The sequence below is a fragment of the Arthrobacter sp. MAHUQ-56 genome, from assembly GCF_019710585.1.
Classification (GTDB): Bacteria; Actinomycetota; Actinomycetes; order Actinomycetales; family Micrococcaceae; genus Arthrobacter.
In genome coordinates this window covers 1-57,482 of the sequence record NZ_JAIFZQ010000020.1, presented here as the reverse complement: position 1 = coordinate 57,482, position 57,482 = coordinate 1, and the positions used below count along the sequence as shown (strand labels likewise).

The following is a 57,482-nucleotide window of genomic DNA, read 5'->3' as shown; positions in this document are numbered from 1 at the left end:
GGCGTGTCGCCGGGCTCATAGATCGCTAGCCGGCTTTCCGCCTCCAGGGCGCGGGCTTGCCACCGCCTGAATAGGTCGTGCTCTTCGAGGGCTTTCGCTTTGTAGATTTCGCAGAGGTTCAAAAGGTCTTGGCGGCTTAGCTTCATGCCTATTCCTGTTCCTGTCGTGTTCCTGAGGAACGAGTAACGAGGTTTGTTCCTGTTCCTGCACCCTGTGTGTGAGGAACAAGGAACACGCTCATTTCTGCACCTGCTGTTTGAACACCCGCATGGCGGCGGTGGCCCGGTCGTTGCCCCAACTAAGGCGTTCCCGTGCTTCCCTTACCGTCGTGGGCGGAGGATCCAGGGCTTGCAGTTCGGCTAAGTCGGCGGCCGGAACTGCTTCAGGCATCCTCTCCCCGTCCTGCGCTGCAAAGACTGCGAAATTGCCATCTGGGAACAGCTTGAATGTGCCGCCTAGGGGCTCCTTGTCACCTCGTGGGGAGTTGGAGCGTAGCCCGCCATGCCGGTCCTTCTTGACGTTCAGGTAGGCGGCTCCGCCGTGGCCGGGGGTGAATGCTTCCTTGACGGTTACGCGGAGCATCGTCCCGCCGGCTGCCCGTGACTTGGCCGCTGTTCCGGTGGGGCCTTGGGCTTTGGATTCGGTGTTTTTGGCTACGTGATCAATCGCGATCACCGCGGCGCCTGCCATGGCTAGAGGCTTCAGCACTGAGGTATGCGCGATTGTGAAGTCATCAGGGCTATTGGAGCTAAGACCCATGGTCGGCATGAGTTCGCCTATGCTGTCCAGGACCGCTACGCCGGGACTCCATGCGCGCAGGTCTGCCACGGCTTCCATAAGGTCCTGCCGGTCTTCGGGTTCCTTATAGCGGAACCTGTCCAGGTCCCCAAGGATTAGGGGTTGGGCTCCAAGGTCCAGCAGCCTTGCCGCTATGCCTTCCATGCCGTTGTGGTCCATGTCTAGGAAGACTGCGCGGCCGCCCTTATTGAGGCATTCCACGATGGCGGCGAGAGCTACGAACGTTTTGCCCGATTCGGGCTCACCGAACAGGATGTTGACCTGGTTTGCGTAGAACATCCCGATTCCATCCACGCGGCGGAGGATCGAGGGGGTGGGGGCTGGGGGCAGGTTGCCGGCGAGTAGAGCCGCGATGTTCCCATACCCGACCTTGTTCCTTGTTCCTGACATAGGGGGTGGAGGAACAGGAACAGAGTTTTGCTGATGTTCCTGATAGTCGTCTTCGGAGATGTTGAACTCTTCCATTGCTGAGAGGATGTCCACTAGTCGGCATCCTCCTTGCCGTAGGTGCCGAACCTGCCAGGGGCTTCGGTTTCGAGAAGATAGCGCCGGATCTCCCAGTGCACGTAGATGGCGACACTTATCACTTGGTCACCGCCCTCTCACTGGCGGCAGCGCGGAGTAGGAGTGTGGTCTTGCGGACCATCTCCGGTGTTGGCGCGGGCCAGGAGGCGACTGTGGCGGCTATGTGGGCGGCGAGCTTGTCAGCGGCGGCGGCCTTCATAGCGGCGGCCTACTTCTTGAAAGCGGCGGCCACTTCGGCAGCATCAAAGCGGATTATCCGAGGGCCTAGCCTGTAAGCCTTCAGCGTTCCGTCATTGATGCGCCGGTAGATAGTAGAGCGACTCACGTTGTGATCGCGTTGGAGGTCTGCGATAGTTAATTTCGGATGGCTCATCTGAACTGTCCCCTTGCATTTCTATCTTGGCGGATACGACATGCAAGCTCTGATCTTTGAACCTTTGGCGAGGTTCTCGATCATTTGAACAGGTCCGGGTTTTGGTTCTTGGCGGAGCCTCCGGACCTGTTCTGCTTGCCTATGAATAATGCTGACACAGGGTGACGCAATTTCCGCAACGTAACCTGTTGCATTCCTGTGCATCCGCCGCCAAAACTGCGCCCCGGACTGTGGATTGTTGTGTGGCTTGGGGAGGAAATCCCCCGGCCCTTGCGCATAACTCGAATTGGGTCTGTGCGTGAGTAGGGTGGGTTAGGGGAGGTTAGCGTAGGCTGGCGAGCAGGACAGAGCAGGCTTGGGCAAACTACTTTTGGGGGATTCGCTAACCCTGCGCTCTGTGGATAACCACTTGTGGCCGTAACCAAATCGTTATGACCCGAGTTATCCCATACATGCCCTACGGCCGTCCGAGAGTTGGCTTTCGAGGGGTCTTACCTAGTTCATGTGCAGCGGGAACATATCCACGGTCGCAGGGTCGAACTCTCCCCGGAAGGGCCCGGACGGCTTCAGGGTGATGCTGAACGCGCTCCTGAGAAGCTCCCTCTGCATCTCAATGCCAGCCTGAAGGAACAATTCCCCCGCATTCTCCGCAAACGCAAAATTCGCCATCACTCGGCTGCCGATATTAGCGGCTGCGGTTTGCTTTATCGCGTCAAGTTTCTGCTCAATTTCCCGGCTGCCCTCGATTAGCTGGCTTTCAGAAATAAGGCCCTGGGCAAACATGCGTGCAAGGGAGTTTTTCCGTGCGATTAGTTCCGCCATGTCTGCCGATTCGGCCGGTGCTTCCTTGTCGGCGAGTAATTGCGCTTCAGCCATAACTGCGGCCTTATAGTCGGGGCGGTCCAACCATGCCGCGGCCATCCTCAGCACGTAATCATCCAGGTTCGTCATAGCTCGGTTAGCGTGGCCTGGAACGTACTTGCCGCCCTCCTGGTGAACCTTGCACCGGTAGGACCGGCGGTGCCCCTCCGCTCCAAAGCCCGTCATGTACCGGCCGCAATAGCACTGGGCAATCCCACTAAGCAGGTACTTGAACTTGGCCTCTGACTGCTGCGGGCGTTCCGGGCTGGTGAGCACGGCCTCACACTGCCGGAACGTCTCCAGCGGAACGATAGCGGGCCATGAGTCGGCCACCACTTCGCCGTGGAAGGTCATAAGTCCGGCGTTCCGGGGCCGTAGCAGGACGCGGCGGACTTGGGTGGTGTTCATGGGCGTTCCTGACAAGCTGACGGCTCCAGCGGCCGCCCATGCCCGCGTGACACCTATCAACGACTTACCCGCGATGATAGCGAGAGTCCCGTCAAGGATGTGCTTAGCCGCGGTGGGCTCAACTTCGATGCCGGCGGCAGTTTTCTGCCATCCCCACGGGACACGGCCGCCTAGAAACTTCCCCTTGGCCGCTGCCTGGGCTTTTTGGGCTGCGATCCGCTCGCCTTTATGGTCTGACTCGTGCTGTGACCACGCGGCGACGGTTTTAGCGACGGCTAGGCCTGTGGCGCTAGAAAGATCCAGTAGCCCAGCGGTTACCTGGTGAGTAACAACTCCACGCGGGCGGCATATGTCGATGTAGCGTTCAAGCTCCCTGGTTCGCCGCATCAGCCGATCGGAGTGGTAGCACAGAACGGCATCTATCCTGCCTGCCTCAATGTCGGTGAGCATCCGTTCATAGGCGGGCCGGTGACGGCCTGAGTAGGCGCTGATGTCGTTGTCGGTGTAGACCTCTCCGACGTCAAGCCCAAGCGACTTGGCGAGCTCTCGGCATAGCTGTTCCTGCCGTTCGACGCCTAGGCCCTGTCCTTGCTGGTCGCGGCTGATACGTGCGTAGATGGCGGCCCTGGTGCCCTTGGATTTGCTCACCCTTCCATTCTATCGAGCTAGTAACTTGACGCAATGCCCGTATACTCCGCGGTGGCCATCCCGGCTTCCGACCCCCGCAGCCTTATGCCTTGCCGTGTCCGCGGCGGACGGCAGCCGGGATACAGCTCAACGACGTTATCCTGCACCGGCCATGGCTGGTGCCCCACGCCGCCATCGCGCAGCCTGCCTCGCATTCCCGGCGTGCCCTCCGGGGAAGTCCCGGAGCCCGGACTGCCATCCGTGGAGGCAGTCCCGTTCATGAGTGCAGTTCCGCTGCTGCATGCGGTGCCGTTGGTGAAGTTGGGTTGGTGGATGGACATCTGGATTCCTTTCGTGATGGACCGGCGGATTACCGGCAGTCCTGACTCTTCCCGGAGCTGCCGAAGCGGGTAAGGGGCGGGGCTGGCTAAGTGGATAAGCGGGCCTCTTCCACGGCTGTGGAGGAAGTGTCCGGGACCAGGTGCCGCTGCTAGGAGCCGGACGGCACCAGGGCCAGCAGCACGGGCACGACGCCCAGGCAGATGAAGGCCGGCAAGGAACACAGGCCGAGGGGAACCACCAGCTTCACGCCCAGCGAGGCGGCACGCTTCTCTGCCGCGCGGAACCTTTCCCGCCGAAGCCTCGCCGCCTGGGCGTACAGGATCGCCGAGGAAGGGGCGCCCGTCAGCGCCGCAAAGCCCAGGGCGTCGCGCAGCTCCAGTACTTCGGGGAGGCGGACCGCAGAGCTGCGCCACGCCGTCTCCCAGTCAGCACCGATGGCCAGCGCAGAAACCACCGGCCGCAGTGCATCCCTGTAGTGGGGCGAGGCGGAACCGGCCACCAAGGCGAGGGAACGGCCGATTCCAGCACCGGCGTCCAGCATTGCCGCCACGAGTTCGAGCATCATCGCCGTGTCGGCCAAACCGCTTACGGGCCGGCCCGCTGCGGGAACTGCGGCTGATTCCCGGTCCGGCAGGCGCTGCCGGCACACCCGCAGGAGCCGTCTCCTCGGCCCGCCCTGTCCCGGGCAGGCGAGCCACACACCGGCTGCGAGCAACAGGAACAGCAGCGGTACCTGAGCCCATGTCCCGGTCATGGTGTTCCGGCCCCTGCCGCCACGGACACGAGGCGGGCGGACCACACCCTGCCGGCGACAGTCAGTGCAACCCCGCCAACGAGTGCGGCCAGCCCCAGCGGCGTGCCAAGCAGTGTTGCCAGCGGGTCCACTCCCAGTGCCGTCCCCAGTCCCAGTCCCATCAGCGGAAGCCAGGTCAGGAGGCGGACCGTTGCCCTGGGGCCGGCCAAGGCGGTCTGCCGGGCAGCGTCGGCGTCCTCCTCCGCTTCCAGCTGGGCCGCGAACCTGGTCAGCACGTCGGCGAGCGGACATCCGCTGGCTTCGGCAATATCGCAGCATGCTGCCAGGTCGGACCAGGTCCTTGCCTCCCTGGCTCCTTCCCTGCCGGGAAATGCCGCGGGCAGGGAGCGCCGGATCGCTTCCGAAACCGGCGCTCCCGTCGCTGCGGCAACACGGGCGGAGGCCAGGACGGCAACGGAACCGCCCGACAGGACGGCCGCTGCCGGACGACCGGCGGACTGAAGCAGCTGCCCCTCCTGCCCGGCCCCGCCGTACAAAGTCCACAGTTCGTCCCAGAGCCGCCCCGGCGTCCGGCCACCCCTGAGCAGCGCAGCCAGCTGCTGCACCAACAGGATCAGCCCCGGCCCGCGGTGCACCTTCCCGGTTCCTGCGGCCACCCTGGCCCGCCGGATAGGCCGGTGCCGGGAAAAACCAGGATCTGCCCGCGCTGGAGCGGCAGGCCCCCTACCGGCTGCCGCACGGAGCCTGGCGGCCGCACCCACCGGTGGCTTGAGCAGCAGCACCACCGCCGTGCACAGGAGCACGGCCAGGATGACCGTCACGGGCCATCCTCCGGCCCTATCGCCAGCCGGGCGGCCAATGCGGGCCATGCCGGGCCGGGCGAGCCTCCTTCAACGAGTGCCGGCGCGACAGCAAGGCCGTCCGGACCATCGCTGAAGACGCCCACGCACAGCACTTCCCGGCCCCGGGACGTCCTGCCGACATGGACCACGACGTCGAGGGCGCTCGCAGCCTGGAGCCGCACCGCGTCAGGGCCCATCCCGGCGAGCGCGCCCAGCGCCGTCAGCCGGGCCGGGACCGCTGCTGCGGTGTTGGCGTGGATGGTGCCCCCTCCGCCGCTGTGCCCCGTGTTCATGGCGGTCAGGAGTTCCCGCACCTCGGCACCCCGGCACTCGCCCACCACCAGCCTGTCCGGCCGCATCCGCAGCGCCTGCCGGACCAGCTCCCCCAGGTCCACGGTGCCCCCGCCTTCGAGGTTCCCATGGCGCGATTCAAGGGCCACAACGTGTGGGTGCACCGGGTTCAGCTCAGACGCGTCCTCGATCAGAACCAGGCGTTCCTCCGCCGGACACAGACCCAGCAGCGTGGACAGCAGGGTGGTCTTCCCCGAGCCCGTGGCGCCGCTGACCAGGAAGCTGAGTCTTCGTTCCACCACCCGCTCCAGCACCGTCTGCACCAGCGGACCGAACATTCCCCCGGCACGCATCTCCGCCATGGTGAAGACCCGCTCCCGGCGGATGCGGACGCTCAGCAGCGTCCCTGACGTGGAAACCGGCGGCAACACGGCGTGGACACGGTAGCCGCCGGCCAGCCTGACATCGACACAGGGGGAGCCGTCGTCCAGGCGTCGGCCACCGGCGGCCACCAGCCTGCAGGCCAGTGCCCGCAACGGGGCTTCACCCTCGAACATGACGGGGACGCGCTCGATGCCGCGGCCCCGGTCCACCCACACCGAGTCGGGAGCGTTGACGAAGATATCGGTGACGGCGGGATCCCGTGTGAGCTCCTGCAGCGGCCCCAGCCCATTCAATTCGGCGCTGATCCGCTCCGCAGCGGCGAGCGAACCGGCAGTCCCCAACAACTTCCCCGTGGCCTGGACAGCGGCAGCAACGCGGGACGGCGTCACGGCACCCGCGTCAGCCATCATGGATTCGCGGACGGATTCCAGGAGTCCGTAATCGACCGCGGCACGACCGCCCGCCGCCTCCCGCCGCCGTAGCTGCCGGTTCGCCTGGCTCGCATCGTTCGGTTGGCGCGCATAGTTCGTCTGGTTTGCCTGGCCCGCCTGGTTCGCCTGGTTCGCCTCGAGCAGCCGGGCACTGCGCCGGGCCCCTATCCCTGCTCCCCCGGGGCCGGGCCGGCTCATGCCAGCTCCCCTGCCGGCAGGTCATCCCCCAGCCAGTCGAGTACCGATGCCGCGAAGTGCCGGACGTTCCGCCGCTTCCCAAGGTCCAGCAGGCGGCCTGATTCCACGGCTCCCGGGACGGCCCTCAGTTCAGGCACCCGCCCCTGGACTGGCAGCCCGACCGCGTCCGCAATCAGGGAACTGTCCAGCGCCGTCCCCGGACGCCCGCGGACCAGGAGTGCAGCCTCCACGGGCGGAAGCTCCTGCAATACGCGCACGGCAGCCACCGCTGCCTTCAGTTGTGCTGGAACCACCACCATGATGCGGTCACAGTCCCACGCGACCGTCCGGAGCGGCTCGGCGCCCCGGCCCACGTCCACCACCACCAGCTCATAACCACGGCGGGCAGCGTCGAGCACGCCGGCCGTGGTGGCAGCGGCGACGGGGACAGGTTGTTCCCGGGCTGCCGGCCAGGACAGGAATGCGAAACCACCGGCCACCGGCAGGGAGTCCGCCAACTGCAGGGGGTCGATGCTGCCCCTGGCCCCTGCGAGGTCCGGCCAGCGCAGGCCAGGATTTTCCTCGGCCGCGAGCGCCAGCTCCAGCCCGCCTCCCCAGGGGTCCCCGTCGACCAGCAAAACCCGGACGCCCAACCCCGCAGCGGCCTGCGCGATCCAGATGGCGGCCGTGGTGGCACCTGCCCCACCGCAACCGCCGGTAACACCAAGCACCACACCGCCGGGGCCCGGTGACCGGGACCTGCTGAGGTGGTCAGCCAGCCAGGCGGCGGCGTCCGGCAGCACGGCAACCCGTTCGGCGCCGAGGGCAGCTGCCAGGTGCCAGAGGCTGTCGCCTTCCCCGTCGAGTCCCACCAGGACAGCCGGCCTTCGGCGCCTTGGCGGCAGTTCCTTCACGTCGCAGCCGACCAGGACTGCAGACACCGCGTCCCAGTGCCGGCCGCCCTCGACCGTATCGGCTGCAACACGCAGGTGACCGCCGGCGGCGGCCACGATCCGCTCCACCTCGCCGCGGAGAACGGCGGACGAAGTTATCAGCAGCACTTCGCTGCCGTCCGGGAGCCAGGCGGCACCGTCCCCCGCCGCCTGGTCCGCCCAGCCGCCACCGGCCGGTGGCGTTTCGGCGCCGCGGGACCGCACAAAGGGATCAGCGCCGGGCGCGGTTTGCGGGGCATTCAGTTGGTGCCTGCTCATGGGGCCACTCTGCCGGGGCGGCGGACCGGAGGTAAGGCCGCAGCAGCCGTATGTGGATAACCGGCGGCCCGGGAAAGGCCCCAGAAAGGCCCGGATAGGCCCAGGACAGAAACAGGGCACAATTGGAACATGTACCTGCTGCTCGCCGCCCATCCAGGCGGCGCCGCAGTCCAGGAACTCACGCCAGCCGGACACGCCCGGCCAGCCGCCCCCGAACCGCGCGTGGTCCCCCACGGCGAGCTCCCCGCCGTCGTCCGCCAGCTGGAAGCCGCGCGGCCGGACGGACAGCCGCCACGCTGGATCTGGCACCGCACGCAGGACTGGTATCCGGCACTGCTGGCGGCCGGCGTCGAAGTGGAACGCTGCTACGACGTCAGCCTTTGCGGCAACATCCTGGCCTTCTCGCAGTTCACCGCGCACACCGAATATGCCCGGAACTCGGACCGGGTCCCGGCCGAGGATCCGCTGCTTCCCCCAAGGGCGCTGCAGCCGCCGCCCCCGCCGGCGGACCAGGACGCGCTGTTTGATGACCTTGGCGGCACTGGCCCGGCACCGCGCTGGGGCCTGGCAGAGCTGCGGGCCGAATATACCGCCCAGCAGGGCGCGCTCGCCGCCGTCGACCTGGCGGAGAACCGCAGGGGCAGGCTGCAGCTCCTGCTCGCTGCCGAGTCCGCCGCCGCCATGGTGGCCGCCGAGATGCAGCACGCCGGCGTTCCGTGGCGCGAGGACCTGCACGAGCAGATGCTCGCGGATTGCCTCGGCCCCCGGCCACACCCCGGGCAACGGCCGGCCCGGTTGGAAGCACTGGCGCGTGAGCTGCGTGCCCTGCTCAACACCCCCGCGCTGAACCCGGATTCCCCGCAGGAACTGATGCGTGCCCTGCACCGCAACGGCATCGAGGTGAAGAGCACCCGGAAATGGGAACTGCGGGAGTCCAGCCACCCCGTCATCGAGCCACTCCTGGAGTACAAGAAGCTGTCGCGGCTGCATACGGCCAATGGCTGGACCTGGCTGGACGCGTGGGTGCATGGCGGCCGCTTCAGGCCTGAATATGTGGTGGGCGGCGTGGTATCCGGGCGCTGGGCCTCCCGCGGCGGAGGCGCCCTGCAGATCCCCCGCCTGGTCCGCGGTGCGGTGCACGCCGATCCCGGCCACAAACTGATCGTCGCCGACGCCTCCCAGCTGGAACCGCGCGTCCTGGTGGCACTCGCCCGGGATTCCTCGATGGCGGAGGCCGCACGCGACCAGGACCTTTACGCCGGCATCGCCGCCAAGGGGTTTGGCGGCGACCGTGCCAAGGCCAAGACGGCCCTCCTCGGTGCGATGTACGGGGCCACGTCCGGCGAAGCGGGCCGCCTCATGCCCCAGCTGGCCCGGACGTATCCCCGCGCCGTGGACTTTGTGGAGCGGGCGGCGCGGGCGGGCGAATCCGGCGCAACGGTGACCACCAGGTTGGGCCGCAGCACGCCTCCGCCGTCGGAGCTGTGGTTCCGGAGCCAGCGCTCGGCCACGGCAGAGGAGCAGCGGCGGGCGGAGTCGATTGCCCGGTCGAGGGGCCGCTTCACCCGGAACTTCGTGGTGCAGGGTTCGGCGGCGGACTGGGCGGCGTGCTGGCTGGCGGAATTACGACGGCGGCTGCGCGCCTGGCAGCCGGGCGGCACCACCGGGACGGGCGGCGCCGTCCGGGCGGAGCTTGTCTTCTTCCTCCACGACGAGGTTATGGTCCATGCGCCGGTCGGGGCTGTTGATGCCGTCATCGGGGCCATCGAGGAGGCTGCCAGCGCGGCGAAGGAGTTGCTGTTTGGCACCATCCCGGTTGAATTCCCGGTCAGCGTGGCGGTGGTGGACTCCTATGACAAGGCGAAATAGGGGTGCGGAGGCTGTCCCGGAACGGGAAGTAACCTACCCGGGAGTAGTTCGACTGGCAGGGTGACGGAGGTTACAGTTCAAGTCGCGACTGAAGCAGACCGGTCACAAGCTGATGCAACGACGCATACCAGGGAGGCAGATCCGTCCATGGCGGGCAGATTCGAAATACACCGTGAAAGCGATGAGGCGTACCGGCTGCGGCTGACCGACGGGGACGGCAACATCGTCGCCGTGTCGCCCACCTTCAGGTCCCTCAGCCTGCTCCGGGATGGAATCAAGGCCATGCGGGAGAACGCGGCCACGGGAATCGTGGTGGACCTGCGCCAGCAACAGGCCTGATCCTGCAAAGCCCCTAGGCGCCGATAGGGTGCAGCCGGTCCTGGTCCCAAGGTACTGCCCAGCCGAGCTGGTCGAAGAGGCCGCTCAGCACGATGCCGGTAAACCCCCACACCAGCACGCCGTTGACGGTGAAGGCAGGGCTGTCGAAGGTGCGGCCTGCGCGGTGGACGGTGGCCATGACGCGGTTATCCGGGTCCAGCAGGTCCCGGACCGGGACCCGGAAGACCTGGGCGGACTCTCCGTAGTCCACCACCCGGACCGGGGAAGGCGACTGCCACCAGCCCAGGACGGGCGTCACCAGGAAGTTGGTGTGGGCAAGGCCCAGCTCCTGGAGCGTGCCCAGGACTTCAACCCCGCCCGAGTCCAGGCCCGTCTCCTCCTCCGCTTCCCGAAGCGCCGCCTCCACGGGTGTCTCCCCGCGGTCGATGCGGCCGCCGGGAAAGGCGACCTGCCCCGGATGCGAACCCAGCGTGTGGGCGCGCTCCAGGAGCAGGACGTCCAGTTCCGCGGGCGCCAGGGGCTTGCCGGATTCTGCCGGGACGTCGTCGAGCACTCCAAAAAGCATCAGGACGGCGGCCCTGCGGGCCCGTGCAGCGTCAACCGTCAGGGCAGCCCAGCGGGGGTCCGGGGGCCCGGAGGTTCCCGCCGCAGCCCGCCGGGCCAGGTTGGCGAGGTCTTCGCGTGCGCTCACTGTGTCCTCTTTTGGGACGCCATCCTGATCTCGGCCGCACGGTGGGTTTCCGCCAGGAGCTGGTCCAGCAGGGCCTCGTTGCCGGGCGCGAGTTCGTACTTCAGGAGCTTCGCGGCCTTTGCCGCGTCGGTCTCGCCCAGCCCGTAGCTGGGGCACCAGTTTGCCACTGGGCAGGCGCCGCAGGCGGGCTTGCGGGAGTGGCAGACGCGCCGGCCGTGGAAAACCACCCGGTGCGAGAGCATGGTCCAGTCCTTGGGTTCGAACAGTTCCGCGACGTCGTGTTCGATCTGCACCGGGTCCTCCGACTGCGTCCAGCCGAACCTGCGGGCCAGCCGGCCGAAGTGCGTGTCCACGGTGATGCCCGGGATGCCGAAAGCGTTCCCCAGGACCACGTTGGCGGTCTTCCGGCCCACGCCGGGCAGGGTCACGAGGTCTTCGAGCCGTCCCGGTACGACGCCGTCGTAGTCATCCACCAGGCGGGTTGCCAGGGCGATGAGGCTCCGGGTTTTGGCCCGGAAGAAACCCGTGGGTTTGATGATTTCTTCCAGCGCAGCAGGCTCCGCCTCCGCCATGGCCCTGGCATCCGGGTAGCGCGCGAAGAGCAGCGGGGTGATCTGGTTGACTGTGACGTCAGTGGTCTGCGCGGACAGGACCGTGGCCACCAGCAGTTCGAACGGGTTGGTGAAGTCGAGCTCCGCGTGCGCGTAGGGGTACTTCTCGGCAAGGGCCCTGTTGATGCGCCGGGCCCGCCGTTTCAGTGCAAGCAGCGACTCGGAGGAGACCACCGGCATGCCGGTGGCCTGGCCGTCGTGGATGCCCTGCCCGGCGGGTGCCTTCCCGCCAGGCTTGGCTGTCCGGAGTCCGGCCATGGGCCTTAGCCGCGCTCGATGTTGCTGAGGTCCCGGAGGACTCCCAGCCGCCCGTCGGTGTGCTGGACCAGGAATTCGTGGCCCCGGTCCTCAAGGGCGAGCACCCAGCCGCCGGGTTCAATCACGAACGCGGGCGCCCCGGTACGCGGGTCGAACGCGGTGCGGTGCTGCGCAACGGCGAACCAGAAGGCCTCATGGATGGGGACTTCGTCCGCTTCGTCGTGGCGGCTGGCGGGGTCGACCGTCGCTCCGATGGGTTCTTCGGGGCGGATTTGCTGGTGCACGGCGGTAGCGGCCGGCGGCTCCCAGGTGGCGCGCGGAGCGGAAGCGCCGGTGGCTCCCCCGGCACCCGATGCCGCGGACGTGGAGGTCGCGGCGTCAGCAGTGGAGGCAACAGGCGCCTGGGCAGGGCGTACGACGTCGGCCGCCTGCGTTGGCGGGCCCGCGTCAACGTCAGGGGTACGGTCCGTTATTTCCGGTGCTGCCGGGACCGGAGCGGCAGTCGCAGTGCCGGCGCCTGCTCCGGTGGTCGGAACGGCGGTGGTCGGAACGGCGGCGGTAGCCGGCTGGGTGGAACGGACAGGCTCAGGGGTGGAACGGGCAGGCTCGTGGGCGGAACGGACAGGCTCAGGGGTGGAACGGGCAGGCTCGTGGGCGGAACGGACAGGCTCAGGGGTGGAAGCGCCAGGCTGCACTGCCGAGGAGCCTGCGCCCGCTCCGCCAAACATGCCGGCACCCTTTCCGCCGTTCTTCGGCTGCTGGGACGTGGACTCCGGCTTGGGCTGCTTCGGTGCCCGCGGCGCCGGAACCGGAACGGCGGCGTCCCGGGCCACCAGGTGCGCCGGCGTTTCGGCCCGCCCCTGGAAGTCGCCGGCCAGATAGGGCAGGAACCGGCCCAGCACGGTGGCTGCAAAAAGGATTACCGAGCCAACCAGCGCCACGAGCAGGACATGGACGTAGGCGACGGCGACGGTCAGGAAGAAGAAAGCGACCGCGAAGGACGCCACCACCGACGCGAACTGGTCGATGGACAGGGATCCGATCCGGATCTTCGTGGCAGGTGCCAGCCTGCGTGCAGCGAACAGCGCGCTCACAATCAGCGGCAGGACGATGCCCAGGCCAAGGAAGAACAGGTTGCTCAGGTTCCACAGGTTGTAGCGTGCACCGAAGATGGGCAGCAGGGAGGCGATGAAGAGGATGAGCGTCGCAGCGAACACGGTCAGGTCCCGCACCGTGAACGGGCCCAGCACCGCCTGGTTCCCGTCCTTGGAAAGGCGGGACGGCGCCGCCTTGCCTGCGGACGCGGCCGGCCGGCCCGCCCCGCTGGCGGCACCCACCGCGCGGGCACCTGACTCCGGGTCGGGGCCGGTTCGCTGGCCGAAGCTTTGCTGGTTCATTCTGCTCTCCTTAGCGTGGCGGCACCGGGCCCGGTGCGGGCCCGAAAACTGTGCCGTCTTGACATGCGTCCCGGCCCTCCCAGGCAGCGTTGGCGCCTGGCGGAGCGGTCCGAAGTGAAGTCACAATTCCATCTCAGCCTAGTCAACAGCCAGGCTGATCACTAGCTGGCACGGGTCCGCGGGCGCGGCCCGCGGCAGCGGAAAACACCACTCACCGCTTAAAAAATGCCGCTCACTGGCGCATCTGTGACGGGGGGCACAGTGCATGGGCGGCAAGCATTAGGCTTGGTTGCGGAACAGCTCTTTGCGGTATGCCCGTCCCGGCTGGAGCCCGACGCCGTGCAGGCGGAGGGCCCTGCGCCGGACAGCGTCCCGCGCGGCAAAGATCGATGAATGATGAGGTTCACATGTCCCAGGACACCCCCAGCTCCACCGCCACCGTTCCGGCCGCGTCCACCCAGCAGGAAGGCCAGCAAGGCGGGCACCAGGGCGACGCCTTTGCAAACCTCCTGCATGAGACCCGCGCCTTCCCGCCAACGCCGGAATTCGCAGCAGACGCCGTTGTCACCGCTGCCGAATATGACGATGCCAATGCCGACCGGCCAGCGTTCTGGGCCAAGAAGGCCCGCGAACTGCTGACGTGGAGCAAGGACTTCACGCAGGCGCTGGACTGGTCCAACCCTCCGTTCGCCAAATGGTTCGTCGGCGGTGAACTCAACGCCGCTTACAACGCGCTGGACCGGCACGTCGAGGCCGGCAATGGCGACCGCGTCGCCATCTACTTCGAGGGCGAGCCGGGCGACACCCGCACCTACACGTACGCGCAGCTGACCGAAGAGGTCAAGAAGGCAGCCAACGCGTTCGAGTCCCTGGGCGTCGCCAAGGGCGACCGGGTGGCCGTGTACCTGCCCATGATTCCCGAGGCCGTCATCACGCTGCTGGCCTGCGCCCGGATCGGCGCCGTCCACTCCGTGGTGTTCGGCGGCTTCTCCGCCGAAGCCCTCCGCTCCCGGATCGACGATGCCGAGGCCAAGCTCGTGGTCACCGCCGACGGGACCTACCGGCGCGGCAAGCCCAGCCCGCTCAAGCCCGCTGTGGATGACGCCCTGGCGCACGACGGGCACACCGTGCAGAACGTGGTGGTAGTCAAGCGCAACGGCCAGGACGTGGACTGGACCGAAGGCCGGGACCACTGGTGGGACGACACCGTCGGCGCCGCGTCCGCCGAGCACACCGCCGTGGGGCATGACTCCGAACACCCGCTGTACATCCTTTACACCTCCGGCACCACCGGGAAGCCCAAGGGCATCCTGCACACCACGGGCGGGTACCTCACCCAGACCGCCTACACCCACAAGGTTGTCTTCGACCTACACCCGGAGACGGACGTGTACTGGTGCACGGCCGACGTCGGCTGGGTCACCGGACACTCCTACGTCGCCTATGCTCCGCTCATCAACGGGGCCACCCAGGTCATGTACGAAGGCACCCCGGACTCCCCGCACCAGGGCCGCTGGTGGGAGATCGTGGAGAAGTACAAGGTCTCCATCCTCTACACCGCTCCCACCGCCATCCGGACGTTCATGAAGTGGGGCGCGGAGATCCCTGCCAAGTACGACCTCTCCTCCCTGCGCGTGCTGGGCTCAGTGGGTGAACCGATCAACCCCGAGGCCTGGATGTGGTACCGCAAGGTCATCGGCGGCGACAAGGCCCCCATCGTGGACACCTGGTGGCAGACCGAAACGGGCGCCCAGATGATCGCCCCGCTGCCCGGCGTTACCGCCACCAAGCCCGGTTCCGCGCAGGTGCCGCTGCCCGGCATCGCCGTGGACGTAGTGGACGAAATGGGCGAGTCGGTCCCCAACGGGCACGGCGGCTTCCTGGTCATCCGTGAACCCTGGCCTTCCATGCTCCGCGGCATCTGGGGCGACCCGGAACGCTTCAAGGACACCTACTGGTCCCGGTTCGAGAACATGTACTTCGCCGGGGACGGCGCCAAGAAGGACGAGGACGGCGACATCTGGCTCCTGGGCCGCGTGGACGACGTCATGAACGTCTCAGGCCACCGGCTCTCCACCACGGAGATCGAATCCGCGCTGGTCAGCCACCCCGCCGTCGCGGAGGCCGCCGTCGTGGGCGCGACGGACGAAACCACCGGCCAGGCCGTCGTCGCGTTCGTCATCCTCCGGGGCGACGCCGCGAACAACGGCGATGCCACGGTACAGGAACTGCGCAACCACGTGGGCAAGGAAATCGGCCCCATCGCCAAGCCCAAGAACATCCTGGTGGTGCCCGAGCTGCCCAAGACCCGGTCCGGCAAGATCATGCGCCGCCTCCTCAAGGATGTCGCCGAAGGCCGGGATCCCGGTGACGCCACCACCCTCTCCGACCCCACGATCATGCAGCAGATCGCCGCCTCCCTCCGCAGGTAACCGGCAGCAGTTTGCGACGGCGCTGCCCGGCCTGGGCGGCGCCGTCGCCGTATGCTGGGAGCAGACTTGTCCCCTGCCCCGAAGGAACTTCCAGATGCTCGCCGTCGCACGACACCAGGCAATTTTGGATGCCCTTGACCGGGAGCGGGTCGTGCGGGTCTCGGACCTTGCCCAGCAACTCGGTGTCTCCCTGATGACCGTGCGGCGGGACATCGAAGTGCTGGAAGAGGGCGGCAAGCTCGAGCGCATCCACGGGGGCGCCAAGCTGCCCGGTGACGCCAGCACGCATGAACCCGGGTTCGAGTTGAAGTCCACGCAGCTGACCGCGGAGAAGCGCGCCATCGCGGTGGAGGCGGCCGCCCTGGTCCACGAGGGCATGGCGGTGGGTTTGAGCGCAGGCACCACCACGTGGGCGCTGGCCAAGGAACTGGTCGGAGGTCCCCGGATTACGGTGGTCACCAACTCGGTCAGGATCGCGGACCTGTTCCACCATGCCGCCTCATCCGGCTCAACCCGCTCCACGTCCACGGTGATCCTCGTGGGCGGCGAGCGCACGCCGTCGGACGCCCTGGTGGGCCCCATCGCCACAGGCGCACTCAAGCAACTGCATCTGGACGTCCTGTTCCTGGGCGTCCATGGAATGGACGCCAACGCCGGTTTCACCACGCCCAACCTGCTCGAAGCGGAAACCGACCGCGCCTTCGTGGCGGCCGCGCGGAAAACCGTAGTGCTGGCCGACCACACCAAGTGGGGCATGCTGGGCATCAGCTCCATTGCCGCACTCGACGACGTGGACGAGGTCATCAGCGATGCCGGGCTCAGCGCCGAGGCCCAACGCGTCCTGGGCGAACGCGCCAAGCTGCGGGTCGTCCGGGCCTAGGGCTGCTTCAGGGCTTCGCCCGAAGTGAGCCGCCAGCCCACCCCCGAATCAATGCTCCCGGGACGCGGCGTGCCCGCCAGTTCCACGTCCAGCTGCCCATAGGAAGACACAGAATCGGTGGTGGGGAACCACTGGCGGCCGGCCGGCACGAGAATGAGGAGCCCTTCATGGTTCCCCATGGCGTGGAAACTCTGTGTATCTCCGGCGAAAGACTGAATCCCGAACGCATCTCCGATCTCCTGGATGGCGCGGGCAACATCAGGCACGGCAAGGCCTACCTCGCTGACACACAAAAGACTTGCGGCAGAAAACGGCACGGACGAAGCATTCTCCAACCGCTGCCTGGCGATTAGCTCCAAAATGATCCCGTCCGGGCCCCGGAAGTAGACCGATTCAGAAGCCCAGGGGTCTCCCAGCGGGAACTCGTCCCTGCCGTCAAGGCTGATGACCCCGGTTCTTTCAGACAGCCAGCGCGTGCCGTCCGTCAACTGGTTGGCGGGGATTGTGAAGGCGAGGTGGTTGCTCCCCTCCGAAGCTTTGCCCTCGAAGAATTCAAGCCGGCTGGAGCCAACGTCAACCACTACCCCCTCCCCGGATTGCCGGACGGGCAGGCCGAGAACGTCCCGGTAGAAAACTGCGTTGCCTTGAAGGTCAGGGGAAGGCAACCGGATGCTTTTGAGATGCATTTTTCGCTCCTGCTGTTCAGCGCTGCCGGGCGCCCGAATGTGCCGCCTCGAATTCCCGGGCATTCAGCTCCACGCGCTGGAGAAGCTGGATGAACTGCCGCTGCTCGCCTGAATCCAGTCCGCGCAGCAATGATTCCTGCGTGCCCAAGTGGTCAGGCAGGGCTTCCCCGATGATTTTCTTTCCCTGCTCGGTTAGCCGCACCCGGGTGGAACGCCCATCGAGGGCATCTTTCTGCCGTGCTACCAGCCCGCGCTCCACCAGTTTGTTCAGCCGCTGGGCGGTGGCGCTGGATGTCACCATGGCCGCCTGGGTCAGTTCAAGGGGGGAAAGCTCATGGGGCTCCCCGGATCTGAGCAGGGTGGCCAGGACGTCGAAGGAACCGCCGTCCAAACCGTGCCGTGCAAAAGTCAACTGCTGGCTCGCTTCGACCGCTTTTGCCGTCCGGGCCAGCCTGCCCAGGACCGCCATGGGCGACGCGTCGAGGTCGGGCCGCTCCCGTCGCCATTGGTCCAGTATCAGGTCCACGCCATCGTTCATGCGTTCAGGGTAGCAATTTGCTAAGCGCTTAGCTACTATTGCTAAGTGCTTAGCAAACCAGTCGCTGTCATCGCCATAACCGCCCTCGCCCCGGCGGTCTGGGGCACCACTTACATCGTCACGAGTGAACTTCTCCCCGACGGGCGGCCACTTCTCAGCGCCGTCCTCCGGGCCCTGCCGGCAGGGCTGCTGCTGCTCGCGCTGACGCGACGGCTGCCAAAGGGCGGGTGGTGGTGGAAAGCCTTCGTTCTCGGCATCCTCAACATCGGCGCGTTCTTTGCACTGCTCTTTGTCGCCGCTTACCTTCTCCCCGGCGGGCTGGCCGCCACGGTAGGCGCCATCCAGCCGCTGATCGTCGCCCTCCTGGCCAGCCGCATGCTTGGCGAAAGGCTGACCGGAGGCATTCTCGGAGCTGGCGCAGCGGGCGTAGCGGGAGTGGCCCTGCTGGTCCTGCAGTCGCAGTCCCGGCTGGATCCCGTCGGCGTACTGGCAGCCCTGGGCGGGGCCGGCTCCATGGCGCTCGGAATCGTCCTGAGCAAGAAGTGGGGGCAGCCGGAGGCTCCCCTGGCAGTAACGTCCTGGCAGCTGATATCCGGCGGAATCGTCCTGGTTCCACCGCTGCTGCTCATGGAGGGCCTGCCCCCATCAGGACTCAGTCCTGAGAGCACGGCAGGCTTCGCCTACCTGACGCTTATCGGGACTGCCTTTGCCTACACCGTGTGGTACCGGGGCATCCAGTTGCTGCCCGCGGGCTCAATTTCCTTCCTAAGCCTCCTGAGCCCGGTGGTTGCGGTTTTGGCGGGATGGATAGTCCTCGGGCAGTCACTCTCGGCCGGACAGGCACTCGGCGGCACGGTGGTTCTCGCGTCCCTCAGTTTCGTCCTGCTCAGGAACCACACCAAGAGCACGCGCATTCGCATCAGGCAGACTCGCGCCACTGGATCTCCGTCTCCAGGACCCGGGGTGTGCCCGGAAGCCCGTTGAGCTGGGCAAGGACAAGCTCGGCAGCAGCGCTTCCCAGCAGGTCCGCAGGCTGGCGCACCGTGGAGAGCTGCGGCCGGCAGCGCAGGGCCCAGCTGCTGTCATCGAAACCCACCACTCCGACGTCCTCCGGCACCCGGCGGCCGGCCTCCTGCAGCGCCGTCATCGCTCCTGCGGCCACTGCGTCGGACGCCGCGAATACACCATCAATGTCCGGGGCCCGCCGAAGCAGTTCCTGCATTCCGTCGAAACCTGCCGCGTAGGTGTACAGGGGATACTCGACGACCAGCCCAGGATCGAACTGCCCGCCCATGGCCGCCCGGAAGCCGGAAAGGCGGTCCTTGCCGGAGTCGCGGTCCAGGGCACTGGCGATCATGCCCACGCGCTTCCGCCCGGTCCCCAGCAGCCTGCTGGTGATGGCACGTGCCGCTTCCTCATTGTCAATGGCGGCATATGGCAGCTCCGGCGTTCCATCCGGATGGCCAACGAAGGCGGCCGGCAGGCCAATCTCGGCGATGGCGGCGGCAATGGGATCGGAAGCGCGGGCGGAGATGATGACGGCACCGTCAACCAGGCCTCCGCGCAGGTAATCGGCCACCCTGCGGCTGTCCCGGTCAGAATCGATGATCAGTGAAACCAGCTGGTAGTCGGCTTTGGAGAGCACTTCGTTGGCGCCCAACAGGATTGAGCCGATGTTGGGATCCTCAAACAGCAGGGAGTGGGGCTCGTGGATGATCAGCCCAATCGCCCTCGACTCCTGCTTTACCAGGTTCCGCGCTGCGCTGTTGCGGACATACCCCACACGGGCAATGGCGTCCTCGACCGCGTGGCGAGCCTCATCGGATACATATTTCTCCCCGTTCACCACCCGTGAAACGGTTCCCCTGGAAAGCCCGGCGGCGTCGGCAACATCATTGATCGTTGCGCGGCGGGCACGGGTGCGTGTCAGCGACATATTTGTACTGTAGCCGAGCACGGCGACCTCGAGTCTTCCACCAGCCGTTGACACGGGCAAAAAGACCAGCGTAGTCTGTGAACGTTCCCAGATGACATAGATCACTCCTTCGGGCTGTCTCTGGGAACGTTCACAGAAAATCGTTGAGACAACAGCGTCCAAGAGCCTGGGTCACCCCGCCTTGCACGTCTGCTGCAAGTCGGAGGAGCAGGGTTGAGCCCCATCAGAACGCCGGTAGCAAAGCTGTCCGGAAACGGACATCTTGTATACGGCTGCGATTACAACCCGGAGCAGTGGGACAGCAGCGTCTGGCAGGAGGATGTCCGCCTCATGAAGGAGGCTGGGGTCAATCTGGTCGCCGTGAACATCTTCGGGTGGGCTGAACTTGAGACCTCACCTGGCAGCTACTCCTTCAATCGTCTCGACCAGGTGCTGGACCTGCTTCACGCGAATGGCATCGGGGTCAATCTCGGCACCGGAACTTCGTCCACTCCCGCATGGCTGACAACGATGCATCCGGAGATTCTTCCGGAGTCGGCAGCCGGAATCCGGGCGTGGCCCGGCGGACGGCAAGCCTGGTGCCCCAGTTCGCCGCGTTACCGGGAGCATGCCCTCCGTCTCGTGGGCGAGGTAGTGCGGCGCTATGGCTCCCACCCGGCCGTGCGGCTGTGGCATGTTTCAAACGAACTGGGGTGCCATAACGCGCTGTGCTACTGCGACGTCTCCGCCGCAGCCTTCCGCAGCTGGTTGAAAGCGCGTTACGGCACCCTGGATGCCCTCAACAGCGCCTGGGGTACTGCCTTCTGGTCGCAGCGCTACTCGGCGTGGGAACAGATCCTGCCACCGAGGATCACTGCGTCCACCAACAATCCCACCCAGGTACTCGACTTTCACCGCTTCAGCTCCGACGAACTGCTCGGGTATTACCAGGCGGAGGCGGACCTGCTGAGGAAGCACAGCAGCGTTCCAGTCACCACGAATTTCATGGTCGCCGCCCACATTCGAAACCAGGACTACTGGTCCTGGGCGCCGCTGATGGATGTCATCGCCAACGACCACTACCTGGACCACCGCCTTGAGGACCCGAAAGTCGAACTGGCTTTTGCTGCCGACACCACCCGCGGACTTGCCGAAGGCGAGCCTTGGCTCCTGATGGAACATTCCACGTCAGCAGTGAACTGGCAGCCCCGCAATATTGCCAAAGCGCCGGGCGAAATGCTCCGCAACTCCCTTACCCACCTGGCACGCGGCGCGGACGGGCTCTGCTTCTTCCAATGGCGGGCTTCAGTGCAGGGCAGTGAAAAGTTCCACTCCGCGATGCTTCCCCATGCGGGGACTGATTCACGGACCTGGCGGGAAGTGAAGGAGCTCGGCCACGTCCTCGAAACGCTGGCCGAGGTGGCCGGAACCACAGTGCAGGCCGACACCGCGCTGGTATTCAGCTGGGAGGCCTGGTGGGCCTATGACCAAGAGTCCCACCCGTCTTCGGACGTGCGGTACCTGGACCAGGTGCATGCCCTCTACAAGGCACTCTGGCAAAGCGGCATCACGGTCGACGTCGTTGCGCCAGGTGCTGATCTTTCCGGCTACAAGCTGGCCGTCGTTCCCGGCCTCTACCTCGTCCGCGAGCACGAATCCGCAGCTTTGGCAGATTTCGTCAGGAACGGTGGCCACGCCGTCGTCACGTACTTCAGCGGGATCGTCGACGAAAACGAGCGGGTGCTCGCTGGCGGCTACCCCGGAGCCTTCCGGGACCTCCTCGGTATCCGCTCAGAGGAATTCCTTCCCCTGCCACCCGGGCGGGTCCTGCCACTGGACAGCGGTGCCACCGCCTCCTTGTGGAGTGAAGCGCTGCGCCTGGAAGGCGCAGAAGCGAAAGCTTCCTATACAGAAGGGCATCTCGCCGGAACTCCGGCCGTAACCCGCAACAGATTCGGCTCCGGCGACGCCTGGTACATCGGGACGGTACTCGACCCTCAAGCCCTTCGCGATGTTGTCGCCGAAGCTGCCGCGGCGGCAGGGATAGCGGCCCTCGCTGCCCCTGCAGGCCTTGAAATCGTGGTCCGCGCAGGCGTGGACCACAACTACACCTTCCTGATCAACCATTCAGGGGAAGAGCACAAATATCCTGCGCGCGGCGACGAACTCATCGTGGGGGACGAAGTCTCCACCGCCGTCGTCATTCCTGCCGGCGCCGTTCGCGTCGTCCGAACCCCCCGTTCAGCACCCCAAAACTCTGGCCGCAGCACTGGCCATAAGGATGATGAAAGTGACTAGAACCAGCACTGCTCCCCCGGCAACGGCCGCAGGGGTGCCACAGACCCGTAAAACCAGGACCTCTGCCGCACAACGCCGGGCCGTCCTCCTCTTCGTTGCGCCGTTCGGCATACTCTTCCTTGCCTTCTACGCGGTGCCGATCCTCTTTGCCGTGGTCCAGTCCCTGCTCACGGTTGAGCGCAAAGGCACCTTCGGGCCTCCCCAACAGGTCTTCGGCGGATTGGTCCAGTACCAGCAGGTGTTCCAAAACAGTGAATTCTGGGAGTCCGTGGGGCGGGTACTGCTCTTCGGAGTGGTCCAGGTGCCCATCATGCTGGGCCTTGCCCTCGTCTTTGCCCTGCTGCTCGACTCGCCCCTGCTGAAGGGGAAGAAGTTCTTCCGGCTGGCGTTCTTCGCTCCGTATGCAGTCCCCGGCGTCATCGCGGCCATTATGTGGGGCTTCCTCTATTCGCCGTCGCTGTCCCCCTTCGACGCCATCACGTCGCAGGTGAATTTCCTGTCGGCAGACCTGGTCCTGTGGGCAGTGGCAAACATTGTGACCTGGGTGTACGTCGGCTACAACATGCTGATCATCTACTCGTCACTGCTGGCCATTCCCACGGAAATCTATGAAGCGGCACGGCTGGACGGCGCCAGCAACCTCCAGATCGCCTGGCGGATCAAGATCCCGCTCGTGGTCCCGGCGATCATCCTCACCGGTGTGTTTTCCATCATCGGAACGCTGCAGCTCCTTGCAGAACCGCAGACCCTCCGCAGCTTCAGCTCAGCAATCAGCAGCACTTTCACGCCAAACCTTGCCGTCTACACCACGGCCTCAGTTCCGAACTACAGCCTCGCCGCGGCATTCTCCGTGGTGCTGGCGTTGGCGACATTCGTTCTTTCCTTCGTCTTCCTCAAAGCGACCCAGCGGAAGGTCTCCCAGTGAGCGCAGCAACCGCCATGACCACCAAGAAGTCCGCGGCTGTGACCACCAGCCCGCGAGGACCCCGGCACAGCATTATGTCCCGCGGGGCGGCCATGCTCATCATGGGTGTCTTCACCCTCTACTTCCTGACACCCATCTGGTGGCTGCTGGTCTCTTCCTCCAAAACCGGAGGGGATATCACCGGAACGGCGCCGCTGTGGTTCACGGCCGACTCGATCCCCACGTTCTTTGCCAACCTCGGCAACCTGTTCACTTACAACGACGGGGTCTTTGGACGGTGGCTGGCAAACAGCGCACTGTATGCCGGTCTCGGCGCCCTGTTGGGCACCATCATCGCCGCGATGTGCGGCTACGCACTGGCCAAGTACGAATTCCGCGGCCGCGAGGCCATCTTCAACGTGGTGCTCAGCGGTGTGCTTGTTCCCGCAACGGCACTCGCCCTTCCGCTGTTCCTGATCTTCAGCCAGGTGAAACTGACCAACACCCTCTGGGCCGTTTTCCTGCCGAGCCTGGTCAGCCCCTTTGGGGTGTACCTTGCCCGGATCTATGCAGCAGCAAGTGTCCCCACGGAACTGCTGGAAGCAGCCCGCCTCGATGGTTCGTCTGAGGCCAGGACATTCTTCACGGTTTCCACCCGGCTCATGGCTCCTGCCCTGGTGACCATCTTCCTGTTCCAGTTCGTCGCCATCTGGAACAACTTCTTCCTGCCCCTGATCATGCTGCGGGACCAGGCCCTGTTCCCGGTGACGCTCGGACTGTATGCGTGGAACAGCCAGATCAGCCAAATTCCAGAGCTCCGGGTCCTGGTGATCGTCGGGGCCCTGGTGTCGATCCTTCCGCTTATCGCAACGTTCCTCGGGCTGCAGCGCTTCTGGAGCAGCGGACTGGGCGCCGGAAGCGTCAAGTAGTCCCCTTCAACCCATCCCCACCCGTTCCGCGGCACCCCGCCCGGGACACCACACCACCAATAAGGAATAGAAATGCGCGTGCGTTACGGAAAAGCCACTGCCGCCTTTGCCATAGTCTCGGCGCTGTCCCTTGCGGGCTGCTCAAGCGGCGAAAGCACTTCCTCCACGCAGGACACCACCTCCTGCAAGCCGTCCTCCGGGCCGGTGGAATTGACCTTCACCACCTGGGTCCCCGGCATGGACAAGGTTGTGGACCTGTGGAACAAAGACCACCCGGACATCAAGGTGAAGGTCCAGACAGGACCCAACGGCAACTCCGGCACGTACCAGAACTTCTTCAACCAGCTGCAGGCGGGCAACGCCCCGGACCTGGGACAGATCGAATACGACGCCCTGCCGAATTTCCGCGTACAGGATGGCCTGCAAAACATTGCCGCCTGTGAAGGTGTGGCGGACGCCAAGGACAAGTTCGTGGACTGGACCTGGGGCCAGGTAACTTTCGGTGAGGACAAGGCCGTCTATGCCGTCCCGCAGGACAGTGGGCCGATGGCAATGTTCTACCGGGCCGACCTCTTCAAGGAGGCAGGCATCAAGGTCCCCACAACCTGGGACGAATACGCTGCGGCGGCAGAGCAGATCAAGGCCCGCGGCTCGTACATCACAAACTTCCCCCGCGGCGATGTCAACTGGTTTGCCGGGAACGTTTGGCAGGCCGGAGGCCAGTGGTTCGCCAACGCCAACGACAAATGGGAGGTTAACCTGACCGGCAAGGAGTCCGAGAAGGTGGCCAACTACTGGCAGAAGCTGCTGGACAAAGGCGAGGTCTCTACCCTGCCTTCCTTCTCCGACGAATGGAACGCCTCCTTCAACAAGGGCCAGCAGTGGACCTGGGTCTCGGCTGTCTGGGGCGCTTCGACGCTGGCCAGTGGGGCACCGGATACTGCCGGCAAGTGGGCAGTGGCCCCCATGCCGCAGTGGGAAGCCGGCGGTAAGGCTGCCGGCAACTGGGGAGGTTCCTCCACGGCAGTCCTCAAGGGTTCAAAGCACCCCTACGAAGCCTCCAAGTTTGCCCTGTGGCTGAACACTGACCCCCAAGCGCTGGCGCTTGCCAACAAGCTGGGCGGCCTGTACCCCGCGGCAAAGTCGGCCAAGGACCTGGGCGCCTTCTCCGGCGGAGTGGACTACTTCGGCGGCCAGAAGATCTACGACGTCTTTGCCGATGCTTCGTCCAACGTGAACCCGAACTTCACGTGGGGACCAACCATGACCAAGACGTACACTGACGTTTCGGACGGTTTCGGCAAGGCGACGAGTGGCAACGGCACGCTCCTGGACGCACTCAAGAACGGCCAGCAAAAGACCATCGATGCCCTGAAGTCGCAGTCCATCCCCGTCAAGGAGTAACGGCAGGACCAGCGCCCGGTTGACTTCGTCATAACCAAGGTCACCACTCGGCCCTCCCGGCCCGGGTGGTGACCTTGTGTCCGGGCCGGCCCGAAGAATTCAATATCCGTAAAAGGAGAAGTTATGGATCCCCTGTACCTCCGTTCCGCCGGCACCAGCCTGGTGATCAGCTTCGACAGCGGGGAGGCTGAGGTCATCCACTGGGGCGCCGACCTCGGTGCCGGCCTGCCGGACCTGGCGATCCTGGCCGGGCCCGTCGGGCATTCCTCCGTGGATGCGCGCGTGCCTGCCGGCCTCCTCCCCCAGGCTTCCTCCTCCTGGCGGGGCCGCCCCGCCCTGCGCGGGCATCGGATCACGGGTGACGGCGCCGGGTTTGATTTCTCGTCCCGCCTCCGCGTCACGGCTGTCAACACTGATGGTGCCGCCGCCACCATCGTGCAGGGCGACGCCGACGCCGGCCTCAGCGTCTCCACTTCCCTGACACTGCACCACGGCGGGCTGCTGGAACTGCGCCACACCGTCACCAACGAGGGCACCTCCCCCTTCCAGGTGGACGAACTGGCCACCGTCCTCCCGGTAGCGCCGGACGCCGTCGAACTCCTTGACCTGACCGGCCGCTGGTGCCGGGAACGCCACCCGCAGCGGCGCCCCATCCAGCAGGGCACCTGGGTCCGCTCCGGACGGCACGGCCGCACCGGGCACGATTCCTCCCTGCTGTTCGCCGCCGGCACGAAGGACTTCGCCAACCGGCACGGCAAGGTCTGGGCCACCCACCTGGCCTGGAGCGGCAACCACGAGCAGTTCGCTGACACCATCGGCGACGGCCGGACCATGATCGGCGGATCGGAACTGCTGGGGCCCGCCGAGGTCGTCCTGGAGCCGGGCGCCAGCTACACGACGCCGGCCCTCTTTGCCGCCTACTCGGACCGCGGCCTGGACGGCATCACGGAGGCCTTCTACGGCTGGTTCCGTTCCCGCCCCCACCACGTCCTGCCTGCCGCCTCCACCGGCCTGCCGGCCGGTAAGCCGCGTCCGGTGGTGCTGAACACGTGGGAAGCCGTGTACTTCGACCACAACCTGGACACGCTCATCGAGCTGGCCGACTCCGCCGCGGACCTGGGCGTGGAGCGGTTCGTGCTCGACGACGGCTGGTTCCGCGGCCGCGGCGACGACCATGCAGGCCTGGGCGACTGGTACGTCGATGAAACCCTGTGGCCCAATGGGTTGACCCCGCTGATCGAGGCCGTGACGTCCCGCGGGATGGAGTTCGGGCTCTGGGTGGAACCGGAGATGGTCAACCTGGATTCGGATGTCGCCCGGGCCCACCCGGACTGGGTCGTGGGCCCGTCGGCTGCCGCACACAAGGATGGTGGCAGGCTGCCCCTTGAGTGGCGCAACCAGCACGTCCTCGACCTGGTCAACCCCGATGCCTGGCAGTACATCTTCGACCGGATCGACGCACTGCTGCGCGAGAACGACATCAGCTACCTGAAGTGGGACCAGAACCGGGACCTGCTGGAGCACGGCCACGCCGGCCGCCCCTCCGTCCACCAACAGACCCTCGCCGCCTACCGCCTGTTCGACGAGCTCAAGAAGGCGCACCCCGGCGTCGAAATTGAAAGCTGCTCCTCCGGCGGTGCCCGCGTGGATCTGGGCATCCTGGAGCGGACGGACCGGATCTGGGCCTCGGACTGCAACGACGCCCTGGAACGCCAGACCATCCAGCGCTGGACGGGCGCCGTGGTGCCCCCGGAACTGGTGGGCAGCCACATCGGCCCCACCACCTCGCACACCACAGCCCGCACCCACGATCTGTCCTTCCGGGCCATCACTGCGCTGTTCGGGCATTTCGGCATGGAATGGGACATCCGCAGCGTGCAGGGCAAGGAGCGTGAGGAGCTGCGGCGCCTGGTGGGCCTGTACAAGGATCACCGGGACCTCATCCACAGCGGCCGCCGGGTCAACGCCGACGTCGCCGACGAGTCATTGCTGCTGCACGGCGTGGTGGCCGGAGGGTCCCCTGCGGGAGGCGCCGGGCTTCCAATGGGCACGACGGCGGCGCTGTTCGCCCTGGTCAGCACCCGCACCTCGGCGGCAGAGGCCCCGGGCCGGACCGGCTTCCCGGGCCTGGAACCGGAACGCACGTACCGGGTGGAGGCTGTCTTCCCCACTGGGAACGACCCCGACTACGCCCACACCTACACCCAGGCCCAGCCTCCCGCATGGCTTGCGGAGGGTGCCGTGGCCAACGGCCGGTTCCTGGCCGAAGTAGGACTGCCGATGCCCATCCTCAACCCCGAGCACGCGCTGCTGCTGAAGGTCACGTCGCTCTAGCACCCCCAAGTTCCCCGGCCGCCCTCCGTCCCGGTGCTTTCGAGCACCGGGACGGCGGGCAGCCTTCGCCCAAAGGAAAGTCCATGCGAATCCTGGTTACCGGGGGTACCGGCTACATCGGTTCCCACACTGTCTTGTCCCTTCAGGAAGCCGGCCACGACGTGGTTGTCATCGACAACCTGGTCAACTCAAGCGAGGAATCACTGCGCCGGGTGGCCGAACTAAGCGGCAAGGCCGCCGCATTCCACAACGTGGACCTGGTGGACGAGGCCGCAGTGGAAAACGTCTTCGCCGGCAGCGGCATCGACGCCGTCATCCACTTCGCAGGCCTCAAGGCCGTCGGCGAATCCGTCCGGGAGCCGCTGAAGTACTACTACAACAACCTCGTCGGCACCCTGAACCTGATCCGCACCATGGACCGGCACGACGTCCGCTCCATCGTCTTCAGCTCCTCAGCCACCGTCTACGGCGAACACAACCCCATCCCCTACGTCGAAAAAATGGAGATCGGCGCCAACAACCCCTACGGGCGCACCAAGGAACAGATCGAGGACATCCTCACCGACCTCGGCGCCGCAGACCCGCGCTGGCACATAGCCCTGCTGCGCTACTTCAACCCCGTCGGCGCCCACCCCTCCGGCCGCATCGGCGAAGACCCCCAGGGCATCCCCAACAACCTCGTCCCCTTCATCGCCCAGGTGGCCGTGGGCCGCCGAGACAAACTCATGGTCTTCGGCGGAGACTACGACACCCCCGATGGCACCTGCCTGCGCGACTACATCCACGTCGTGGACCTCGCCGAAGGCCACGTGGCCGCACTGAACCACATCACCGGCCGCACCGGCGTGTTCCGCTGGAACCTCGGCTCCGGCAAGGGCTCCTCCGTCCTGGAAGTCCTGCACTCCTTTGAAAAAGCCGTCGGCAAGCCCATCCCCTACGAGATCACCGACCGCCGGGCCGGGGACCTTCCCGCCTTCTGGGCGGACGCCGCCTCAGCCCTCGCCGACCTCGGCTGGTCCACCACCAAAACCGTGGACCAGATGTGCGAGGACCACTGGCGCTGGCAAAAGAACAACCCGAACGGCTACACGAATTAGGAGATGGCCGCGGGACGCACCTGGCGAGCCTGGCTAGCCGGGACCAGCAGCCAGCCGAAGGGGACCAAACATCGGCTGCCTGGCGCAGGCACCGCGCACTGCTGCGTAAGAATGCGCGGCGGGCGGGGGCAGCCGCTAGATTTGCAGGCATGACTGAAGCCTCCTCCGCCGCCGAAGCCGGCCGCGGCACCATCCTTGTGATCAACGGCCCCAACCTCAACATGCTGGGTACACGCGAACCGGAAAAGTACGGCACGTCAACCCTTGCCGATGTTGAACAGCTGGCAGCGTCCGCCGCGGAGAAACACGGCTTCGTGGTGGAGTGCGTCCAGTCCAACCACGAGGGCGTCCTGCTGGACGCGATCCACGCCGCCCGGGAAAACGCCGCGGGCATCGTCATCAATGCCGGCGCCTTCACGCACACCTCCGTGGCACTGCGTGACGCCCTCGCCGCCGTCCAGCTTCCCGCCGTCGAGGTGCACATCACCAACGTCCACCAGCGCGAGGAGTTCCGCCACCACTCCTACCTGTCCCCCGTGTGCGCGGCAGTGATCGTAGGAGCCGGGGTCACCGGGTACCGGCTGGCCATCGACTACCTGGCTGACGTCCTCTAAACCGCTACTTCTGGATGCATTGCCCGGAGGAGACCGCTGCGGACAACGCCGGGGCCTGCTCCGCGACCGGGTTGAGGTCGTTCATGGTGATGGCAAACCCCACTTCCGCGTCGGAGGTTGCCTTGGCGAAGATCACACCGGCCACCTGGCCCTCCGGGGTCAGCAACGGGCCGCCGGAATTCCCGGGCTGGACGTCGCCGGCGAGCCGGTAGATATCCTCCGGCGAGGGGTTGTTGCCGTAGATGTCCGGGACCAGCACCGTGGCGATGTCCTGCACCGTGACCGGCTTGGACTGGAAGGGGCCTCCGTGCGGATAGCCGGCGAAGGCGGCCTGGCTGCCGCCGGGAAGGTCGGCGCTCAACGGCAGCGGCTGCGACGGCAGGTTGTCCACCGCCAGAACCGCAAGGTCGTGGCGGGTGTCGAAGTAGACGACGCGCCCGGGCATCGCTCCGCCGTCGGACATCTCCACCACGGGCTGCGAGACCCCGGCGACGACGTGCGCGTTGGTGACCACCCTGTCTTCGGACACCACGAAGCCGGTGCCGGTCTGGTTCTGGCCGCATTCGTAGGCGGTGCCCGCGATCCTCAGGACGGACTGCGCCGCCTTGTTCAGGGCGGGCGTATTGGTGCTCGTGTTGGGGACCTGCACCCTCTGGCCCTGGTCCAGGCCTTCGATCAGGGTGGGGATCCCGTTGCCGATCACCGTGGACCGAAGCTCGGCCATGGTGGCCTTGACGGGGGTGGGAGTCAGCCCGTCAATGAAGCGGATCACCTTGGACTCGGCCAGCTGCTGCGAGATGACAGGTACGCCCAGGGAGCTGATGCTGAACGCGAGCATGGACATCACCAGCGCGGAAACCACCAGGTTCAGCGCCCCGCCCACCAGGCGGTCCACCGCGCGCAGCGGCCGGATGCGCACAACCCCGCGCAGTTGCCGTCCCACCATGGTGCCCAGGCCATGTCCCAGCGCCATCAGGACGACGGCGGCCGCGATGATGGCGGTCAGCCTCCATCCGGAATCCTCAACGAAGCCGCTGACCAGGGGAACGGCAAAGAAGGCCGCGACAGCACCCGCGGCGAAGCCCACGAGCCCGCCCACGGTGACCAGGAACCCATTGCGGAGACCGTAGATCAGGTATGACAGCAGCGCCAGGATCAGGACAACGTCCAGGACAGTCAAGCCGACCACAAAGGCTCCTTATTAACGGTTGAACCCCCATTCTATCGGCGCACACTGGTAGTCCCCTGAGCTCCCTCCCCCCCCTCCGAAGGTCCTTCATCCAGCTTTCTTCAGGCGTTTCGGCTGCCAAGTTCGTCACAGAACCTTGAAAATTCTGAAACAATGGCACAAGCGCCACAGCCGATACTTTTACTCAGGAGATTTCATGGACATCGAGGTACTGCGCCGAGCACCCCTTTTCGCCACGCTCGACGACGACGCATTCCGTCTGCTGACGGACGAGCTGACCGAGGTGGACCTGTCCCGTGGCGCATCGGTGTTCCGCGAGGGCGACCAGGGTGACCAGCTCTACTTCATTGTCTCCGGCAAGGTGAAGCTCGGCCGCACCTCCCCCGATGGCCGCGAATCCCTCCTTGCCATCCTTGGCCCGGGAGAGCTCTTCGGCGAGATGGCCCTGTTCGATCCCAGCCCGCGCACCGCCACCGCCACCGCGGTGTCGGAGACCCGGCTGGCCGGGCTCAAGAACGAGAGCCTGAACACCCTCCTGCGCACCCGTCCCGAGGTCTCGGCCCAGCTGCTGCAGGCCCTGGCCCGCCGCCTGCGCCGCACCAACGATTCCCTTTCCGACCTGGTCTTCTCCGACGTCCCGGGCCGCGTGGCAAAGGCCCTGCTGGACCTGGCCGACCGTTTCGGCCGCCCGGCAACCGACGGCGTCCTGGTGGCACACGAACTCACCCAGGAGGAGCTCGCCCAGCTGGTGGGCGCGTCCCGCGAGACCGTCAACAAGGCCCTGGCCGAATTCGTTCAGCGCGGCTGGCTCCGCCTCGAAGCCCGCGCCGTGGTCATCCTGGACATGCAGCGCCTCCGCCAGCGCTCCCGCTAAGCTCCACGAAAAAGGCCGCCCCGAGGGGCGGCCTTTTTTGTGTGCCCTGGGCAGGATCAGTTCTTCACCACGTCCAGTTCGACGACGGCCCATGACAGGGCAGGCAGGCTGAGCCGCAGCTCGGACCCGCTCGCCTTCGCCCCCTCCAGCGGCTTCAGGCCTACCCGGTCCGGACTCTCCTGCGAGTTGGCCGTGAAGCGGTCCCCGCCGTCGGGAATTTCCAGGACTTCCGCCCGGAGCACGCGCCGGGCGTCAAAGCCGCGCAGGGCGACCTCAACGTCGGCGGCCTCCTCCAGGCCGCGGTTGGCAAGGAACAGGGCCACGCGTCCCGTTTCCTCGTTCCACGTTGCGCTGACGTCCACGAGGTCGGTGTCACCGAACCGGGCGTTGCCGTACCTGTCCGAATCGACGGAGAGCCGGAGGATCTGCCCCTTCGCCAGCTCAGCCATGCGGGCAAACGGGTGGAAGATGGTCTGCCGCCAGGCCGGGCCGTTCTCCTCGCTGAAGATCGGGGCGATCACGTTGACCAGCTGGGCCTGGTTGGCGATCTTGACCCGGTCGCCGTGGCGGAGCAGCGAGTTGAGCAGGGTGCCGACGACGACGGCGTCCGTCACGTTGTACTTGTCCTCGATAACGCGGGGGTGCTCGCGCCAGCCGGCCTTTGCCACGTTGTGCGGCTGGTCCTCGGTGTCCCTGCCGCGCTGGTACCAGACATTCCACTCGTCAAAGGAGAGGTTGATGTGCTTCTTGTGCCTGCCCTTCGCGCGGACGGCGTCCGCCGTGGCGATGACCGATTCGATGAAGTAGTCGGTGTCGACGGCGCTGGCGAGGAAGCTGCCGACGTCGCCGTCGCGTTCCTGGTAGTAGGCGTGCAGCGAAACATAGTCCACCTCTTCGTACGCGTGGGTCAGCACCGTCTGCTCCCAGGCGCCGAACGTCGGCATGCCGGAGTTCGAGCTTCCGCAGGCCACCAGTTCGATGTCCGGATCCACGAACCGCATGGCCTTGGCGGCTTCCTGGGCAAGCCGGCCGTATTCCTCGGCCGTTTTATGGCCGATCTGCCACGGCCCGTCCATTTCGTTGCCGAGGCACCACAGCTTGATGTTGAAGGGGTCTTTGTGGCCATTCTTTGCGCGCAGGTCGGACAGGCGCGTGCCGCCGGGGTGGTTGGCATACTCCACGATGGCCCGGGCGGCATCCACTCCCCTGGTGCCCAGGTTGATGGCTTCCATGATCTCGGTACCCGCCTGGCGGGACCAATCCACGAACTCGTGCAGGCCGAAGGCGTTGGTCTCAACGGTATGCCAGGCACCGTCGAGCCGCCGGGGCCGGTCCTCCCGGGGACCAATGCCGTCTTCCCAGTCGTAGCCGGAGACGAAGTTGCCTCCCGGGTAGCGGATGACGGTGGCGCCCAGCTCCTTGACGAGCTTGAGGACGTCCTGGCGGAAACCGTTCTCATCGGCCTCCGGGTGGCCCGGTTCATAGATGCCGGTGTAGACGCAGCGGCCCATGTGCTCCACGAAGGAGCCGAACAGGCGCCGGGGCACTTCACCGATGGTGAAGTCGCGGTCGAGGGTGATTCTGGCGCGGGACATGTGAACTATCTCCTTGGTTGTGCAACGCGTACGTGATGGATAGCGAGGGTGGGCGTCAGGTCCCCGCGAGTCCCGTCGTCGCAACGCCCTTGATGATCTGGCGCTGGAAGAACAGGAAGAGCAGGATGAGGGGCAGGGCGGCGAGCAGCGCTGACGCCATGTTCTGGGCGTACTGGATGCCGTAGGCACTCTTGATGGTCTGCAGCCCCACGGGGAGGGTCAGGATGGATCCGTCGTTGGTGGCGATGAAGGGCCACAGGAAGTTGTTCCAGGCGCCGATGAACACGAAGATCGCGACGGCAGCCATGATGGGGCGTGACAGGGGCAGCACAACCTGCAGGAAGATCCGCATGCGGCTGGCACCGTCCATGACGGCGGCTTCCTCGAGTTCACGCGGGATTTGGTCGAAGAACTTCTTGAGGACGAACACCATGGCGGGGTGGATGACCTGCGGCAGGATGATGGCCCACGAGGTATCGATCATGTGCAGTGCCACCATCTGGTAGAACAGCGGAATGATCAGGACCGGCGGGGGAACGATGATGGACGCGATGATCACCGTCATCAGGACCTTCTTGCCCCGGAAGTCGATGCGGGACAGGGCGTAGGCCGCCAGCGCGGAAATGACCAGCGTGATCACGGTGATGGCCGCCGACGTGTACAGGGAATTCCAGGTCCAGAGCGGAATGTTGCCGTCCTGAAACACCTTGACGAACGCGTCGGCGGTAAAGCCCGACGGCGGGATCCAGTTGATCTTCGGAGAGGCGGCGTCCGTCTCGCTCTTGAAAGCGGTGACGGTTGCCCAGGCGAAGGGCACCAGCCAGAGAACCGCCAGGAGCGCGGCGACTGCGAGGACGACCACCCGGCCGGGTGTCATCCTGCGGCCCGGTTTGCGGCGGACTGCGGGATTGGCGGTGGAAGCAACGGGGCGGGCGAGGGTTTCAGTTGCCATGGCTATGCGCTCCTGCGGCGGGTGATGAGGAACTGGATGACGGACACGGCCACAATCAGTCCGAAGAAGATGTAGGAAATGGCCGCGGAGTATCCCAGCCGGTATCCGGTGAACCCGGTTTCGAAGATGTACTGCACCACGGGCCGGGTGGCGCCGCCGGGGCCGCCGGCCGTCATTTGGTAGACCTGGTCAAAAATCTTGAGCGAAGCCAGGATCTGGAGGAGCACGATCATCACGGTGGTCGGGGCCAGTTGCGGCAGCGTGATTGAGAAGAACTGCCGCCATGCACCGGCGCCATCCAGCGACGCCGCTTCATAATGCTGGGCCGGGATGTTTTGCATGGCAGCCAGGTACAGCAGGAAGTTGAATCCCACGGTCCACCACAGTGTGGCGATGACGATAGCCCACATCGCTACGCCCGGGTCGTTCAGCCAGGCCACCTTCGGCAGCCCGATCTTCGCCAGAGCGTCGTTGATCAGGCCCAGCTGCGGGTTGTACATCCAGGTGAAGAACAGGGATACGACCGTCGAAGCCAGCAGGTACGGGGCAAAGTAGGAAAGCCTCCACAACCATTGCGCGGGCAGCCCCACGTTGAGCAGTGCCGCCATGACGAGCGCGACGACCACCAGCGGGACGGTGCTGATGACGGTGAAGTACAGGGTGTTGCCCAGCGAATGCCACATGTCGGGGTCTGCCAGGGCCTCGGCGTAGTTGGCGAGGCCGATGATGCTGTCATTGGCCCCGGTGAGTGACTTGCCGGTCAGGCTCATGTACATGCCGTAAAGGAGCGGCCATACGAGGAAGACCAGGAAGAACACCAGGAACGGTGCGGCGAACGCCCAGCCGTTGAGGTTATCCCGGCTCCGCTGGGCCAGCGCGGATGCGGGCCGGGCCGGGGTGGACGGCTTTCGACGGGACAGCCCGGGCAGCGAAGCGGCCCGTCCCTCACTGTCTTGCGATGTAGCTACGGAACTCATTCGGGACTCCTATGTCGCTGGGCGGTTCAGACCGGGTTGGGCCGGGAAAGGAGGGTGTTGGTGCGCCGGACGAAGGCTTCCCAGCCATCAGCTGCCTTGTCGCGGCCCAGGAGCACGTTCTGAACGGTCTCCGCGAAGTAGGTCTGCCAGTCCGAACCGGACCCGCTGAACCACGCTTCGGGGTCGTAGGCGATAATCTCGGCAGCGTTGGCATAGTGGATCTGCGGCGTGAGGTCACGGTACGCCTGGGACTGGACCACCGGCTGGTAGGCGGGGATGTGCCCCGCTTCGGCCCAGGACAACGACCCCTTGAGGATGTCGCTCACGAACTTATAGACAGCGCGCCGTTTCCCGTCGTCGACGTTCAACTGGCGGGGAAGCACGAAGGAATGTGAGTCGGCGTAGGCCGCCGGGGTTCCGTAGAGCGTGGGGATGGTGGCGGCGTCGACGGGGAGGCCGGCCTTCTTGAAGGTGGGAAGCTCCCAGACGCCGCTGAAAAGCATTCCGGAACCTCCGCGGGCGAATTCCGCGATGCCCGTGCTGATGTCCCCGCTCTGCGCCGCGATGGTGTCGTCGAAGAGTGATGTCATGAACTCCAGGGACTCAATCGCGGCGTCGTTGTCGGCAACCATTGGCTTGCCGGGAGTCAGTTCCATAGTGGCCCCGTGCTGCCGGTAGAGCGTGTAGAAAAGGCGCCACATCTGGGAACCGCTGCCAAGGTAGCCGAAGGACAGGCCGTGGGCCTGGGTCACCTTCTGCATCTCCCTGGCGATGGTGAGGAATTCCTGGGGGGACGTTGCTTCCTGCAACAGGCCGTTGCCGCCTAAAAGTCCTGCCTTTTCCGCCACGTCCCGGTTGTAGAACATGACGAAAGGGTGCGAATCCAGGGCAATGGAAAAGACTTTTCCGTTGTGCTGGCTCTTGTCCCAGATCCTCGGTGCGAAGCTCTGGGCCGTGACGCCGTGTTCCGCCAAAAGGTCCAGGTCCCACGGGTCGATGAGTCCGCCGGGCGCATAACCCGGAACCCGGCTGGCATGCATGATGGCCAGCTGCGGCGGACGGCCACCGGCTGATGCCATGGCCAGCTTGGTGTAGTAGGGAGGGCCCCAAGCCAGGACGGTGGGATGCACCTTGAATCCCGGGTTGCCTTCATTCGCCTTGCTGATCATGGCCTGCATCTTGATGCCGTCGCCGCCGGACAAGAGGTGCCAGAACTCGATGTCCCGCACGGCTGCTGCCGATGCAGCGCCGCTGCATCCGGTGAGGCCCGCAGCGGCCAGGACACTGCCCAGGGCCGCAGTGCCAGCAAGTACTTGTCGCCGGGATACCTGTTGTCCGGCGGGAAAATCAAACTGCTTCACCCGTCACTCCTTTGGATGGGTCCGCTGAAAGTCATTCCTGCGCCGCGGAGCCCTGCCTGTGCGGGAGATGTTGCTGCTGCCTGCTCAGGGGGCCGGTGTGACGCAGGACTCACATTACATCGATGTAATGGCAAGCACAACGAGAAATTGTTAGCGTTCACCAAACGAGTGGAGGGTCTTGTTTTGCGCTCGCCGGCTTAGCTCGACGTGCTGTCCCGCTCCACCACGGCGTAGTCGAGGGCCACCACCCGCTGCGGCCCCCCACGGTCCGCCATCCGCTCGGTCAGGAGGCGCAGGGCTTCGCTGGCCACCTTGCGTTTGTCGAACGAAACCGTGGTGAGCGAAGGCACGGCGTACTGGCCGTCGGCGATGTCGTCGAATCCCGCCACGGCAATGTCCCCGGGAACCGCGATTCCCCGTTTCCACAGCACGCTCAGGGCGCCGATGGCCATGGAGTCGGTGAAGCAGAAGAGCGCTTCCGGCAGCGGGTGTGAGTCAAGATACGTGGAAAGCGCCTTGGCCGCCGTGTCCGGGCTCCACTTTTCGCACGGGATGACCAGCGAAGCATCGAAGTCGATGCCGAGCTGTTCCAGCGCGGCCTGGTAGCCGCGGGTGCGCAGGACCGCTGCGGCCGAACCCCGGCCTCCGGGGGCGCCCAGCACGGCGATGCGCCGCCTGCCGGTCCTGGCAAGGGCCAAGGTCATGTCCCGTGCAGCGGCGACGCTGTCCACCCACACGCGGTCCGCCAGTTTTTGGGACACCTCCCCCAGCAGTACCACCGGAGGGAGGGACACCCCCACCTTGACGGCGCTTTCGTCCAGCACCACGGGGTTGAGGATCAGCCCGTCAATCAGGTTGGACCGCGCCCGCGACATCAGGTCGTATTCGCGCCCCGGATCCGATCCCGTTTCCTCGATCTGGACGCTCCACCCCTGTTCATGGGCCACTTCGACGACGCAGTGGGCAATTTCGGCGGAAAAGGGTGTCGCCAGGTCCGGCAGCGCGAGGGCGATGACCCCTGACCTGCCATTGCGCAGTCCGCGGGCAGAAAGATTGGGGACGTAGTCCAGTTCCGCCATTGCCTGCTCAACCCTGAGCCGCGTGGGACCGCTGACGGGAACGATGCCGTTCATGACGTTCGAGACAGTCTTGGGTGATACCCCGGCGAGGCGCGCTACGTCCTTGACCGTTGCGCGCAAAGGCGCCCCCTAGCTCCCGGTGTTGCTTTATTGTCGATGGTACTGCGCTGTTGAAGCGTCAGCGCTCCCGCTGGGGGTCTCCCGCCACAGTCTTCGCGGCCTCGACCTCGAGCAGGAGCTTGCCGTCCTCTTCGACGAGGCTGGGCTGGTAGACGTGGGGTTTGCGTTTGTAGCTCAGGTAGGCAATGCAGCCATTGGCGGCCGCCATCTTTTCCAGCATGATCTCGGAGCCTGGAACCAGCAGCTCGCCCAGGGTGCGGCCCACGGTGTTTTCCTGGCCGGCTTCGTCGCCAAGGGCGGTGGTGTCCCGCTCCTGGACAGCTTGCGCCGCATTGACCCAGCGGCCCCAGACACCTTTGCCTTCAAGCAGCGAAGGTTCCTGGCCCATGGGAAGGGTGGCGGCGAAGTAGCGGGTGTCGAACCGCCGGTGCGCGAAGTCCGGGCTGCGCCAGTTGACCAGGGATTTGAGCAGGTCGGTGCGCAGGGACAGTCCGCGCTTGCCCAGCACCTGGGCAAGCGTCTTCTCCTGGTCGGCGACCGCTACGCGTGCACGCATCCATTCGGAGGTGGACGTGGCCTCGACCGTGCTGGACATGTCCGGGCCTGCCAGCAGCACGCCCGTCTCCTCAAAGAGCTCCCGGATGGCACCCACCACGTGGCGGCGCGCCAGCCCGACGTCGTCCGTTCCCATCTGCTCAGCCCAATGCTGGGGCGACGGGCCCAGCCATCCCATGGCTTCGTCGTCGGCCGCATCAAGCGAGCCGCCGGGGAAAGCGAGGACCCCCAGCGGCGAGGAACCGGGCCGGTAGCCCAGCCATGTCTCCAAACCGGTGGGCGAATCACGCAGGAGGACTACTGATGAGGCGTAGCGCGCGGCCCGCGGGGTCCGCTCGCCGTGTTCGAGCCAGCTCTGCGCTGCCCCTTCAAGATCCTGGGGAAGTGCGAAAAGGCGTCGTGCGAGGTGAGGCAAGGGAGGTGTCCGGTCCTAGCTGAATTCGGCGATCAGCTCGACCTCTACGGGAGAGTCGAGCGGAAGAACGGCAACGCCGACGGCGGAGCGTGCATGCTGGCCTGCGTCACCCAGGACGCGGCCCAGCAGTTCCGAGGCGCCATTGACGACGGCGGGCTGGCCGGTGAATGACGGATCGGAGGCGACGAACCCCACCACCTTGACGATGCGGGTGATGCGGTCAAGGTCTCCGATGACGCTCTTCACGGCAGCCAGCGCGTTCACGGCGCACACGGCGGCGTACTTCTGGGCATCTTCCGGGGAAACGGTGGGCTCGTCGGCGAAGCCCTCGGTGCCGGCCGAAACCTTACCGGTAGCTTCGAGTTTGCCGTTAATAAAGGGCAGCTGGCCGGAGGTGTAGACGTGGCTGCCGGAGACCACGGCAGGGACGTAGGAGGCAACCGGGGCAGCAACTTCGGGAAGGGTGATTCCCAGCTCCGCCAGGCGCTGCTCGACGGCGGACGTGGCCGCCGTGGCGGCGCTGGACTGGGCTTCTGCGGGGGTGCTCATGCTACTGCTTCTCCCTCTTGAGGTAGGCGACAAGGCCGTTGCCGTCAGGTCCGGGGACTACCTGGACGAGCTCCCAGCCGTCCTCTCCCCACTGGTCCAGGATCTGCTTTGTAGCGTGAATAATGAGCGGAATCGTCGCGTACTCCCATTTGGTCATGAAAGAAAGACTAGTCCTTGCCGGTAAAGTGGAAAACATGGCCACTCGCAAGAACCCCTTATTCGACACTGCCACCACGCTGGGTAAGATCCTTGTTTTCCTTGGTGTGAGTGCTGTTTGCGGTGTCCTGGTGGCGGGCCTGCTGGTCCCGGCCGCCGCCGTCTCCGGCAGTGCCGCGAGCGGTTCCATCCAGTTCTTCGACGCCCTTCCTGCCGAACTGAAGGTCGATCCCCCCAGCCAGACCACCCGGATCCTGGCCGCGGACGGAAGCGAGATCGCCAGCGTCTACACGGAGAACCGCACCAAGGTTGCGCTTGACCAGATTTCCCCGAACATGAAGAACGCCATCATCGCCGTGGAGGACAGCAGGTTCTACGAGCACGGCGGCGTGGACACCACGGGCATCCTCCGCGCCCTGGTCAGCACCGCGCGCGGCAACAAGCAGGGTGCGTCCACCATCACCCAGCAGTACGTGAACAACGTCCTCAACGCGAACCTGGCCGCCGCGGGCGAAGAGGACCAGATCAAGCTCAACGGCGTCAACAAGGGCGTTGGCGACAAGCTGCGGGAAATGAAGCTGGCCATCGCGCTGGAGAAGGAGTTCAGCAAGGACCAGATCCTTGAGGGCTACCTCAACATTGTCTTCTTCAACCGGGACGCCTACGGCATCGAAGCGGCCTCCCGCTACTTCTTCAGCACCACCGCCAAAGACCTGACCCTGCCGCAGGCGGCGCTGCTGGCCGGCCTGGTCAACAGCCCCTCCGCCTTCGACCCGATCACCAACCCGGAGAAGTCCAAGCAGCGCCGCGACCTGGTGCTGGGCCTGATGCTGAACCAGGGCAAGATCACCCAGGAAGAGCACGACGCCGCCGTCGCCACCCCTGTGGAACCCAAAGTGACCCAGCCCAAGCAGGGCTGCGCCTACGCGGCTTCCGCCCCGTACTTCTGTGACTACATCCTGCACCTGCTCGAGAACAATCCCGCGTACGGCGCGGACGTGAAGGAACGCCAGCGCCTGATTTACGGCGGTGGCCTGACCATCACCACCACCCTGGATCCCAAGGCCCAGGCCGCCGCCCAGGAACAGGTCAACGCAGCCACCGGGGCCAACCCGGATAAATGGGGCTCTTCGATGGTGTCCGTCCAGCCGGGCACGGGAAAGATCATTTCCATGGCCCAGAACACCACGTTCCTGCCGGGCCAGGGCTTTGACTCGCAGTTGAACTTCAACGTGGACAAGATGGACAAGGACGGCAACGACCTCAATGGCATCGGCGGCTTCCAGCCGGGGTCCACCATGAAGCCGTTTACCTTTGCCGAGTGGCTCAACGAGGGCAAGTCCATGAACACGGTGGTCAACGCCGCGCAGCGCGTTTACCCCATCGGTTACCAGTGGCGCAATACCTGCGGCAAGGTGCAGGGCGCCTACAGTACGGCGCAGAAGAACCAGGGCCTGGATGCCGCTGACGACCTCCAGAACGCCGAGCCGCAGTGGTACAGGCCGCTGTCGGTGCTGGAGGGCCTCTACAACTCCATCAACACGGTGACCTTCGCGTCCGCAGCGCAGCTGGACTTCTGCGGTATCCAGAAGATTGTGGACGCTGTTGGCCTGCACGGCGGGCTGCCGTCCGCCGATGGCAGCGACCCGAACCCGAGCATCAACATGATGACCCTGGGCAACCTGCTGGGTTCCACCCAGACCGCTCCGCTCACCATGGCCAGCGCTTTCGCCACCTTCGCGAACGACGGCAAGTACTGCGAGCCGATCGCCATCACCTCGGTCACCGATGCCTTGGGCAAGCAGCTCCCCGCCCAGTCCAGCAGCTGCCGCGACGCCATCAAGCCCGACGTCGCCCGCGGTGTGAACTATGCGCTGCAGGAAGTCCTGAACCGCGGTTCGGGCTCCCTGATCCAGCCCCGGATCTCCACCAGGACCAGCTTCCCCATCGGCGCAAAGACCGGTACGTCCAACAACAACGGCTCCACCTGGGTGGTTGGCCACACCACGGGCCTGGCGACCGCTGCCTGGTTCGGTGATCCCCTGGGCAACCAGAGCCGGGCCGGCCAGAACATCACGGTCAACGGCAAGTTCTACCAGGGCATCGATGGCTACATGATCGCAGGGCCTATGTTCTCCAACTTCATGGCGAAGATTGCCCCCGCCTACGGCACCAACCCGTTCCCGGCGCCGCCGAGCAACATGGTCAGCGGAACCACCGCCCCGACCCGCCCAACCACGCAGGCCACGCAGGCGCCCGCTCCCGCGGCGCCGGCCACCCAGGCACCGAAGGAACCGGCACCCGGGCCGACTAAGAACGGCAACGGCAACGGCAACGGGAACGGCTAGGCGCGGATGAACACCAACACCCTGGCAAGCCGCGTCCGCTCCATCGGGCGCGGCTTTGCCGTCGGTGCCGGGGCGGGGGCCGCCGCGGGGATGGCTGCCTTTGGTTACGGGCTGTGGGAGAAGAACCAGTTCGTCCTGCGTGAGGAAACGCTGGCGATCCTGCCTCCCGGCCGGAACCCGTTCCGCATCCTGCACCTGAGCGACATCCACTTCGTGCCCGGGCAGAAGAAGAAGGCCGACTGGCTCGGGTCGTTGGCCGAGCTCCGGCCCGACCTGGTGGTCAACACGGGCGACAACATGAGCCACCTCAAGGCCGTGGAGCCGGTGCTGGAAGCCCTGCGCCCGCTGCTGCAGTTTCCCGGCGTCTTCGTTCCGGGCTCCAACGACTACTTCGCCCCCACCCCGAAGAACCCGGCGGCCTACCTCCTGGGTCCCTCGAAGGTGAAGCCAAAGCCTGTCCCGCTGGACTGGCCGCGGCTGCGCTCGGCTTTCGGCATGGCCGGCTGGGTGGACCTGACCAACCGCCACCAGTCCCTGGTGCTCAACGGCATGCGCTTCGATTTTTCCGGCGTCGACGATCCCCACCTTAACCGGGAACGGTACGCCGGCTGGCCCAGGGGAACCGTCAACCAGGACTCGAACGACCACCTCAGGATCGCCGTCATCCATGCCCCCTACCAGCGGGTGCTGGACCACTTTACGGAAAGCGGCGCTGACCTCCTGCTGGCCGGCCACACGCACGGCGGCCAGTTGTGCATCCCCGGCTACGGGGCGGTCGTCGCAAACTGCGACCTGCCCACCTGGCGGGCCAAGGGGCTCAACGACTGGTCAAGCAATGGAAGCACGACGCCGGTCAACGTCTCGGGCGGCATCGGCACCTCGCGCTTCGCACCCGTGCGCATCGCCTGCAAACCTGAGGCCGTCCTGCTCACCCTCACCTCAAGCAGCTAGCTCACCGCATTACAGACCGCAATAACTGCGCAAGTCCCGGAACCGCCCCGCAATCCCTGTGAACGGGCTCACGTGATGGCATAGGGTAGTTGCTAGAGGAAACTACATTCGTTTTAGAGCTTGAGAAGCGGGCGTGGCCAAGCAGACTCCATTTTTCAGATCAATCCGCCGGCTCTATCCCCATGTGCGGCCCATCCTCCCCCGGCTGCTGCTCGGGCTTCTCTGCGCACTCCTGGCCAGCATCGTTGCCCTGACCATCCCGCAGGTCCTCCGGGTCCTGGTGAACACCGTGCTGCAGCCCGGCGGCACGGCGGAGGCGGTCTGGGTGTCGGCGGGCGTCATCCTGGTCCTGGGCATCGCCGAAGCGGGCCTGGTGGCGCTGCGCCGGCAGTTCGTCATCAACCCGGCCACCAGCGTCGAAACCCGGATGCGGGTGTCCCTCTATGACCACCTGCAGGACCTGGCCGTTTCGTTCCACGACCGCTGGGGATCCGGACAACTCCTGTCCCGGGCCATGACGGACCTGAACTTCCTCCGCCGCTGGATGGCGTTCGGCGCCATCATGCTGGTGGTGACCACCCTGACGGTGATCATCGGCATCGTTGCGATGTTCTCGATGAGCTGGCAGCTGGCCCTGATCTTCCTCGCCGCCGCCGTCCCGATCACCATCAACAGCTTCCGGTTCCGGACCCGGTTCAGCAAGGTTGCCCGGCGCAGCCAGGACCAGGCCGGGGACCTGGCCACCACTGTGGAGGAGTCCGTCCACGGTATCCGCGTGCTCAAGGCCTTCGGCCGCAGCCGGGAGGCCCTGGAGAACTTCAACGAGCAGGCCGAGGAGCTGCGGCAGACGGAAATCGCGAAAGCCCGGCACCAGGCCACGTTCACCATGGTGGTCACCCTGCTGCCCGAGCTCGCACTGGGCGCCGCGCTGGTCGTGGGCATCATGCTGTGCGCGGGCGGCCAGCTGAGCATCGGCGCCCTGGTGGCCTTCTTCGCCACCGCGGCGGTCATCGCCTCCCCCGTGGAGTTCTCCGGCATGCTGCTGGCCATGGCACTCACTGCCAAGACCGCCGTCGACCGCCACTACGAGGTGATGGACACGCAAAACACCATCACCAGCCCCGCCGAGCCGCGCCGCCCCGTACAGCTGGCCGGCGCGCTCAGCTTCCACAACGCAACCTTCGCCTTCGAGGACGAGCCGGACAAGCCGATCCTCAAGGACGTCAACCTTGATGTCCGCCCCGGCGAAACCATGGCCCTGGTGGGCATCACGGGCAGCGGCAAGAGCGCCCTGATCCAGCTGGTGCCCCGCCTCTATGACGTTACCGACGGCGCCATCAGCATCGACGGCGTCGACATCCGCGCGTTCGACGTCGAGGAACTGCGGCGGACCGTGGCGGTGGCCTTCGAAGACACCACGCTGTTCTCCAATTCGGTCCGGGACAACGTCCTGCTCGGAGCCCCGGTGCGGAGCGACCAGGTGCTGGACGAAGCCCTCGACGTTGCGCAGGCGCACTTCGCGTATTCGCTGCCGGAGGGGGTGGACACGCTGATCGGCGAGGAAGGCCTGAGCCTTTCCGGCGGGCAGCGCCAGCGCATTGCCCTGGCGCGGGCCATCGCGGCGCATCCCCGGGTCCTGGTCCTGGACGATCCCCTCTCAGCCCTGGACGTCCATACCGAGGAACTGGTGGAGGCCCGCCTCCGGGAGGTGCTCAGGGACACCACCACCCTGATCGTCGCTCACCGGCCCTCAACGGTGGCGCTGGCCGACCGCGTGGCGCTCCTGGAGGACGGCCGCATCGCCGACGTCGGGACGCACACCGAATTGCTGGCCCGCAATGCCCACTACAGGTACGTGATCGCCAGCCTGGACCGTGAGCCACAGGACCTGGATTCTGAGTTGTCTGCCCTGGAAGACCAGGCAGAGGAAGTGACGCGATGAGCACGGCAACGTTCGGCACTGCGAACGAGGACAACGCCCACCTCAGCAGGAGTGACAGCAGGGCAGTACGACGGCGGTCGCTCGCCTTGCTGGGATCGCTGATCCGTCCGGTGCGGCTGCGGTTTTGGCTGACCATTGCGATGGTGGTCCTATCCCAGGCTGCGCGGGTGGCCGGCCCGGCATTGATCGCCTTCGGCATCGACCACGCGCTGCCCGCCCTGCAGGCCGGCGACAACCTGCCCCTTGTGTTCACCGGCGCCGCCTACCTGCTCGCGGCCATCGCGACGGCGGGACTCACCGCCCTGTACGTCACCTCCACCGCGCGGCTCAGCCAGGCCATGCTCCTGGACCTGCGGGTAAGGGTGTTCCGGCACACCCAAAGGCTGAGCCTGGAGTTCCACGAGAAATACACCTCCGGCCGGATCATTGCCCGGCAAACCTCAGACCTTGAGGCCCTTCGCGAACTCCTGGATTCGGGCGTCAGTTCGCTGGCGTCGGGAATCCTCTTCATGGCTTTTACCGCGGTGACCATTTTTGCCCTGGACTGGCGCAGCGGCCTGCTGGTCCTGGCGGCCGGGGTGCCCATGTTCTTCCTGGCGCGCTGGTACCAGAAGCACTCGCAGATCGCCTTCCGCGAATCCCGGGTGGTCTCGGCCCGGCTGATCGTGCACTTCGTGGAAACCATGACCGGCATCCGGGCCGTGAAGGCCTTCCGCAAGGAGCGGGAAAACTCGCAGACGTACGGCCAGCTCGCCGAGGACTACCGCCGGGTCACCGTGCGGTCCATCAACCTCAACGGCATCTTCCAGCCCGGCCTGGTGCTGATCGGCAACGTCTGCGTTGCCGTAGTGCTGCTCTTCGGCGGCTTCCGGGTGCTCACCGGGGACCTGGCCGTGGGCGTGCTGCTGGCGCTGATCCTTTCCACCAAACGGTTCTTCCAGCCGGTGGACCAGATGGCCATGTTCTACAACTCGTTCCAAAGCGCCCAGGCGGCCCTGGAAAAGGTCTCCGGGCTCCTGGAGGAGGTGCCCACCGTACGGCCGCCCAAAAACCCCGTTCCCCTCTCCGGCGCCAAGGGCGACATCGACTTCAGGGACGTGGAGTTCCGTTACGGGGACGGGCCCGTCGTGGTACCGAGCCTCAACCTGCACATCCCGGCCGGGCAGACCGTAGCCCTGGTGGGCCAGACCGGCGCCGGAAAATCGACGCTGGCCAAGCTGATCGCCCGCTTCTACGACGTCACCTCAGGAAACCTCACGCTGGACGGCATCGACCTGCGGAACCTGGGCACCCAGGACCTGCGCCGGAACATCGTCATGGTCACGCAGGAAGCCTTCCTGTTCAGCGGATCCGTGGCGGACAACATTGCCCTGGGCCGGCCGGAAGCGACGCGTGCCGAGATCGAGGAAGCCGCAAAGGCCGTCGGGGCCCACGAATTCATCCTGCAGCTCCCCGAAGGCTACGACACCGACGTCAACAAGCGCGGTGGCCGGGTTTCCGCCGGGCAACGTCAATTGATCAGCTTCGCCAGGGCTTTCCTGGCGCGGCCGGCGGTGCTGATCCTGGATGAAGCCACCTCCTCCCTGGACATCCCCTCCGAACGCCTGGTCCAGGCCGGACTGGCACGGCTGCTCGCCGGGACGGAAGGGGCGCGCAGGACCGCGCTGATCATCGCCCACCGGCTCTCCACGGTCGAGACGGCGGACCGGGTGCTGGTGGTGCACGACGGCCGGATCGTGGAGGACGGCACCCCGGCTGACCTCATCGGCGGCGGCGGCCGCTTCGCCGACCTGCACGGGGCATGGAAGGATTCGCTGGTCTGACCCCTGGTCCGGCGGGCCACCTCAGACCATGGAGACGGGCCATCGAAGCTGGATTTCGCATCGGAGCCCGGGATCGGCTATCCTTGTAAAGTTGCTTTTGCAGCGGATCGGGATGTAGCGCAGCTTGGTAGCGCGCTTCGTTCGGGACGAAGAGGTCGCAGGTTCAAATCCTGTCATCCCGACCAAAATGGAAAGAGGGTCTCCTTGCGGAGGCCCTCTTTTTTTGTTGCGATCCGGTCACGGCGGAAAACAGGACAGCCCCGGAGCTGGTGCTCCGGGGCTGTCCATCGCCTCCTGGTGTGAGGAAGCTGTTTATGCGGGATCGGGCCAGTTGCCGATGTAGGTGGTGTAGGTGGTATCGGTCTTCTTGTCCTTCTTCACCTTGGTGGAGGCGGGGTCAGGCCAGTTTCCGATTGCTACCGACGTACCCGAGTTATCGGCGATGGAACCTGCAGACAGGACGGCCGGAGCCGCCGCGGAAAAAGCCAGGGCCCCAGCCAAGGCGGCCGCGGTTGCGATCTTCTTCAACATATAAGTTCCTCAATACGAGTCGGATTCGTTACAAAGCCAGCACTGTCCTTGTTGACACACATTGTAAAATATTTTCCACAGGGGCTGTCAAGCATTCGGCCCCAGCTGTCCAGAAGGAGGAAACGCGTGGGCAACGGATTCGGAGAAAAGCTCCGGGCGGAGCGCCTTGAGCGTGGACTGACACAGGCCGAACTGGGCAAGGACCTGTATTCACCCAGCTACATCTCGCTGCTCGAAACCGGCCGAAGGGAACCGACGGCCGAAGTAATCGAGGAACTGGCTCGCAGGCTGGAGCTGGCACCAAAGGCACTGGAGGCTTGGAGCCAGCCCATTTCCGTGAGCGACGCTGAATACGTTCTCGCAGGGCTGTACGCGCGCCAGGCGTGGGACTTGCGCGACTACCCCCTGGCAGCCAGCCACGCCGCGGCTGCCGCGCAGATAGCACTCGACGGCAAGAACACCAGCGCCTGGTGGAATATGACGTACATGCAGGCTGAATGCCTCATGAAGCAGGGTGACCTGCAGGAGTGCCGGAAGATCATCGAACGCCTCCTTGAACACCCCATGGCAACGGAATCGGTGGGTCTTGGCGTGCGTGCCCGCCAGATGCTGGCTGCTGTGTGCCACGGCCAGGGCCAGCTCTCCGTCGCTGTTGAGCACGCGCTCGAAGCTGTCAAGCTATCTGTCAACCTGCCCCGCGGTTCAACGGTGGCCATCGGGGCGCACCGCATCCTGATCGGTGCCCTCGCGGAAAGCGGGCGGCTGGATGAGGCCTGGAAGTATTGCCAGGCCCTGCTCGAACAAGTGGATGAGCATGCCATGTCCCAGCTCGCCGGCGAGGTGGCCTGGGTGATCGGCAACGTGGCCTTCATGCGGCACGACTATGCAGAAGGCGTGAAGCACCACGAGCGGGCGGCCCGGCTGCTCTCCCCCGCCAATGACATCGAGCTGTGGGCGCGCTTCAACAAAGCCTCCGCCGCCGTCCGGCTTTCGTCGGGAATCGTGGAGCCGGAGACCCTGTCGGCCATCGAGCGCGCTGAACTCGCCTTCTCCATCGTCGGAGGAACCAAGAGCGACGAGCTTGAGGTGGCCTTCATCCGGGCGCGCTGGCTGTACCTGACCGGGGACATCGTGGCCGCCGTCGAGAAGCTGCGCGAGATCCATGCCGAGCGCGATGCCCTCGGCAAGCACACGGCCGGCGAGGTGTCGCTCCTCCTCGGAAAGTCGTTGAAGGCCTCGGGCGAAACAGACGAAGCCCTGGTGCACCTTGAGGAAGCCCAAAAGGCATTCGCCGCCGCCGGTGCACAGGATCGCGTGCAGCAGGCGCTGGACGCGATCCTCGAAATCAGGCTCGCCCAAAAGCGGGCCGCCGCGGCCGCCCAAGCGAGCTAAAGGCAGGCGAGCTAAGGAGAGCTAAGGGCGGCCCCGGGACTCCCGGGCCCGCCCTTGTTTATGTGAAGCTCTTCCCCGTGATCTTCTCGTACGCCTCGACATAGCGGCTGCGGGTACGCTCCACCACGTCCGCCGGAAGCGCCGGCGGAGGGGTGTCCGAGGCTTTGTCCCAGCCGGATTCGGCCGAGGTCAGCCAGTCGCGCACGTACTGTTTGTCGTAGGAAGGCTGCGCCTGGCCCGGCTTGTACGTGGCAGCGTCCCAGAACCGTGAGGAATCGGGGGTGAGCACCTCGTCGCCCAGGGTGATGGAGCCGGAGACGGCGTCGTACCCGAACTCCACCTTGGTGTCGGCGAGGATGATGCCGCGCTCCCGGGCGATCTTTTCCGCCGTCGTGTAGATCTTCAGGGTCAGCTCGCTGAGGCGGGCAGCGATGTCGTCCCCCACGAGCGCCACCACGGCGTCGTAGGTGATGTTCTCATCGTGCTCACCGATCAGCGCCTTCGCGGACGGCGTGAAAATGGCATGGTCAAGGCGCGATCCGTCCACCAGGCCCTCGGGCAGCGGGATGTTGCAGACCGTGCCCAGTGCCTTGTACTCCTGCAGCCCGGAACCTGTGAGGTAGCCGCGCGCGATGCATTCCACGGGGAACATGTCCAGCTTCTTGCAGATCATCGCCCGGCCCAGCACCTCGGCCGGCACACCGTCCTCCTCGGTGGAGCCCAGCACGTGGTGTTCAACGCCCAGCTGGTCGAACCACCAGAGGCTCAGCTGGGTGAGGATGCGGCCCTTGTCCGGGATCTCGCTTGAGAGCACGTGGTCGTAGGCGCTGATGCGGTCGCTGGCGACCACCAGCACGCAGTCCTGGCCAAGCCGCTGCACGATCGACTCGTCAGCCGGCTCGTACAGGTCGCGGACCTTGCCGGAGTAGACATGGGTCCATCCGGGCAGGTCCAGGGTCTTGGCGGCGTACCCGCGGTTCACCGGCGTTTCACTCATGTCAGGCCTTCGCTTTCACTACGGGCAGCGAGCCGGTGGCGCCGTAGGGGACCTTGATTTCGCCCCGGGCGGCCTTGCGGCCGATGTCGCTGCGGAACTGGGAGCCTTCCAGCTGGATCAGCTCCACGCCGTCGTATGCCCTTTCCCGTGCCTCCACCAGGTCGCTGCCGAGGGCGACGACGGCCAGGACGCGGCCGCCTGCGGACACCACCTTGCCGTCCGCGTCCAGGGCGGTTCCGGCGTGGATGACGTGCACGCCGTCCAGGGCCTCCACCTTCTTGAGCCCGCGGATGCGGTCGCCGGTGCGGGGAGTGTCCGGGTAGTTTTCCGAGGCGATGACGACGGCGACGGCGGTCTCCTTAGCCCACCTCAGCTCCTCTGCCTTGTCCAGTTCGCCCTTCGCAGCTGCCATGAGCAGGGAGCCGAGGGGGGTTTTGAGCCGGGCGAGGACTGCCTGGGTTTCGGGGTCGCCGAAGCGGACGTTGAACTCGATCACGCGGGTGCCGCGCGAGGTCAGGGCAAGGCCGACGAACAGCACGCCTACGAACGGGGTTCCGCGCCGGGCCATCTCGTTGACGGTGGGCTGGGCAACGCGGTCCAAGACTTCCTGGACCAGGCCTTCCGGTGCCCATTCAAGCGGGGTGTAGGCGCCCATGCCGCCGGTGTTGGGGCCTTCGTCGTTGTCGAAGATGCGCTTGAAGTCCTGCGCAGGTGAGAGCGCCACGGTGTTCTGGCCGTCGCAGAGGACAAACAGGGAAACCTCCGGCCCGTCCAGGAACTCCTCGATCACCACGGAGCCGCCGGCGTCGAAGCAGGACTGGGCGTGGGCGAGGGCTTCCTCCCGGTTCCGGGTGACCACCACGCCCTTGCCGGCCGCGAGGCCGTCATCCTTCACCACGTACGGCGCGCCGAAGGTGTCCAGCGCGGAGGCTGCTTCATCGGCGTTGGCGGCGACCATGGCCATGGCCGTGGGGACGCCGGCTTCCGCCATGACTTCCTTGGCAAAGGCCTTGGAGGCCTCGAGCTGGGCGGCTGCCTTGCTGGGTCCGAAGACGGGGATGCCGGCTTCGCGGACGGCATCGGAGACCCCTGCGGCGAGCGGCGCCTCGGGGCCCACGACCACGAGGTCCACGGCGAGCCTGGTAGCCAGCTCCGCAACTGCCTCGGGATCATTGCCGTTGATGTTGTAGGTGGGGACCAGTTTGCTGATCCCGGCATTGCCCGGCGCCGCGTGGACCTCGGACACGTTGGGGTCGGCAAGCAGGGAGCGGACAATGGCGTGTTCGCGGCCTCCGGGGCCAATGACGAGTACCTTCACAGTCTCCAAGGGTACTTTGTGTACCCTGCCCGCTCCTAAGCTGTGACCTTCCCTGCCCGGCGGTCAATCCGGGTGCCCGCCCGCTCCGAACCATACACATGACAACGCTTCGAAACCGGAAAACCGGCCCCGCCGCCATGGCCGCGCTGGCAGGCGTGGTGGCAGCCGCCGTCGTACTTGCCGTTGCGGAGCTGATTGGCGCGTTCTTCACCGCCCGGGCAACCCCGCTGTTCGCCCTGGGGTCCACCTTCATCGACTTCACGCCGCCCTGGCTGAAGGACTTTGCGATCGCCACGTTCGGTACCAACGACAAGGCGGCCCTTTTCGTGGGCATGGGCCTGACCATCGCGGTGCTTGCCTGCATACTTGGCGTGGTGGCCTACCGGAAGTGGGCGCTGGGCGTCCTGGGTGTGCTGTTCATGGGCGCCGTGATCGTGGCCTGCGTGGTGACCCGGGCGGGCGTCGGCCCCGCGGACGCCATTCCGACCGTACTGGGGACACTGGCGGGCCTGGTGGCCCTGCACCGGTTGATGGTGCCGCTGTGGGGGATGAAGAAATGGCCCGAAGCGCCGGCGGACCAAGCAGCCGACGACGACGCGCGGCAGCAGGGTGGAGGCACCAGCCGCCGTGGCTTCTTCACAGCCGCCGGGATTACGGCGGCAGCCGCCGGTATTGCGGCCACGGGCGGACGGCTGTTGGGTGCCGCGCGCAACAACGTGGCCCAGGCCCGGGAGGCCCTGCGCCTGCCGGCACCGGCAAAGGCCGCCGCTCCTGTGCCCGCGGGCGTCCAGTCCCCGGTGCCGGGCGTGACCCCGTGGCTGACGCCCAGCAATGAGTTCTACCGCATCGATACCGCCCTGAGTGTTCCGGAAATCAACGTCGACGACTGGGAACTGCGCGTGCACGGGCTGGTGGAGCAGGAAGTGACGCTTACCTTCCAGGACCTGCTGGATGCACAATTGATCGAATCGCATGTCACCCTGACCTGCGTGTCCAACCCGGTGGGCGGCAATTTGGCCGGCAACGCAAAGTGGCTTGGCCTTCCCCTCCGCGAGGTGCTGGCCCGGGCCAAGCCGAAGGACGGCGCGGACATGGTTTTGTCCACATCCGTTGACGGGTTCAGTGCCTCCACTCCCCTGGAGGTGCTCCAGGACGACCGCGACGCCATGCTGGCCATCGGCATGAACGGCGAACCGCTGCCGCTGGAGCACGGCTACCCGGTGCGAATGGTGGTCCCCGGGCTCTACGGTTTCGTGTCCGCCACCAAATGGGTGGTGGACCTGGAAGTCACCCGCTTCGCCGACAACAAGGCCTACTGGACAAATCGCGGCTGGTCCGAGCGCGGCCCCATCAAGACCATGGCGCGCGTGGAGGTACCCAAGTCCTTTGCGAAGGTGCCGGCCGGGAAAGTGGCCGTCGGTGGCACCGCCTGGGCCCAGACCCGGGGCATCACCAAGGTGGAAATCCAGATCGACAACGGCGACTGGGTGGAAACGACCCTTTCCGCGGAAGCCTCCACCATCACTTGGCGCCAGTGGTCATACGAATGGGGCGCCACGCCCGGCCCCCACTACATCAAGGTCCGGGCCACGGATGGCACCGGCGAGGTCCAGACGGACCAGCGGGCTGATCCGGTTCCGGACGGCGCCTCTGGCTGGCAGTCGGTGATGGTCACCGTGCAGTAGGCATCGAAGTATCCAGGCTTCGGCCGCGGCGGCCCATAGACTGGCAGCATGCCGCATAATCCGCATGCCACCTTCACCGTTGACTCCGCCGTCGAACTGGCCGTAATCGAACGCAGCGGCTTCGTGGAGTCGCGGCATATCGGCTCCGCGGTGCTGCTCTCCGCCGACGGCTCTGTGGTCACCGAGCTGGGCGACATCAACACCCCGATTTATGCCCGGTCCGCACTGAAGCCGTTCCAGGCGCTGGCCGCCATGCAGTCCGGCGTGCCACTGCGCGGCGCACAGGTGGCCATCGCGTGCGGGAGCCACACGGGGTCACTGGACCACATGGATGTTGTTGCCGGGATGCTCAAGGCGGCCGGGGTCCGGGAGGACCAGCTGCAGTGCCCGGAAGCCTGGCCCCAGGATGAAACGGCGCGGAACTGGCTGGTGCGTTCCGAAAAGGGAAAGTCCCGGCTGGCCTACAACTGCTCGGGCAAGCATGCGGCGTTCCTCTGGGCGTGCACGGAGAACGGCTGGGACACCCACAGCTACCTGGAGCCCAACCACCCGCTGCAGCAGCGCGTGCGCACCGCCATCGAGGAATATACGGGCGAGAAGATCGCGCACCTGGGGATCGACGGCTGCGGCGCGCCCGTGGCCGCCGTGTCGCTCACGGGGCTGGCCCGCGCCTACTCCCAGCTGGCCAAGGCCCCCGGTGACCACAGCTTCAACGCCAGGGCCGCCACCATTGCCACCTCCATGCTGGATTATCCATGGGCTGTTCAGGGCCGCGGCGAGGCAAACACCCTGGTGATGGACGAGCTGGAAATCATTGCCAAGATCGGCGCTGAAGGTGTCCTGGCGATGGCGACGCCGCAGGGTGTCTCCGTTGCCGTCAAGATCCTGGACGGCAACATCCGTGCCACATCGTTGGTGGCCCTGACGCTCCTGGCGGCGGCCGGCGCGGTGGAGATCCCGGGCGTGGCGAGCGTCCTGGAAAAAGTGGTCGAACCCGTGCTCGGCGGCGGCCGGCCGGTGGGGAAGATCCGGCTTGGCCCCGCCGTTTCCGCGCTCCTGGACTGAACAGACACGACTGAACAGACCCAACCGGCACCAACCCTGCCTGCACCAAAAAGGAAGACTCGAAACATGGCCGTAGCCCGCCGTCGTATTGACGCCCAGGAAGGTAAAGCGGCGCTGGCTGCATGGCTCGAAGGTGCAGGGCCGTCGTCGGACCTTCCCGTTCCCAGGCCAGTCGTGGCCACTGCCGTCCGCTACACCCTTGAGGAGGTCACCGCCCGGGCGCCGGGCAACTCGGTGGAAGTGCGCGTCCCGCCGTTCGGTGTCACGCAGTGCGTGGAGGGCCCGCGGCACACCCGCGGCACCCCGCCCAACGTCATCGAGTGCGACGCCGCCACCTGGCTTGCGATGGCCACCGGCCAGTTGAGCTGGGCGGACGCCGTGGCCTCGGGGAAGGTGGCGGCCTCCGGCCTGCGCGCGGACCTCTCGGCCCTCCTGCCTCTCTCGGCGCCCTCCCAGCCGGGGAGTTAGCCGCGGCCGATGAAGGGCATTCCGGCGGCGGTGACCACCACTAACCCGACGCTGGCCGAGGCCGGCATGTTGGCCATCATCAGCACCGCCCGTGCCGCGTCCGCTACCGGAAACATCGGCTCGACCTTCCGGCTGCCGTCGGCCTGGAGTGCCCCGGAACCGACGCCGATGGTGTCCATGATGTCAGTGGCCGTGTTGCCGATGTCGATCTGGCCGCAGGTGATGCCATACCCCCGGCCATCCAGCTCGATGCTCTTGGTCAGGCCGGTCATCGCATGTTTGGTCACCGTGTACGCGACGGTGCGCGGCCGGGGTGAATGGGCGGAGATGGATCCATTGTTGATGATCCGGCCGCCCTGCGGCTCCTGCGCCTTCATGGCACGGACGGCGGCCGCGGCGCACAGCATCGATCCGGTGAGGTTGACGGCGAGGGTGGCATTCCAGTCATCCAGGCTGATTTCGTCCACACCGGCCGCGGGGCCGAAGACGCCAGCGTTGTTGAACAGCACGTCCACGCGCCCCCACTTCTGGCGGACGGCATCAAAGAGGCGTTCGACGTCGGCGGCCCGGGTGACGTCGCATGGCACCGCCAGCGCCCTCGGGTGGCCCTCCGCCGTTTCCAACAGCTGCGCCTCCCGGCGGCCGGCAAGTGCCACCCGGTAGCCGTCGGCCAGCATTTGCCGGGCTACCTCCCGGCCGATTCCGGAGCCTGCCCCGGTTACGACGGCGATGCGGGAAGGGGATGTGCTCACGTGTTCTCCTGGTCTACAGCTGCACCGGCATGGCCGGTTTGTTCAGCGGCCAGCCTATGACGGTTTTGGGCCGCGGCGCGGCGAAGGTCCGGACCTTGGAGGTGGAAAGACCCATCCGGACCAGGGATTCGGCGATGGTCACCGCGGAAGCGACGCCATCGACCACCGGCACGCCGGCCCGCTGCCGGATCTGCTCGTCCAGGCCGGCCATGCCGCCGCAGCCGAGCACGATTACTTCCGCCTTGTCCTGGGTGACTGCCAGCATCGCCTGGTCGATGATGGCCTCCACGGCGCGGTCCGGTTCCTCCTCCAGCTCCAGGACCGCCATGCCGCTGGCCCGGACGGACGCGCATCGGGCGTCCAGGCCGGCGAGCTTCAGCCTGTCCTCGATCAACGGCACGGTACGGTCCAGGGTGGTGACCACGGAGTACTTGTGGCCCAGGAACATGGCCGTGCTGGCTGCCGCCTCGGTGATGTCGACGACCGGCACATCCAGGAGCTCCTGCAGCCCTTCGCGCCCGTGTTCGCCGTACCCCGCCTGGATGACGGCGTCGAACGGCTGCGGGTAGGAGGTGACGGCGTCCATGACGGCGATGGCCGCCAGGTAGCTTTCGAAGTTCCCCTCGCAGGAGTCCGCCCCGAAGCGGGGCGTGATGCCGACAATCTCGGTGCCCGGGGCAGCGACGCTGCGGGCCGAGGCCGCTATGGATTCGGTCATGGAGGAGGTGGTGTTGACGTTTGCTACGAGAATGCGCACGGGGCTTCCTTGGCGGGCGGGATGGGTGTGTCAGTGGGTGCTGGCGACGGCGATCGTCTCACCGTCGCGGTCTTCCAGGCGCTGGTTGCGGTCTGCGATGAAGAAATAGACAACGGCGGCGATGCCTGCCGCGAAGAACCAGGCGAACGGGGCCGCGGATGCCAGCCCGGGAACGAATGCAATCAGCAGGGCCAGGACCGCCGCCGGGACCATCGCGACGATTGCCCGCGGGTTGACGCCTTTCCGGTAGAAGTAGGCCCCTTCAGTGGATGCCGTGTACAGCTCCGGCACATTGACCTTGCCGCGGCGGATCAGCCAGTAGTCGGCCATGACGACGCCGAACAGCGGGCCGAGCAGCGCGCCAAGACCGCCGAGGAAGTACACGATGACCAAGGGGTTGTTGTAGAGGTTCCACGGCAGGATGACCAGCCCGATGGTGGCGGAGACCATGGCCGCGCGGCGGAAGTTCAGCCGGGTGGGGAACAGGTTGGTCAGGGCATACACGGGAGCCACGAAGTTGGCCATGAGGTTCACGGCGATGGTCAGGATCAGCAGGGCAAGGCAGGCCAGCACCAGGAAGAGCGTGTTGGGAATGGTCTGGACGATGTCCGAGGGGCTCTTGATGATGGTGCCGTTGATCTTGAACTGCCCGCCGGCCATGACCACCACGATGGCGCCGAATACCAGCATGTTGATGGGGATGCCCCAGAAGTTGCCGCGGACCACGGCTTTCCTGGATACCGCCGAGCGGGTGAAGTCGCAGAAGTTCAGGACGAAGGTGCCGTAGATGGAGACCCAGAGGGCGCCGCCGGCAAAAATGGTGAGCCACATTTCCGGCCCTTCAAGGGCCTTGTTGGACGACCAGGCGATGCTTCCCCCGGCTTCCACGAAAATCCAGATGGCCATTGCGGCCATGGTGGCAAGGATGACCGGGCCGGCGAAAGCCTCGTACTTGCGGATCATCTCCATGCCGAAGCTGACGATCACCAGCTGGACCACCCACAAGGTCACAAACGCCGCCCATCCCAGTGTGGACAGGCCCAGGATGGAATCCTTGTCCAGCTCCGCCAGGGGCGGGAACATGGCCGTGAGCATGACGCGGAAGACGACGGAGGCGAGGTAGGTCTGGATCCCGAACCACGCCACCGCCACGGCACCACGCAGGAGGCTTGCGATCTGGGCTCCCCTGATGCCGAAGCTGATGCGGCTCATGACCGGGAAGGGGACTCCGGTCTTCACTCCCATGAAGCCGGAGAGGGTGAGCAGCCCGAACAGCAGCGCGGCGCCGATTCCCAGAGCCAGCAGGATTTGCCATCCGCCCAGGCCGAGGGCAAACAGGCCGATGGCGAACGCGTAGTTGCCCAGGCTGTGCACGTCGTTGGCCCAGAGGGTGAAGATGCTGTAGCTGGACCAGCTGCGGCCGGCACGCTTGGTGGGGGCAAGGTCTGCGTTGTAGAGGGTGGAGCTGATGGCCACGCCTGATGCTTCGCTTGCGGCATTGCACAGGGTTTCTACGCTGGCTGCGGTAGGGGCAGGAGCATCCGACGACGTTGTCAGGTCCCTGGCCGCCTCAACGCCCGCCGGGGGTGGGGTCTGCATAAGAAATCTCAATTCTTTGGGGATTCCGGTGGTGAGGCCGACGCGGAGGTCGTTTCTGTTATTCCACAAGGCGGAATCGAGATATTGAATAGTGAAATAATGCTATGACCTGCATCACTCACGGTCAAGCCGTAGCGTGCCTTCGCGGCAGTCACAAACGGTTGGTTTCCAGCGCCAAGGCCCGGACCTTGCCAGCTTGGCCGCCCTGCGTTGACCGGGCGCGCCACTCGAACCTAATCTCATAGAGCAATAATGTTTTCTCGCATAACGAAAACTGATGCCGAGTATTCAATGATGAAAGAAGGCTGCCATGGCTGCAGGAGAAGATACCTCCCATATCCTCAGCGGGTTGACTAACCAGCTGCCTGATCGTGATCCGGAAGAGACTGCCGAGTGGGTTGAGTCCCTGGATGCGTTGATCAGGGAACAGGGCACCGAGCGTGCCCAATACATCATGCGGAGCCTGCTGCAGCGCGCGGGCGCGCAGAGCGTCGGGGTGCCGATGGTGACCACCACGGATTACGTGAACACGATCCCGGTGGACCAGGAAGCCGAATTCCCCGGCAACGAGGAATACGAGCGCCGCTACCGGGCCTACATGCGGTGGAACGCCGCGGTCATGGTGCACCGGGCGCAGCGGCCCGACATCGGCGTTGGCGGGCACATCTCCACCTACGCCGGGGCGGCGACCCTGTACGAGGTCGGCTTCAACCACTTCTTCCGCGGCAAGGACGCCCCCGGCGGCGGGGACCAGGTGTTCTTCCAGGGCCACGCCTCCCCCGGCATGTACGCCCGGGCGTTCATGGAAGGCC

General features: G+C 65.9%; 49 protein-coding genes, 1 tRNA gene and 1 pseudogene. 23 read left to right on the top strand and 28 right to left on the bottom strand.

Going from position 1 to position 57,482, the window contains the following annotated elements; genetic code table 11:
* Positions 1-237: 237 nt before the first annotated feature.
* The 7 genes from K4G53_RS12610 to ssd all read right to left on the bottom strand — a co-directional run bounded on the left by K4G53_RS12610 (position 238) and on the right by ssd (position 7,865).
* On the bottom strand, positions 238-1,281 hold the full coding sequence (locus K4G53_RS12610; protein ID WP_221386051.1) for an AAA family ATPase: 1,044 nt from the start codon (positions 1,279-1,281) through the stop codon (positions 238-240).
* 250 nt (positions 1,282-1,531) lie between these two features.
* Entirely contained in the window at positions 1,532-1,696 is a 165-nt protein-coding gene (locus K4G53_RS12605; protein ID WP_221386050.1) for an AlpA family transcriptional regulator, read from the bottom strand.
* Positions 1,697-2,191: 495 nt separating this feature from the next.
* Positions 2,192-3,613 carry a recombinase family protein gene (locus tag K4G53_RS12600; protein WP_221386049.1) on the bottom strand — a complete coding sequence of 474 codons (1,422 nt, stop codon included), beginning with the start codon at positions 3,611-3,613 and terminating at the stop codon, positions 2,192-2,194.
* 469 nt (positions 3,614-4,082) lie between these two features.
* Entirely contained in the window at positions 4,083-4,688 is a 606-nt protein-coding gene (locus tag K4G53_RS12595; protein WP_221386048.1) for a type II secretion system F family protein, read from the bottom strand.
* On the bottom strand, positions 4,685-5,509 hold the full coding sequence (locus K4G53_RS12590) for a type II secretion system F family protein (protein WP_221386047.1): 825 nt from the start codon (positions 5,507-5,509) through the stop codon (positions 4,685-4,687). Before K4G53_RS12590 ends, K4G53_RS12595 begins: the two co-directional genes overlap by 4 nt.
* Positions 5,506-6,834: a TadA family conjugal transfer-associated ATPase gene (locus tag K4G53_RS12585; RefSeq protein ID WP_221386046.1), complete on the bottom strand. Its 1,329-nt coding sequence runs from the start codon at positions 6,832-6,834 to the stop codon at positions 5,506-5,508. Before K4G53_RS12585 ends, K4G53_RS12590 begins: the two co-directional genes overlap by 4 nt.
* Positions 6,831-7,865, bottom strand: coding sequence for a septum site-determining protein Ssd (gene ssd, locus K4G53_RS12580; protein WP_308287912.1), 1,035 nt, complete (start codon positions 7,863-7,865; stop codon positions 6,831-6,833). The genes K4G53_RS12585 and ssd overlap by 4 nt, the downstream gene beginning before the upstream one ends.
* 288 nt (positions 7,866-8,153) lie before the next feature.
* On the opposite strand from ssd, the gene K4G53_RS12575 reads away from it, so the two are divergent.
* Entirely contained in the window at positions 8,154-9,893 is a 1,740-nt protein-coding gene (locus K4G53_RS12575; RefSeq protein WP_221386044.1) for a bifunctional 3'-5' exonuclease/DNA polymerase, read from the top strand.
* A 147-nt stretch (positions 9,894-10,040) separates the two neighbouring features.
* Positions 10,041-10,232, top strand: a complete 192-nt coding sequence (locus tag K4G53_RS12570) for a DUF1508 domain-containing protein (RefSeq protein WP_221386043.1) — start codon at positions 10,041-10,043, stop codon at positions 10,230-10,232.
* 13 nt (positions 10,233-10,245) lie between these two features.
* Here the strand turns inward: K4G53_RS12570 and K4G53_RS12565 are convergent, their stop codons facing one another.
* The 3 genes from K4G53_RS12565 to K4G53_RS12555 form a co-directional block, all read right to left on the bottom strand.
* A complete protein-coding gene (locus K4G53_RS12565; protein ID WP_221386042.1) occupies positions 10,246-10,923 on the bottom strand; it encodes a CoA pyrophosphatase in 678 nt (225 codons plus the stop codon).
* Positions 10,920-11,714 (bottom strand): endonuclease III, encoded by a 795-nt coding sequence (nth, locus tag K4G53_RS12560; protein WP_221386897.1) that lies wholly within the window; start codon positions 11,712-11,714, stop codon positions 10,920-10,922. The genes K4G53_RS12565 and nth overlap by 4 nt, the downstream gene beginning before the upstream one ends.
* Before the next feature lie 83 nt (positions 11,715-11,797).
* A complete protein-coding gene (locus K4G53_RS12555; protein ID WP_221386041.1) occupies positions 11,798-13,189 on the bottom strand; it encodes a hypothetical protein in 1,392 nt (463 codons plus the stop codon).
* Positions 13,190-13,596: 407 nt separating this feature from the next.
* On the opposite strand from K4G53_RS12555, the gene acs reads away from it, so the two are divergent.
* Entirely contained in the window at positions 13,597-15,621 is a 2,025-nt protein-coding gene (acs, locus tag K4G53_RS12550) for an acetate--CoA ligase (protein WP_221386896.1), read from the top strand.
* A gap of 94 nt (positions 15,622-15,715) precedes the next feature.
* Entirely contained in the window at positions 15,716-16,501 is a 786-nt protein-coding gene (locus K4G53_RS12545) for a DeoR/GlpR family DNA-binding transcription regulator (protein ID WP_221386040.1), read from the top strand.
* Here the strand turns inward: K4G53_RS12545 and K4G53_RS12540 are convergent.
* A complete protein-coding gene (locus tag K4G53_RS12540; RefSeq protein WP_221386039.1) occupies positions 16,498-17,187 on the bottom strand; it encodes a VOC family protein in 690 nt (229 codons plus the stop codon). The genes K4G53_RS12545 and K4G53_RS12540 overlap by 4 nt on opposite strands.
* Before the next feature lie 16 nt (positions 17,188-17,203).
* Positions 17,204-17,725 carry a MarR family winged helix-turn-helix transcriptional regulator gene (locus tag K4G53_RS12535; RefSeq protein ID WP_221386038.1) on the bottom strand — a complete coding sequence of 174 codons (522 nt, stop codon included), beginning with the start codon at positions 17,723-17,725 and terminating at the stop codon, positions 17,204-17,206.
* 45 nt (positions 17,726-17,770) lie between these two features.
* Between K4G53_RS12535 and K4G53_RS21465 the strand changes: the two genes are divergently transcribed.
* The gene (locus K4G53_RS21465) at positions 17,771-18,709 is read left to right on the top strand and encodes an EamA family transporter (RefSeq protein WP_221386037.1); all 939 of its coding nucleotides are present in this window, start codon (positions 17,771-17,773) and stop codon (positions 18,707-18,709) included.
* Here K4G53_RS21465 and K4G53_RS12525 read toward each other — a convergent pair.
* Positions 18,645-19,661: a LacI family DNA-binding transcriptional regulator gene (locus K4G53_RS12525; RefSeq protein ID WP_221386036.1), complete on the bottom strand. Its 1,017-nt coding sequence runs from the start codon at positions 19,659-19,661 to the stop codon at positions 18,645-18,647. The genes K4G53_RS21465 and K4G53_RS12525 overlap by 65 nt on opposite strands.
* Positions 19,662-19,874: 213 nt before the next feature.
* Between K4G53_RS12525 and K4G53_RS12520 the strand changes: the two genes are divergently transcribed.
* From K4G53_RS12520 to aroQ, 7 genes are all read left to right on the top strand, one after another.
* Positions 19,875-21,938 carry a beta-galactosidase gene (locus tag K4G53_RS12520; protein ID WP_221386035.1) on the top strand — a complete coding sequence of 688 codons (2,064 nt, stop codon included), beginning with the start codon at positions 19,875-19,877 and terminating at the stop codon, positions 21,936-21,938.
* Complete coding sequence (locus K4G53_RS12515; RefSeq protein WP_221386034.1) at positions 21,925-22,863, top strand: carbohydrate ABC transporter permease; 939 nt, start codon at positions 21,925-21,927, stop codon at positions 22,861-22,863. The genes K4G53_RS12520 and K4G53_RS12515 overlap by 14 nt, the downstream gene beginning before the upstream one ends.
* Positions 22,864-22,937: 74 nt before the next feature.
* Positions 22,938-23,771: a carbohydrate ABC transporter permease gene (locus K4G53_RS12510; protein ID WP_221386895.1), complete on the top strand. Its 834-nt coding sequence runs from the start codon at positions 22,938-22,940 to the stop codon at positions 23,769-23,771.
* A 72-nt stretch (positions 23,772-23,843) separates the two neighbouring features.
* The gene (locus K4G53_RS12505) at positions 23,844-25,175 is read left to right on the top strand and encodes an ABC transporter substrate-binding protein (protein ID WP_221386033.1); all 1,332 of its coding nucleotides are present in this window, start codon (positions 23,844-23,846) and stop codon (positions 25,173-25,175) included.
* Between the two features lie 123 nt (positions 25,176-25,298).
* Positions 25,299-27,509: an alpha-galactosidase gene (locus K4G53_RS12500; RefSeq protein WP_221386032.1), complete on the top strand. Its 2,211-nt coding sequence runs from the start codon at positions 25,299-25,301 to the stop codon at positions 27,507-27,509.
* 83 nt (positions 27,510-27,592) lie between these two features.
* A complete protein-coding gene (gene galE, locus K4G53_RS12495) occupies positions 27,593-28,606 on the top strand; it encodes a UDP-glucose 4-epimerase GalE (protein WP_221386031.1) in 1,014 nt (337 codons plus the stop codon).
* 149 nt (positions 28,607-28,755) lie between these two features.
* Positions 28,756-29,220, top strand: a complete 465-nt coding sequence (gene aroQ, locus K4G53_RS12490) for a type II 3-dehydroquinate dehydratase (protein ID WP_221386030.1) — start codon at positions 28,756-28,758, stop codon at positions 29,218-29,220.
* 4 nt (positions 29,221-29,224) lie between these two features.
* Here aroQ and K4G53_RS12485 read toward each other — a convergent pair whose 3' ends face one another.
* The gene (locus K4G53_RS12485) at positions 29,225-30,409 is read right to left on the bottom strand and encodes a MarP family serine protease (RefSeq protein ID WP_221386029.1); all 1,185 of its coding nucleotides are present in this window, start codon (positions 30,407-30,409) and stop codon (positions 29,225-29,227) included.
* A 196-nt stretch (positions 30,410-30,605) separates the two neighbouring features.
* On the opposite strand from K4G53_RS12485, the gene K4G53_RS12480 reads away from it, so the two are divergent.
* Positions 30,606-31,283, top strand: coding sequence for a Crp/Fnr family transcriptional regulator (locus K4G53_RS12480; RefSeq protein ID WP_013602309.1), 678 nt, complete (start codon positions 30,606-30,608; stop codon positions 31,281-31,283).
* A 56-nt stretch (positions 31,284-31,339) separates the two neighbouring features.
* Here K4G53_RS12480 and K4G53_RS12475 read toward each other — a convergent pair whose 3' ends face one another.
* The 8 genes from K4G53_RS12475 to K4G53_RS12440 form a co-directional block, all read right to left on the bottom strand.
* Positions 31,340-32,878, bottom strand: a complete 1,539-nt coding sequence (locus tag K4G53_RS12475) for an alpha-N-arabinofuranosidase (RefSeq protein WP_221386028.1) — start codon at positions 32,876-32,878, stop codon at positions 31,340-31,342.
* Positions 32,879-32,933: 55 nt separating this feature from the next.
* A complete protein-coding gene (locus K4G53_RS12470; protein WP_221386027.1) occupies positions 32,934-33,830 on the bottom strand; it encodes a carbohydrate ABC transporter permease in 897 nt (298 codons plus the stop codon).
* Between the two features lie 2 nt (positions 33,831-33,832).
* Positions 33,833-34,807 (bottom strand): carbohydrate ABC transporter permease, encoded by a 975-nt coding sequence (locus K4G53_RS12465; protein ID WP_221386026.1) that lies wholly within the window; start codon positions 34,805-34,807, stop codon positions 33,833-33,835.
* Between the two features lie 26 nt (positions 34,808-34,833).
* Entirely contained in the window at positions 34,834-36,168 is a 1,335-nt protein-coding gene (locus tag K4G53_RS12460; protein ID WP_221386025.1) for an extracellular solute-binding protein, read from the bottom strand.
* A 197-nt stretch (positions 36,169-36,365) separates the two neighbouring features.
* The gene (locus K4G53_RS12455) at positions 36,366-37,367 is read right to left on the bottom strand and encodes a LacI family DNA-binding transcriptional regulator (protein ID WP_221386024.1); all 1,002 of its coding nucleotides are present in this window, start codon (positions 37,365-37,367) and stop codon (positions 36,366-36,368) included.
* A 58-nt stretch (positions 37,368-37,425) separates the two neighbouring features.
* Positions 37,426-38,337, bottom strand: a complete 912-nt coding sequence (locus tag K4G53_RS12450) for an NUDIX hydrolase (protein ID WP_221386023.1) — start codon at positions 38,335-38,337, stop codon at positions 37,426-37,428.
* Between the two features lie 15 nt (positions 38,338-38,352).
* The gene (locus K4G53_RS12445) at positions 38,353-38,886 is read right to left on the bottom strand and encodes a RidA family protein (protein ID WP_221386022.1); all 534 of its coding nucleotides are present in this window, start codon (positions 38,884-38,886) and stop codon (positions 38,353-38,355) included.
* A gap of 1 nt (position 38,887) precedes the next feature.
* Positions 38,888-39,043 (bottom strand): DUF4177 domain-containing protein, encoded by a 156-nt coding sequence (locus K4G53_RS12440; RefSeq protein ID WP_009359196.1) that lies wholly within the window; start codon positions 39,041-39,043, stop codon positions 38,888-38,890.
* Between the two features lie 37 nt (positions 39,044-39,080).
* On the opposite strand from K4G53_RS12440, the gene K4G53_RS12435 reads away from it, so the two are divergent.
* The 5 genes from K4G53_RS12435 (at position 39,081) to K4G53_RS12415 (ending at position 46,291) form a co-directional block, all read left to right on the top strand.
* Entirely contained in the window at positions 39,081-41,390 is a 2,310-nt protein-coding gene (locus K4G53_RS12435) for a transglycosylase domain-containing protein (RefSeq protein ID WP_221386021.1), read from the top strand.
* A 6-nt stretch (positions 41,391-41,396) separates the two neighbouring features.
* On the top strand, positions 41,397-42,341 hold the full coding sequence (locus tag K4G53_RS12430; RefSeq protein WP_221386020.1) for a metallophosphoesterase: 945 nt from the start codon (positions 41,397-41,399) through the stop codon (positions 42,339-42,341).
* A 133-nt stretch (positions 42,342-42,474) separates the two neighbouring features.
* Positions 42,475-44,283, top strand: a complete 1,809-nt coding sequence (locus K4G53_RS12425) for an ABC transporter ATP-binding protein (RefSeq protein ID WP_221386019.1) — start codon at positions 42,475-42,477, stop codon at positions 44,281-44,283.
* Positions 44,280-46,106, top strand: a complete 1,827-nt coding sequence (locus K4G53_RS12420; protein WP_221386018.1) for an ABC transporter ATP-binding protein — start codon at positions 44,280-44,282, stop codon at positions 46,104-46,106. Before K4G53_RS12425 ends, K4G53_RS12420 begins: the two co-directional genes overlap by 4 nt.
* A gap of 108 nt (positions 46,107-46,214) precedes the next feature.
* Positions 46,215-46,291 (top strand) — tRNA-Pro (locus tag K4G53_RS12415).
* Between the two features lie 127 nt (positions 46,292-46,418).
* Here the strand turns inward: K4G53_RS12415 and K4G53_RS12410 are convergent.
* Positions 46,419-46,637, bottom strand: coding sequence for a hypothetical protein (locus K4G53_RS12410; protein WP_221386017.1), 219 nt, complete (start codon positions 46,635-46,637; stop codon positions 46,419-46,421).
* A gap of 126 nt (positions 46,638-46,763) precedes the next feature.
* Here K4G53_RS12410 and K4G53_RS12405 point away from each other — a divergent pair, with 126 nt between their 5' ends.
* A complete protein-coding gene (locus K4G53_RS12405; protein WP_221386016.1) occupies positions 46,764-48,029 on the top strand; it encodes a helix-turn-helix transcriptional regulator in 1,266 nt (421 codons plus the stop codon).
* 58 nt (positions 48,030-48,087) lie between these two features.
* On the opposite strand, the gene K4G53_RS12400 is transcribed toward K4G53_RS12405, so the two are convergent.
* Positions 48,088-49,026: a phosphoribosylaminoimidazolesuccinocarboxamide synthase gene (locus K4G53_RS12400; protein ID WP_221386015.1), complete on the bottom strand. Its 939-nt coding sequence runs from the start codon at positions 49,024-49,026 to the stop codon at positions 48,088-48,090.
* A 1-nt stretch (position 49,027) separates the two neighbouring features.
* Positions 49,028-50,344, bottom strand: a complete 1,317-nt coding sequence (gene purD / locus K4G53_RS12395; protein ID WP_221386894.1) for a phosphoribosylamine--glycine ligase — start codon at positions 50,342-50,344, stop codon at positions 49,028-49,030.
* A 98-nt stretch (positions 50,345-50,442) separates the two neighbouring features.
* Here purD and K4G53_RS12390 point away from each other — a divergent pair, with 98 nt between their 5' ends.
* The 3 genes from K4G53_RS12390 (at position 50,443) to K4G53_RS12380 (ending at position 53,562) form a co-directional block, all read left to right on the top strand.
* Positions 50,443-52,029 carry a molybdopterin-dependent oxidoreductase gene (locus tag K4G53_RS12390; RefSeq protein ID WP_221386014.1) on the top strand — a complete coding sequence of 529 codons (1,587 nt, stop codon included), beginning with the start codon at positions 50,443-50,445 and terminating at the stop codon, positions 52,027-52,029.
* Between the two features lie 48 nt (positions 52,030-52,077).
* Positions 52,078-53,094 (top strand): asparaginase, encoded by a 1,017-nt coding sequence (locus K4G53_RS12385; protein WP_221386013.1) that lies wholly within the window; start codon positions 52,078-52,080, stop codon positions 53,092-53,094.
* Positions 53,095-53,160: 66 nt separating this feature from the next.
* A complete protein-coding gene (locus tag K4G53_RS12380; RefSeq protein WP_221386012.1) occupies positions 53,161-53,562 on the top strand; it encodes a sterol carrier family protein in 402 nt (133 codons plus the stop codon).
* On the opposite strand, the gene K4G53_RS12375 is transcribed toward K4G53_RS12380, so the two are convergent.
* Genes K4G53_RS12375 through K4G53_RS12365 form a run of 3 tightly spaced genes read right to left on the bottom strand, consistent with a single transcriptional unit; the run spans position 53,559 to position 56,670 of the window.
* Complete coding sequence (locus K4G53_RS12375; protein WP_221386011.1) at positions 53,559-54,314, bottom strand: SDR family oxidoreductase; 756 nt, start codon at positions 54,312-54,314, stop codon at positions 53,559-53,561. The two genes, K4G53_RS12380 and K4G53_RS12375, sit on opposite strands and share 4 nt — an antisense overlap.
* A 13-nt stretch (positions 54,315-54,327) precedes the next feature.
* On the bottom strand, positions 54,328-55,071 hold the full coding sequence (locus tag K4G53_RS12370; protein ID WP_221386010.1) for an aspartate/glutamate racemase family protein: 744 nt from the start codon (positions 55,069-55,071) through the stop codon (positions 54,328-54,330).
* Positions 55,072-55,101: 30 nt separating this feature from the next.
* Complete coding sequence (locus tag K4G53_RS12365) at positions 55,102-56,670, bottom strand: NCS1 family nucleobase:cation symporter-1 (RefSeq protein ID WP_221386009.1); 1,569 nt, start codon at positions 56,668-56,670, stop codon at positions 55,102-55,104.
* A 310-nt stretch (positions 56,671-56,980) separates the two neighbouring features.
* Between K4G53_RS12365 and K4G53_RS12360 the strand changes: the two are divergent.
* Positions 56,981-57,482, top strand: a pseudogene (locus K4G53_RS12360) (pyruvate dehydrogenase (acetyl-transferring), homodimeric type); the annotation flags it as partial.

Excerpts from the sequence above, each read along its gene's own strand:
- K4G53_RS12605 (WP_221386050.1), bottom strand. The coding sequence starts at position 1,696 with ATGAGCCATCCGAAATTAACTATCGCAGACCTCCAACGCGATCACAAC.
- K4G53_RS12595 (WP_221386048.1), bottom strand. The coding sequence starts at position 4,688 with ATGACCGGGACATGGGCTCAGGTACCGCTGCTGTTCCTGTTGCTCGCA.
- K4G53_RS12585 (WP_221386046.1), bottom strand. The coding sequence starts at position 6,834 with ATGAGCCGGCCCGGCCCCGGGGGAGCAGGGATAGGGGCCCGGCGCAGT.
- K4G53_RS12575 (WP_221386044.1), top strand. The coding sequence starts at position 8,154 with ATGTACCTGCTGCTCGCCGCCCATCCAGGCGGCGCCGCAGTCCAGGAA.
- K4G53_RS12570 (WP_221386043.1), top strand. The coding sequence starts at position 10,041 with ATGGCGGGCAGATTCGAAATACACCGTGAAAGCGATGAGGCGTACCGG.
- nth (WP_221386897.1), bottom strand. The coding sequence starts at position 11,714 with ATGCCGGTGGTCTCCTCCGAGTCGCTGCTTGCACTGAAACGGCGGGCC.
- K4G53_RS12555 (WP_221386041.1), bottom strand. The coding sequence starts at position 13,189 with ATGAACCAGCAAAGCTTCGGCCAGCGAACCGGCCCCGACCCGGAGTCA.
- acs (WP_221386896.1), top strand. The coding sequence starts at position 13,597 with ATGTCCCAGGACACCCCCAGCTCCACCGCCACCGTTCCGGCCGCGTCC.
- K4G53_RS12545 (WP_221386040.1), top strand. The coding sequence starts at position 15,716 with ATGCTCGCCGTCGCACGACACCAGGCAATTTTGGATGCCCTTGACCGG.
- K4G53_RS12540 (WP_221386039.1), bottom strand. The coding sequence starts at position 17,187 with ATGCATCTCAAAAGCATCCGGTTGCCTTCCCCTGACCTTCAAGGCAAC.
- K4G53_RS12535 (WP_221386038.1), bottom strand. The coding sequence starts at position 17,725 with ATGAACGATGGCGTGGACCTGATACTGGACCAATGGCGACGGGAGCGG.
- K4G53_RS12525 (WP_221386036.1), bottom strand. The coding sequence starts at position 19,661 with ATGTCGCTGACACGCACCCGTGCCCGCCGCGCAACGATCAATGATGTT.
- K4G53_RS12515 (WP_221386034.1), top strand. The coding sequence starts at position 21,925 with ATGAAAGTGACTAGAACCAGCACTGCTCCCCCGGCAACGGCCGCAGGG.
- K4G53_RS12510 (WP_221386895.1), top strand. The coding sequence starts at position 22,938 with ATGTCCCGCGGGGCGGCCATGCTCATCATGGGTGTCTTCACCCTCTAC.
- K4G53_RS12505 (WP_221386033.1), top strand. The coding sequence starts at position 23,844 with ATGCGCGTGCGTTACGGAAAAGCCACTGCCGCCTTTGCCATAGTCTCG.
- K4G53_RS12500 (WP_221386032.1), top strand. The coding sequence starts at position 25,299 with ATGGATCCCCTGTACCTCCGTTCCGCCGGCACCAGCCTGGTGATCAGC.
- galE (WP_221386031.1), top strand. The coding sequence starts at position 27,593 with ATGCGAATCCTGGTTACCGGGGGTACCGGCTACATCGGTTCCCACACT.
- aroQ (WP_221386030.1), top strand. The coding sequence starts at position 28,756 with ATGACTGAAGCCTCCTCCGCCGCCGAAGCCGGCCGCGGCACCATCCTT.
- K4G53_RS12480 (WP_013602309.1), top strand. The coding sequence starts at position 30,606 with ATGGACATCGAGGTACTGCGCCGAGCACCCCTTTTCGCCACGCTCGAC.
- K4G53_RS12475 (WP_221386028.1), bottom strand. The coding sequence starts at position 32,878 with ATGTCCCGCGCCAGAATCACCCTCGACCGCGACTTCACCATCGGTGAA.
- K4G53_RS12470 (WP_221386027.1), bottom strand. The coding sequence starts at position 33,830 with ATGGCAACTGAAACCCTCGCCCGCCCCGTTGCTTCCACCGCCAATCCC.
- K4G53_RS12465 (WP_221386026.1), bottom strand. The coding sequence starts at position 34,807 with ATGAGTTCCGTAGCTACATCGCAAGACAGTGAGGGACGGGCCGCTTCG.
- K4G53_RS12445 (WP_221386022.1), bottom strand. The coding sequence starts at position 38,886 with ATGAGCACCCCCGCAGAAGCCCAGTCCAGCGCCGCCACGGCGGCCACG.
- K4G53_RS12440 (WP_009359196.1), bottom strand. The coding sequence starts at position 39,043 with ATGACCAAATGGGAGTACGCGACGATTCCGCTCATTATTCACGCTACA.
- K4G53_RS12435 (WP_221386021.1), top strand. The coding sequence starts at position 39,081 with ATGGCCACTCGCAAGAACCCCTTATTCGACACTGCCACCACGCTGGGT.
- K4G53_RS12430 (WP_221386020.1), top strand. The coding sequence starts at position 41,397 with ATGAACACCAACACCCTGGCAAGCCGCGTCCGCTCCATCGGGCGCGGC.
- K4G53_RS12420 (WP_221386018.1), top strand. The coding sequence starts at position 44,280 with ATGAGCACGGCAACGTTCGGCACTGCGAACGAGGACAACGCCCACCTC.
- K4G53_RS12410 (WP_221386017.1), bottom strand. The coding sequence starts at position 46,637 with ATGTTGAAGAAGATCGCAACCGCGGCCGCCTTGGCTGGGGCCCTGGCT.
- K4G53_RS12400 (WP_221386015.1), bottom strand. The coding sequence starts at position 49,026 with ATGAGTGAAACGCCGGTGAACCGCGGGTACGCCGCCAAGACCCTGGAC.
- K4G53_RS12390 (WP_221386014.1), top strand. The coding sequence starts at position 50,443 with ATGACAACGCTTCGAAACCGGAAAACCGGCCCCGCCGCCATGGCCGCG.
- K4G53_RS12385 (WP_221386013.1), top strand. The coding sequence starts at position 52,078 with ATGCCGCATAATCCGCATGCCACCTTCACCGTTGACTCCGCCGTCGAA.
- K4G53_RS12380 (WP_221386012.1), top strand. The coding sequence starts at position 53,161 with ATGGCCGTAGCCCGCCGTCGTATTGACGCCCAGGAAGGTAAAGCGGCG.
- K4G53_RS12365 (WP_221386009.1), bottom strand. The coding sequence starts at position 56,670 with ATGCAGACCCCACCCCCGGCGGGCGTTGAGGCGGCCAGGGACCTGACA.